The following is a 57,671-nucleotide window of genomic DNA, read 5'->3' on the forward strand; positions in this document are numbered from 1 at the left end:
GTCAAACGAACGCGCCACGTTGCGGTGGCCGTGTTCGCCGGTGCGAGCGTGCTGCTGGCGGGTTGTACGGGCGCGCCGCCCAACCCCAACCCTCGCGCGGACGTTCCGCTTCACACGGTGCCGGTCGACCTGCCGCGATACATGGGCAAGTGGTATGTGATCGCCAACATCCCCTATTTCGCCGAACGCGACTTCGTCGGCAGCCGCGCCGAGTGGAAGTTGCGCGACGACGGCAAGATCGACGATCACTTCTATGGTCGCAAGGATGGGTTCGACCAACCCGAGCGTCATTACCAGTTCCTCGATAGTGTGGTCCCGGGCAGCGGTGGCGGGGAGTGGCGTGTTCGCCTGTTCTGGCCCATCTATGTCTCGCAGCTTACTGTGTATGTCGATCCGGATTATCGGTACACGCTGCTGGCCTATCCCGACAAATCGTTGGGCTGGATCTTTTCCCGCGAGCCGACGATGGACGACGCGACCTACCGCGCACTGCTGTCCCGCTTCGCCGCCATGGGTTACGACACCACGCGCTTCCGGCGCGTCCCCCAGTTTCCCGAGCAACTCGGTCAGCCGGGCTTCGCCACGCCGGGGAAAAGCGAATGAAAGCGAGTCGTCTGACAAGCGTGATCGTGTGTTTGGTCGGCACGCTGGCAACGTCATCCGCCTGGTCGGGATGCCGCGATGTATTGACAACAGCCCACCGCGTTGGCGCAGGTGAGTTTTGCGTGCTGGGCTTCTGTCTCTATAAGGCTGAGCTTTGGTCACCGCACACGCCCGTCTCGGCCGACACGCCCTTCGCGCTCGTCCTCAAGTACGAACGCAGCGTCAGCGGAGAGCGCATGGTCTCGACCGGCATCGACGAGATGCAGCGGCTGGCCCCGCGTCCGATCGCGAACGACACGCTCAATGCGTGGCGCGAGGACATGCAGCGTGCGTTCGGCGACGTGTCACGCGGAGACGAGCTATGTGGCGTCTATCTGCCTGGGCGTGGCGCACGGTTCTATACGAACGGGACACTGAAGGCCGACGTTCCCGACATGGCGTTCGCGCGGGCATTCTTCGGCATCTGGCTCGACCCGAACACGCGGGCGCCTTCGCTTCGCAGACACCTGTTGGGCGAAAGCCCGTGACCGGCCGTGGTATCGCGACGGTGTAACCCACCGCACCCGGGAGGTTGCCTCGGCCTGGTCTACGTCGTACTCGGCCAGGTTGGGTGGTTCACGTGCGTGCTCAGCGCCGCCAAGGGAGACGGATGGATAGGCGTCGCGCTCGTGGCCGCCATGGCGGCGGGTCATCTGTGTCTGGACCGGCGACCGCTTCGCGAAGCGGGGTTTCTCGTCGTCGTCACAGTGCTGGGTTTCGGATGGGAGTCCTGCGTTTATCGCACCGGCTGGATCGCCTACCCGAACGGCGTGCTTGTCCCCGGATTCGCGCCGTATTGGATGGCCGGGCTATGGGCCCTCTTCGCGTTGCAGATCAATCCCGTCTTCGCGTCGCTGCGCCGTCGCCGGCTTCTGTGCGCCATGCTTGGCGCGGTGGGCGGTCCACTGTCGTTTCGCGCGGGCGCGGCTTTGGGGGCCGTGCAGTTCATCGACATCTGGCGAGCGCTCGCCCTGATTGGCGCGGGATGGGCGGTCATGCTGCCCGGACTGATCACGCTGGGGGAGGCGATCGGTTCGGGGCCGATCGCCTCCCGTAAGGCTACCGACGCCATGCAACATGACGATCGGTAGTCACCCGGCAGTCATACCCCTCAACGTTGCCCGGCCGGCACGCTGGCCGCGCCACTGACCTCATTGCTGCGCGCTTCCGGCGCCGGCACCAGCCCGACCGATGCGATCTCCTGGCGTCCCAGCGAGATGATCGCGGCGGCGAGCGCCAATGCCACGGCGAAGATACCGAACGTGTAGCTCGGCGACGGGTTGAACGTTGCGACGATGCCAATGATCATCGGTCCCATGATGCCGCCCACGCGGTTCAGCCCCACGGCCACACCCATCCCCGTGCCACGCACTTCCGTGCGATAGCACATCACCTGATAGTTGTTGAGCACGGCCTGCGCACCGAAGATGAAGAAGCCCAGCGCCGCGACGAACGGCGGTGCCCACAGATTGCCCAGCGCAATGCCGACCGAGATCATCGAGATTGATGCCAACGTGTAGCCAATGATCATCGCCTTGATGCGGCTGCGCAGCTTGTCCGCCAGCCATCCCATGCCGATTCCGCCAAACACCGACGCCAGCATCACCAGCGTGCCGTAGGCGAACGCCGATGACACACCGCCGCCGCTCGCGACGACCAGCGTCGGCAGCCAGCCCGTCAGACCGTGGATGCAGAACAGGCTGAGGAAGCCGACAATCCAATGAACGATCGTGTTGCGGCGATACATCGGCGAGAGCAGTGCCGCGATCGAGCCAATCGTCTCGGGCTTGTGCATCGGCGCAAACGTCGCCGTGCGATACACCGCCTCACGCTCAGGACGCAGCTTGGCGAGCAGTACGCGCACTTCCGACTCCCGTCCGCGCAGCATCAGATATTGAATCGATTCAGGCAACCACAGTGTCGCGGCAATCACCACCAACAGCGATGCGGCACCGATGTAGTACAGCGACTCCCAACCGAAGTGCGCCGTCATCGAGAGCCCGGCGATGCCTGCGAAGATCCCGCCTGCGGAGAAGCCCAGTTGGAACACCCACGTCGCAAACGTGTTCGCGTTCTTCGCCGGCGCCCACTCGTTGATGCAGGTCAGCGCCAGTGGCGTCACCATGCCCAGCGCCGTGCCCATGATGAGGCGGAAGATCGCAAACCCCAGCGGCCCGTGCACGACGGTGGCGAGAAGACCGCTCGAGAGGGTCAGCATCCACAGTGCCAGCAGCATGACGCGACGGCGTCCGAACCGGTCCGACAGCAGGCCTTGCAGCACCGAGCCGATCGACAGGCCGATGATGCCGCTCGAGAGCATGAAGCCGATCATGCCGGGCGAAGGCTGCCAGGTCTTGCGCACCAGAGGGATGACGTAAGCGGCATTGAAAAGATCGTAGCCATCGAAGAACATGATGGCGGTGAGCAGCACGGCAAACTTGAAATGAAACCCGCCGAATTTCGCCTGCGCGATTTCTTCGCGCGCGGTAATGGTTGTCGTCACGATTGTCTCCAGACCGTGTCAGTCGCGGCCGCGCCGGTCTGGTGCCGGCGTGTTCCGCATATTTAGTGGCGGCTTGCCACACCCGCGCAAGCGGGCGTGGCGCCGGCCGTCAACTCAACGCGCCGATCAGCGCGTCGAGTTGTGATGCAAGCGCACTCGCGTGTCCCGCCACACCCCAAACGTAGTGGTCCGGTCGCACGATTGCCGCGTGGCAATCGTGCTTCTCGAACCATCTCGCGAGGACACCTTCCTTCTCCTGCACTGCCACACTGCCGGCTGGCAACGATGCTGCCGAGCCAAGCACCACGACCCTTGCGCCGATATCGCGTGCCGCGGCGACCCAGCCGCTGTCCAGCAACGCAACATCGTCGACCACCACGCGCCAGCCGCCCCCGACCACGTCGTCGAGCAACGCGGAGGCGTTCGCGTCCGTCGCAACGAGCGGTTGCGGGAACAGCGTGCCGTTCACGGCGTTACCGTCAGCGGCAAGCAATCCGGACTGCAACGGCGGCACGATTTCCTGACGCGTAACGGTCTTCACCACACCGCCGCACTCGGCCAGCAGTCGTGCGTCGCGCGCGGCGGCCGCCGCTTCGTCACGCTCGCAGATCACGCGACCGATCTCCTTGATGCGGGTGGTCAGTGTCGTCACGTGCTGCTTGCGTTCGACCTGATACGTGTCGAGCAGCGCGTCCGACGCCGTGCCGCGAAGCACCCGTTCGAGCTTCCAGACCAGGTTGACGATGTCGCGCACGCCCTGACACATCCCCTGACCGATGAACGGCGGTTGCTGATGCGCGGCATCACCCGCGATGAACACGCGGCCACGGCGCCATTCGCTCGCCACCAGCGCGTGGAAGCGATAGCTCGCCGCGCGCCACAAGGTGCCGTCTTCCGGCGTGAGCCAGCGCGAGAGCAGTTGCCACACGCTTTCGTCTTCGCGCATTTGCGCGGGATCTTCCCCGGGCGAGAGCATGATTTCCCAGCGGCGATGCCGTCCGGGACCGACGATGTACGTGCACGGGCGCTTCGGCTCGCAATACTGGATCGCCACCTTCGGCAACTTGGCCAGACCGCTGTCGTTGACCATCACGTCGACTACGACCCACGGTTCGTCGAACACGAGGTCTTCGAGCGCGATGCCCAGCGTGGTGCGCACGAAGCTCGACGCCCCGTCGGCGGCAATCAGATACTTGGCCGTGACGGTGCGCGTCTGGCCGGCGCCGTCGCGCAGGCGTGCGGTGACCGCCTCGCCCGTGTCTTCGAATCCGATCAGCTCGGTGCCCAGCGCGAGGCTCACGCAGTCGTAGCTCGCGGCCTGATCGCGCAGCGCTTGCTCGACCGGCGGCTGCGTGAAGGTCATCGTCGGCGTATAGCCCATCGGATAGGGCTTCTCGACGGTGGCGATGCGCTTGATCAACTGCCCTTGCGTGCCGTAGTACTCCGACGGCGGAAACACATCGACGAACGGGGCGATGCGCTCGGCTAGCCCGAGATCCTGGAAGATGCGCATGATCTCGTGATCGAGCGCGATCGCACGCGGCTTGTCGTAGACCTCGCGCGCCTTGTCGACGCACAGTGTGCGCACACCGAGCTTGCCGAGCAGGTTTGCGGCGACGGCCCCCGATGGGCCGAAGCCGGAGATGAGAACGTCGTAGGACTCGTTCATGACGCTCATTTCGCCTCGACTTCGTCCTGCACGAGGTTGGACAGCACGCCCACACGCTCGATGTCCACTTCCACGCGATCGCCGGCCTTCATCCACACGGGCGGCGTGCGGGCGAACCCGACACCGGCCGGCGTGCCCATGGCGATCACGTCGCCCGGTTCCAGCGTCATGCATTCAGACAGCAGTTCGATAGTTTCGGCCACGCCCCAGATCATGTCGGAGGTGTTGGTCTTCTGCATCACCTGGCCATTCAGGCGCAGTTCCATCTTCAGCTCGGTGGCGCCGGCCGGCAGGTCCTCCGGCGTGACGATCCACGGGCCGAACGCGCCGGTACCGTCGAAGTTCTTGCCGATGGTCCACTGCGACGTGCGCTTCTGAAAGTCGCGCACCGAGGCGTCGTTGAAGCAGGCGTAGCCGAAGACGTGCTCGAGCGCGTCGCTGCGCTTGATGTGTCGACCGCCTTTGCCGATCACCACCGCCAGCTCGGCTTCATAATCGAACTTCTCCGACACGTACGGACGAATCACGGGATCGTCGTGGGCGATCAGCGAGGTCGCGCCGCGGAAGAAGATCAGCGGGTACACCGGCTTCAGGTTGCCGCCTTCCTTGGCGTGATCATAGAAGTTGTGGCCGAGACAGACGATCTTGCCCGGACGCGGCAACGCCGGGGCGAGCTTGACATCCGACAGGCGCACGCGCTGACCGGCATGATTGGCTACCGCACGCTTGGCGGCGCCGAGCACATCGACATCCTGCTCCAGCGCGACGCGCAGATCGGACGGCACGCCGGGTTCGGCCGCTGCCAGGTCGATGACGTCATCGCCGTCGACCACCCCCAGGCGCGTGCCTGCTTCATGCTTGTATGTGACGAATTTCACCGAAAGACTCCGTGGACTTGATTGAAGATTGACGCGACGGCTTCAGCCGTGGCGAAAGCGAATGGTTTTCTGGGCTTCCTTGAGGCGCGGCGACGGCGATTTTCCGACACCCCACTGATCGATGCGTCCGGGCGGCCACTTCCAGTCATCCGGCCCGCCGGTGCGGTAGGTGTCGTCGACCTGTTGCACTTCGGCCGTGTATTCGATGACGAAGTCGAACGGCCCGAGGAAATACGCAAACACGTTGTTGCCCGGACCGTGACGGCCGACGCCCCACTCGATCGGATAACCGGCATCGTTCATGCGGCCGCCACCGCGCATCACCGAATCGAGGTCCGGCATCACGAAGGCGATGTGGTTCAGGCTGGTCTCGGTGGCATCGGCCAGCGCGATGCTGTGGTGATCAGTGCCACACCGCAAAAAGGCCATGATGCGGGTGCGATCCGAAAGCTTGAAACCCAGCGCGTCTTCGAAGAAGGTCTGCGCGACGGCCACGTTCTCGCTGTTCATCACGACGTGCGTGATCTTGATCGGCGCGTCGGCGCGCTCTGCCGTGTCGGTCCAGCGCATGTCGCCAAAAATGAAGCGCAGCACGCGGCCTTGCGGGTCCTGTACGACCAACTGTGTGCCGCCACCGGGTTCGGTCACCGGTGCCGGGCCGTCGATCACCGTGCCGCCGTTCGCCGGAATCGTCTCGGCCAGCATCGACAGCGCGTCGAGCGACGGCACGTTGAAATCGACGCTGCGTACGTCGGCGCGGTCGCTGCGATGCAGCGCGAGAATGTGATGCGCCGCGCCCGTACCGCGCAGATAGACCGCGTCATCGGTGCGCGCCACGACGCTCAGATGCCAGGTCTCGGTATAGAAGGTTTCCGCGAGCGCGAGATCCGGCACGCCGATGGCAATGCCGCGCAGTGCGCTGACGAGGGACGACGTCATGAGTGACTCCTTGCAGACATGCCGAGAAAGCGTTCGGCATTGAGATGAATCAGGGATTCGCGCAGCGTCGCATCGGCGAACGCGCGCTCGATGCTGGCGACCGGCGTGGTCTCTCGAAACGCGAACGGATAGTCGGTGCCGAGCATCAGTTGTGTGTGGCCGAAGGTCCTGACCAGGTGCGCGAGTGTGTCGTCGTCGAACACCAGGGCGTCGTAGTACAGGCGTCGCGCTTGGGCGCTCGGTGATTCGAGTAGCGTGTCGTCGAGCGGCTTGAACACCTTGTGCGCGCGTTCGAGTCGGGGCAACAGCGACGCAAGCGTGCCGCCGCCGTGACTGAACGCGATGCGCAGCGTCGGGCGACGCACGATCAGATTTGTCGTGAGTACCGACGCGGCGGCCAAGCCAACGTCGGTGGGGTAGCCGAGGGCTTGCAACAGAGGCTTCGGCCCGACCAGTCGCGCCTCGCCGGCCGGGCGCAGTGCATGCACGAAGATCGCCGCGCCGAGCGCTTCGGCCGCTTCGAAAAAGGGATCGAAGCATGCTGCGCCGATCGGCACACCGTTGATATTGCTGCCGAGTTCCACGCCCGCGAAGGCGCCCGAGGCCATCATTCGGGTCAGTTCGGCAATGGCGAGATCCATGTCCTGCAACGGCACCGCCCCGAGACCGACGAAGCGCGTCGGCGCGGACGCGACCATCTTGGCGATCTCGTCGTTGACGTAGCGATTCAGATGCGCGGCCTCCTGCGCCGGCAGCCAGTAGCCGAGCAACTCTGGCATGGGCGAGAGCGCTTGCACGCCGACCCGCTGCTCGGTCATGTCGTCGAGCCGCTTGCCGGCATCCCAGCAGCGGTCCGAGACCGTGCGATAGAGACCGCCGTCGATCATCACGTGCCGATGGCACTCGTGCGCCGGCGCCATCGACGGCCAGCCGGCCGGCGTGACGCCCAGCGACTTCGGAAACTCGGCGGGAATCACATGGCAGTGCACGTCGATACCGGGCAGCGCAGCACAGCCGCAACCGTGGCCGTGTACGACAGGCTCACTCATGACGCAGCCCCGCGGCCATCACGCCGGCGATGCAGATCGCTTCGTCCTCGTCGCCTGTGCCGCCCGATGCACCCACGGCGCCGATGACGCGGCCGTCGGCATCGCGAATCGGAACGGCGCCGGTCTGGGGAATGAACTTGCCGCCGTGCGTAACCGCGAGTGCATTGAAGAAGGCGGGATTGTCCTTGGCACGGGCGAGCAGCGCGCGGCTGCTGGCGCCCATGCTCACACAGGCCCACGCCTTGCCGGTTGCGATGTCCACTCGCGACATCGACGCGCCGTCTTCGCGCTGCACGGCCTTGATGTGGCCAGCATCGTCGAGCACGACGACCGCCATCGCCTTGTACTGATGTTGGTGACTCGCAGCGAGTGCCGCCGCGATGATTCCGTTGGCCTGCGCCAACGTCAGGGGGGATGCCATACGACTGATCTCCGAACGCGTCCAGGCGTTGCGATCTCGATCAAGCGATCGCACCGGACCTTTGTTGCGAGCAATTATATATACAAAAACACTGATTTGTTATTTTCGTACACAAATAATCGTAAACACCTAGGTTTCCGACGTTGGCATTGGGCTGACCCGTTTCAGATATACTTGCACGTAACTTCCCGCTCCCATCTGATCGAGGTAACGTTTTGTCCCGTATATCCGCGCTGTCCTCTGCCAGCCAGACCGCTAGCCAGGCCGGGTCGAACGTCACGCTGGCGACCAATCTGTACGACCGGATGCGGGCCGATCTTCTGGCCGGCAAGCTCGAGCCGGGTCGCAAATTGCAGATCGAATTCCTCTGCGATCAATACCAGGCGGGCCAGACGCCGGTGCGCGAAGCGCTCAACCGGTTGACCTCCGATGGCCTGGTGGAGCGGCGGGATCAGCGGGGATTTGCCGTCACCGGCATCAGCGCCGCCGACCTTCGCGAGATCACCAGGACGCGCGTCTGGCTCGAAGAAGTCGCCCTGCGCGAGGCGTTTGCGGCCGACCAGCCGGAGTGGGAAGAGGCGCTGGTGCTGGCTTACCACCGCCTCTCCAAGGTGCCGCGCTCGCTCAGCGAAACTCAATACCTCGAAAATCCCGAGTGGGAGCGGCTGCATCGGGCGTTCCATCGCACACTCATCAGCGGCTGCCAGTCACGCTGGCTGCTCAACTTCTGCGAGCAACTCTCGGATCAGTTGTACCGCTATCGCCAGTTGTCGGTGAAGCGTATCTACCCGAACCGCCACGAGCGCGAAGAGCACAAAGCGATGCTCGACGCCGTCATCGAGCGCGATGCGCCGCGTGCGATCCAACTCATGCGCAAGCACTACGAAACCACGGCCGACATCATCCTCGCCGACGCCAATCTCTTCCCGGTGGAATAAGCCGTCTCGTTCGGCCGGCCCGATCGCTTGGGCTGGCAACGCTGCCCCCTCCCTTCCCTCGCCTTCACGTTCCGCTGCGCTGGTGCCTGCCGCGCCTGCGCAGGCGTGGGGGTATTGCGCTGCGTCTCCCTCTCATCTCGGCCTGTCGTCGTGCTACGTGTTGCAGACACACATCACGAAGTCTCCCGGTTTACCCGAGTTTCGACATTAAAATTTGATTTGCTTAAAAATATATACAAAAATTGCCATCAGCCATTTTTGTGCAAATGAATGGTCTATGACGACAGAGGAATGGAGACATGGCAATGATTCGACGTTTTGGCGCCGCTGCGGCGCTTTCGCTGAGCGCGAGCGTGGGCGCGCATGCGCAATCCGTGACGCTGTACGGCATCATCGACACGGGCGTGCAATATGCGCACACAGGCGGCACCAGCGTGTCGCGGGTGGAATCGAGTTCGGTGGCGCCGTCGCGATGGGGGATGATTGGCACCGAAGACCTGGGGGGCGGCCTGGCTGCGGTGTTCAAGCTTGAAGACGGATTCAACGTGAACAACGGCACGATTGCCGGCAATGGTGCGCTGTTCAATCGCGAGGCGTGGGTCGGATTGCGCAGTAATCAGTGGGGGCAGGTGCAGGTCGGCAACAACTACACGCCGCTGTTCACGACCTATGTGACGTATTCGCAGGGCGACCTCAACACACTCGGCTGGGGCAATGCGACGAACAACTTCGTCTTCGTGCCGGTGGCCCGCACCGCCAATTCGATTCGCTACGTGTCACCGGCCTTCGCGGGCCTGACCGTACGCGCGTTGTATGCGCGCGGCGCCAATGGCGCGACGGGACAGCCGCGTACGCTGGGCGATACGGCGTCGGTGGGATTCAACTTCAAGGCGGGGCAATTCTCGGCCGATGCGGATTACCTGCAGCAGCGCTTCAGCACGACGTCGGCTGTCACCACGGCGTCGCCGACGGGTACCGGACGCTACTACCTGTTTGGCGCGTCGTACGACTTCGGCTTCGTCAAGCCGGCGTTCCTGTATCAGATCCACCGCAACACCGATAGCGTAACGACGGCGAGCAACGCGACCTACGCGAACCCGGACAACGACTTCTATGAAGTCAATGCGCTGGTGCCGAACCTGGCGAGAGGCACGCTGTTGCTGAGCTTCGGTCAATACCGCCTGCGCGGCAATTCGTCGGGCAATGCGCTGTCGTATGGCGTGCGGTACGACTACTTCCTCTCGAAGCGCACCGGGTTGTACGCGGGGGCCAGCTACGTAAAGAACAACGCCAACGCGGCCTTCACGATCAGCAATGCGGGCGGCGCCGGCATTCCCGTGACCGCCGGCAACAATATCGTGAGCTTCATCGCCGGTATCGTGCATCGCTTCTGATGCCCGCAACGACGTGACACGGGATCTGACGCGGTATCCGAAGAGGCTCGGTACCGCGTCAGGTTCGCTTGAGACGTCACGCGACATGTGTCAACGGCGCCACCGCAATCAGTGGAATTGCGCCAACGCCGCCAGACCGACGATGACCGTGACAGCGCCCCCGATGCGCGTGGCGATTTGCGCGAACGGCATCAGCGACATCCGGTCGGCTGCGGTCAGGATCGCGACGTCGCCCGTGCCGCCCAGGCCGCTGTGCGTCGCGTTCACGATGGCCGCTTCGATCGGGTACATACCGACCAGGCGGCCGACAAAGAAGCCGGTCACGGTCAGCGTCAACACTGTCGCGACGGCCGTCACGATATTGATCCAGTGGAAGGCGCCGACGATCTCGCCCCACGGCGTCATCGCCACGCTGATCGCGAACATCAGCGGATAGGTCACCGCCGTCGAGAAGAAACGGTACATGAACCTCGCGCCACCGTTGACCTGCGGCGAGACAATCTGGAACAACTGCGCGGCGATCACCAGCACCAACATGATCACGGGTGCGGGCCAGCCGAACAGCTTATTTGTCAGCACACCGACCAGATACAGCGCAATCGCGGTGCCGCCGGCAGCCGCCACCGAACTGACGTCGACGTCAGGCTTGGTCGACGCCTGCAACGGCGGTTGCGCTTCACCGACGAGATACTCATTACCCACCGTCAGCCGGCCGTTACCGGTCCAGGCCGGCTTGCGGCTGCCGAGATAGCTCAGGAACCCCGCCGAGCAGATCGCGACAATATTGCCGAGCATCACGGCCGAGAGCAATTGCGCGAAGATCGGCCCTTGCTCGACGCCGAGAATCTGCGCATACCCGGCCGACAACGGCAGCGCGCCTTCGCCGACGCCGCCTGCCATGATTGGCATCACGATGAAGAATAGCGCCTGACGCGCCGGCAAGCCCAACGCCGTGCCGACCGCAACGCCCACCACGCCGGCGGCGATCGAGCCGATGGCCACCGGGATGAAGATGCGTACGAAGCCCTTGATAAGCGCCTGACGATCCATCGACAGCACGCTGCCGACGATGATCGCCGCGATGAAGAGATACAGGAAGTTCGATTGCTTGGTGAACAGCTTGACGGCCGACGTCACCGGTGTTGGCATCCACCCGTAGAACACCAGCATCGACGGCACGAAGGCCGCGAAGATCGAGGTGCCGCCGATATGCTTGGCGAACGGAATCCGCTTGGCCAGTTCAGCGCACGTATAACCGCCGACGGCGACCAACGCGATGCCCGTGGGCAGATCGGCCGCCAGCTTGCCGGCGTGCGCCATCGCCGCGAGTACCGCGACCAGCACGATGTAGACCGGCAACGGCAGCGCGCCGATGGACGTGTCGAAGACGGCCCACCAGCGCTGCTTGAGCGATTTGGGCTGTGCTGCACTCGCCTGGCCTTGACCCGCTGCGGTGGTTTCCATGGGGGAGTCTCCGTTCATATTGTTATGTGGTTTACACCAGGAACAGCATGGCGGCGCCGTAAATCACGAGGCCGACGAGGAAGGTCACGACCGTAAATCCGAGCACGCGTTGCACGCCGATGCCGGCCATCGCCACGACAGGGGCGGCCCAGAACGGTTGCATCATGTTGGAGACCTGCTCGCCCATCGCGACCGCCATGGTCGTGGCCGGCACCGAGGCATGCAGCGCCACGGCGGCCGGCACCACGAACGGGCCTTGCACGGCCCAGTGACCGCCCCCGCTCGGGATGAAGAACGTCACGATCAACGAGCAGATGTAGCTCCAGAACGGCAGCGTGTGCGCGTTCGAGATCGCGATGAAGAAATGCGAGATCACATCCGGCAGGCCGGTCGCGTCCATCATGCCCATGATGCCGCCGTACAGCGGATACTGCAGCATCATCGAGCCGGTCTGCTTGGCGGCGTTCTTGACCGCGTCGGCGTAGGCCAGCGGGTAGCCGTGCAGCACGATGCCGGCGATGAACATCACGAAGATCACCGCATTGACGCCCGAGAATGCCACGTGTTCATAGCGCGTGTAGACGAGCAGCGCCACGCCGAGCACGCCGATGAAGGCGCTGCCGATCCACGAGTGTTCGAGCCACTTGGCGAAGCTCAACGGGCCTTGCGGCTTCTGGCGCACGGGCGGGTCCGGATGCAGCGTCGTGTCGAGCACGACCGCGTTCTCGTCGCTGGGTTTGAGCCAGGCGAGCACGAACGGCATCACGATCATCATCGCGACGGTCGGCACGAGGTTGAAGCGAGTAAAGACGGTGTCGCCGAACGGCAGCACCGTGCCGGTGACCTTCTGCACCACGTTCATGGCACTACCGGCGGTCGATTGCGCGAGGGCAATCGAGCTGGAAATGCCGCTGGCCCAGACCACCCAACCGGAGAAGCCGGCCGCGACGATCCACGCGAAGTCGACCTTCATGCGCTTGGCGACTTCGCGGGCGAGCAGCGCGCTCACGACCAGTCCCAGGCCCCAGTTGAAGAACGATGCGATCGCCACCAGCAGGAACGTCAGTGCAGCGGCCTGCACGGGCGTGCGCGCGATCGAGATCAGTCCCTTGAACACGCGCTGCACGGGCGGCGCGTGTGCGAACGCATGACCGGTCACCAGCACCAGTGTGATCTGGAAAGCGAACGTCAGAATGCCGAAGAAGCCCTTGTACCAGCCGGTGACGAGACGGTCCACACTCGCGTGCGGGCCGAAGATCAGCGCGAGCGCGCCGACCACGGCCGTAATCAGGATGGCCAGGACAAACGGATCGGGAATGATCCGTTCAAACAGCTGGATGGTTGCCTCGGTGAAACCGACTTTCTTCGCCGGTGCGCGGGTGACGCTCGTTTTCATCTTTGTCTCCGTTTGCGCGAATGGTGTCGCGCGGGCTGGGCATGCTCGTCATCGCTGCATGTCTTGTTCTGTTGTTGCTGGGTTCTGGGAACGGCTTCTGCCGTTAGCGGGTGAAGCCGTAAAGCTGCGCCGGGTTGTCGACGAGGATGCGCTTGCGTGCCGCTTCTTCGGGCACCCATTCGGTCAGCAGTCGTAGCAGGTCGACATCGTCGGGCGTGTGCGTTTCAGTGACGTGCGGCCAATCGCCCCCCCACACGACGCGGTCGGGCAACGTCCTGGCCCAGTGGCGAGCGACCGGGGCGACATCGGCATAACGCGCATCGAGGCCGTCGCGTGAATCGAGATACGGGCCCGAGAGCTTGACCCAGACGCGCCCCGTGGCGGCAGCCAGTTGCTCAACCACCTCGCGCGCGGGATGCGCCAAACCGGCCGGCTGCGGCAGGCGCGCCATATGGTCGAACACCATCGGGCACGGCAGACGGCCGAGCATCGCGCAGTGCTCGACGATCTGGTCGGCCGTCCAGTGCAGTTGCACGTGCCATCCGTAGGCGTGAATGCGTTGCGCGAGGGGCTCGACCATCTCGAAGCCGACGACGGCGTTGGCCGGCGTGTAGAGCGTGAAACGGATGCCGCGGATGCCACCGTCGTGAAGCCGGCGGAGTTCGGCGTCGGAAATGTCGGGACGGATCACACCGACGCCGCGCGTGCGCTCGCGGCCGAGCTGCGCGATGGCGTCGAGCGTCACCGCGTTGTCGACGCCATGCGGGCGGGGCGTGACGACGACGGTGCGCGTGGTGCCGAGCTGTGCCTGCACGGCCGCGTAACGTTCGATATCGACGTGCGTGAAGATGTGCATGTGCGCGTCGCACGCATTGACCGGCGTCGCCGCAGCATTGCTGCCGTGTTCGCGTTGCGGTGAAGCGTCGGTGAGTGCCATCGTCGTGTCTCCGTCTGGCGATTGTGTTTTTTTCGTACCTTGCCGCGCAGTGTCGTCTCGTCGCGTGCTCAGAGCAGCGCGTGGGTACTGCGCAGCGCCGCGATTTCCTCCGCGCTCCAGCCTTCGCCGAGCAGCACTTCGTCCGAATGCTGGCCGAAGGCGGGCGCGGCCATCGGTACCGGGCCCGGCGTATCGCCGAAGCGGATCGGTTGCTTGAAGCCGCGATATTGCCCGACGTTCGGATTCTCGAACGTGGCGATCATGTCTTCTGCGAGCACTTGCGGGTTGTCGAACATGTCTTCGACGTTGCGCGCGGCGGCGCACGGCACTTCCTCGCCGAACAGCGCTTCCCATTCGAGTGCCGAGTGCTGCGCAAGCGCGCTGCGCAGCCGTTGCACGATCTCGTCGCGGCGCTCGGCGCGCTTGCGCACGGTGTCGTAACGCTCGTCGGCAGCCAGTTCGGGCAGGCCGATCTTCTCGCACAGCGCACGCCAGAAATGCGGCGTGTTGGCGGAAATGTAGAGATAGCCATCGCGCGTCGGGTGGATGCCCGTAATGCCGCCGGAGCGCATGTCGCGGCCGATCTCGCGAGGCTCGCCGTCCGCCCAGATCAAGCGAGCCGATTGCATGGTCAGCGCGCTGCGCAACAACGATACGCCGACGTATTGCCCTTGGCCGCTACGCTCGCGCGCGAATAGCGCCGACGAAACGCCATTGGCGACCAGCGACGCGGCAAAGTAATCGACCACGGAACCGTAGAGAATCTCTGGCGGGCCGCCGGCCTTGCCCTGCATCACGCACATGCCCGACATGGTTTGCAGAACCTGGTCGTAGCCTGCCTTGTCCTTGTCCGGGCCAGTCTCGCCGTAACCGGTGACGTTGCAGTAGATCAGGCGGGGATTGATGTCGCGCAGTTGGTCGTAGGCGATGCCAAGGCGCGCGGGCACGCTCGGCCGGAAGTTGTGCACCAGCACGTCGGCACGCTCGACCAGACGCTTGAGCACGGCCAGCGCCGCCGGTTGCTTGAGATCGAGCGCGATGCCGCGCTTGCCGCGATTCACGCCAAGGAACGCACGGCTTTCGGCTTCGAGCGTCGACGGGTACTTGCGCAGATTGTCGCCGGTGGGCGGTTCGATCTTGATGACCTCGGCCCCCTGATCGGCAAGCAGCGCGCAGCCGTACGGACCGGCGATATACGCGCTCAGATCGAGCACGCGGATGCCCGACAGCGGGCCGGCCGGGTTGGCGGTGGAATCGTTCATCGTGCAGGTCTCACAAAATTCGGTCGAGCGGCGAGGTGCCCGGTTGGTGCGCGGTCAGTGTCGGTCAGTGGCGGAAGCTCAGACCGGCGCGTCGAGCGCAATCAACTGGTCGGCGCTCAGCAGCGCCATGCGGCGCGCGTCGTCGACAACGGCTTGCGCCCGCGCGGCGAACGGCGGATCGATCATCTTGCCGTCGACCACGTATGCACCGACGCCGTCGCGATTGGCCACGCGCGTAGCGATCACGACGCGCACCGCGTGGGCGATATCGTCGTCCGACGGGCGGAACACGTCGTTGCAGATCGCGATCTGGCTCGGGTGGATGCAGGTCTTGCCAAGGAAGCCCATCGCGCGGGCCAGCTCAGCCTCGGCACGAAAGCCCACTTCATCCTTGATATTCCCAAAGGCCGAGTCGTAGGCGTAGACGCCAGCGACACCGGCGGCCATCCGAACAGCGTACATCGCCTGCTCGATGGCGCGCGGCTCACGACGGGCGATGCCCAGCGGCTCGAACAGGTCGCCAAGGCCGAGTTGCAAGCCGGCGACGCGCGGATGCGCGCACGCCAGTTCAGCAGCGTTGAGCACGGCGGCCGGCGATTCGATATTGAGCAGCAGGCGGATCGGCGTGGTCACGCCGTTCTCGCGCTCGGCGGCTTCCAGCGCCGCGACGGCGGCGAGCACGTCGGCCTTCGTTTCTGGTTTGGGCAGGTTGATCAGGTCAAGGCCGGGCTGGGCCACGGCGCGAACGTCATGCGCGAAGTGCGGCGTGTCGAGCGCGTTGACGCGCACGATCAGCACCTTGCCGCATTGCCGGGTCGCCTCGTCGCGCAGCATCGCGCGCAGCGCGTCGCGTGCGTCGCCCTTGCGCTCGGGCGCAACGGCATCTTCCAGATCGAACGAGAGGGCATCGGCCTGACCGGCCAACGCCTTGGCAAAAAGCGCCGGGCGGGATGCCGGAACGAACAGCTTGCTGCGCACGATGTCTCCTGATTTTTCGTTTTGATAAAACGCTTGATCTGGAGTCTAGCCGCCCGACTTTTTTAGATAAACTATTCATATCTATCTTCAAACAGTAGAAATTCTTTCGATATGGATATCGAATTCTTCAAGACATTGCTACATGTCGTCGATGGCGGGTCGATGGCGGAGGCGGCGCGGCGGGTGGGCGTGACGCCGGCGGCGGTGGCGCAGCAAATGCAGGCCATCGAGCGCGAATTGGGCACGGCGGTGTTTACGCGGGCGGGGCGCACGGTAATTCCTACCGAGGCCGGCCATCGGGTGATCGAGCGGGCGCGCACTCTGGTACGCGATTACGGCGAGTTGAAGGATTTCGCGTTGCAGGGCGAGCCTGTAGGCGAGTTGCGTATCGGCACGATCACGACGGCCTTACTGACCGTCATGCCGGACGTGCTCGCGCACTTCTCGAAACGCTTTCCCCAGGCCAAGCTGTTGATCCGCGGTGGCCAGACGCCGGAGCTGTTCGAAACGCTCAAGGCCGGGGATATCGATGTGGCCGTCTGTCTGCTGCCCCCGTTCGATCTGTCCAAGACCTTCGAGTGGCGGCTATTGCGCGAGGAACCGATCGTGGTGCTCGCACCGAGAGCGCTGGCCGGGCGCGATCCCGACGACCTGCTGCGCACCGAGCCATTCATTCGCTACGACCGCACGTTAGGTGGCGGACGGAATGCCGAGGAATATTTGCGCTCGCGACGGATCGTGCCGCGCGAGCTTTTCGAGCTCAATTCGATCCTGACGATCGCGATGATGGTCGACCGGGGGTTGGGGGTGGCACTGGTGCCGGACATCGAATCGCCGCTGCTGGCATCGCTCGACATCGTCAAGCTGACGCCCCCCGGCCCTGTCGCGCCGCGCCGTTTCGGCCTGCTGTGGCGTCGCGCGTCACCGAAATCGCGCTTGATTCAGGGTTTGCTCGAGACAGCGCAGATGACGATGCGCAGCTTGCGCGGGGCGGGGGGTGCCGACGTGTAAATTGCGCTCGCACCGGCCGATGACGCTGCGGCGCGTAGGGCATGGATCTAGTACGGCAAGCCCTCATCAATGGGCAGCGAAGGATCCCTGGACCATTCATTCCACGAGCCGAGGTAAAGGCGCACGTCCCTGATGCCGGCCTCCTCCAGTGCTACAAATGTGTTGGAGGCGCGCGCCCCTTTGAAGCAAAACACAACAACAGGCGTATCGCGACGAATCCCCACGGTCGCACACTCGGCAAGAATCTCTGCCGGCGATTTGAACATCTGCCCAGCGGGGGTCGGTTTCATCATTCGATACCACTCTAGCCACACCGAGCCGGGAATGCGGCCCTTTCGGGGGCAAAAGTCCTTGCCATAAGGTGACGAGCTTTCGGCAATCCATTCATCGACGTCGCGCACATCGAGCTTCACGATACGCGGGTCTGCAACGGCGTCCTTCATCCCCGCCAGGTCGACGAGGATGCTGCTTCCGCCCGTATCTGGGGGAAACGCGACGGGAGTCGGCGAAGGAGCTTCCGTTGTGCTTGGCAGCCCGGCGGCACGCCATGCACTGTAGCCGCCGTGAAGTACCTTGATTTTGTCGCGGGGATAGCCAAGATAGCGAAGCAGTACATAGCCACGACAGGATTGGCCAAATCCAGTCGTCATCGACTGTTCGTAGATGACAGCCGTCTCCTTCCCAGACAATCCAGCCTTCGCGAATGCCTCGGTGAATGTTTCGCGCAAGACGGCAAGACCTTCTGGCGTTGAGGTAGCCAGATAGGTAAATATCTCATGGATATTCACCGCGCCTGGCAGATGCGCTTCGGCAAAACTTGCCGCGTCTCGTGTGTCGATGAGCACTACCGGCCCCGACTGAATCAACTGTGTCAATTCATCGGGTGAAACAAGAACTCTCTCGTGCATGGCAATCCCCCATCCAGCTTGACCTGACGGTGGCCCGAAAAGAGGACCACATCCCGATGCAGTGCATCGTGGCAAGCTCGGCGCCCACTTGTCGAAATAAATCTAGACGACGACGGACGAACCACTTTGATGCTTATCAAAGGAAAACGCGAGAGGGAATCCCAAACGGGGCGGTCGTACCACCCGCCCCGGCGCCGAAGATGAAAACCGCGCCTGTGGCACGTGCTTTGGCTATCCGATTTAGCCGATTCCGCAGAGTCATGACTGCAGCGCGAAAGTGCGCAACACACAAAAACAAATGGCCCGCACCAAGGGAGGTTGCGGGCCAGCGACTTACACTTTCCAGACTTGCTCAAGTGCGGGTTTTAGAACGGAATATCGTCATCCATGTCGTCAAAACCGCCGCCCGACTGCTTGGCCGGTGCTTGCTGACGGGCACCGCCACCACCACCACCGCCACCACCGCCGCGCGAATAACCGCCACCGCCGCCTTCGTCGCTACCACCACCGCCGCGCGAGTAGCCGCCACCGCCGCCGCCACCTTCACCACCGCTGCGGCCGCCCAGCATCTGCATCTGGTCCGCTACGATTTCCGTGCTGTAACGCTCGGTGCCGTCCTGCGCCTGGTACTTGCGCGTGCGGATACGACCTTCGATATACACCGCCGAGCCCTTCTTCAGGTACTCATTGACGATCTCGGCGAGACGGCCGAAGAACGACACCCGGTGCCATTCCGTCAGCTCCTTGAACTCGCCAGACTGCTTGTCCTTGTAACGGTCGGTCGTCGCCAGACGAATGTTCGCGACCGCATCGCCGCTCGGCATGTAGCGGACTTCGGGATCGGCGCCAAGGTTGCCGACCAGGATCACTTTGTTGACTGATGCCATAAATCTTTCTCCGGTATTGCTGATATCCGATCAGGATTGATGAGGCGCTGGCGTCCTCATCGGTGCGGCGATTATAAGCCACACGACAGCCCCGACTGAGCAAGTGATGAAGATTGCGTTCTGACCGTAGTGGGTCATCAGAAAACCCCCTATCGCCCCGCCGCAAAACAACCCGAGGGCCTGCGTCGTGTTGTACACGCCCACCGCCGCGCCCTTGCGCTGCCCCGGCGCCAGCTTCGACACCAGCGACGGCTGCGATGCCTCCAACACGTTAAAGCCCAGGAAGTACACGAACAGCACGCACGCAATCACGCCCACCGTCGGCGGCAATCCGCCCAGCGCCGCCTGCGCCACCGCGACCAGTGCAATCGCCGAGAGCAGCACCACCTTCATCTTGCCGCGCTTCTCGGCCGCGATGATCGCCGGCACCATCGCCACGAACGACAACCCCATCACCGGCAGATACACCTCCCAGTGCTGCGCCACCGGCAACCCCGCCGCCACCAACATGCGCGGCATCGCCACGAACAGCGCCGTCTGTGTCGCATGCAGCACGAACACGCCGAAATTCAGACGCAACAACTCCGGGTTGTGCAGCACCTCCGAGAACGGCGCCGGGCCCACCTTGGGATGCGCGGGCGGCGTCGGCACGACCCACACCACCACGAAGATCGCCAGTACCGCCAGAATGCCGATGGCCGAGAACAGGCCACTCATGCCCAGCCAGTGATACAGGAACGGTGCACACACGATGGCCACCGCGAACGACAGGCCAATGCTGCCGCCGATCATCGCCATCGCCTTGGTGCGGTTGGCTTCGCTCGTCAGATCGGCCACGCACGCCATCACCGCCGAGGAAATCGCTCCAGCCCCCTGGATCGCCCGGCCGACGATGATCCACGCCAGATCATGCGCCAGCGCCGCCACGAGCGAGCCGATCGCGAACACGATCAGGCCGAACACGATGACAGGCTTGCGCCCCAGCCGGTCGGAAGCCCACCCGTACGGAATATAGAACAGGGACTGCGTCAGACCATAGATGCCGATGGCCAGTCCGACGAGAAAAGTGTTGTTGCCGCCAGGAATCGTCTGCGCGAACACAGAGAACACCGGCATGATCAGAAACAGACCGAGCATGCGCAGTGCAAAAATCCCCGCGAGCGACGCGCTCGCGCGCACTTCCAGCGGGGTCATGCGGCCACCTCGGCCGCGCGTTGTGGCAGGGGAAGCGGGAGTCACGGAATCGGTAGACATTACGTCCTGAGAGATGGAAATAGCGCGCGCAACAACGTGCAGCCTCGGAATCGTCTGATGATTGCTGCCCGGAGGCATGTCGATGGGCCCGGACGACGGTCCGGCGCCAGCCCCCTGGAAAGCGGGCGATTCGCCCCCACCTATGGCCCATGCCGGTATATCGCCCGAGACTACCCGTCAGCCGGTTCAGCCCCAGCAATCAAACTTAGGTATATTAGCAGGTTTAGCCGCCCTGATTTTCCCCCAGCGGCCCGCCCGACCGCTCCCGCCGCCCGCTGCGTCGACGCCCGGCCAACGCCGTGCCGATATCGCGCGACGTCCCGGGAAACTCGGACTCTTGGGGGCCGGAAACCGCCCCGCGACATTTCGCCGCGCGGATTCCTCGGCGACGACCCGGAACCGTGAATGGAAACCATCCGTATTCGTGGGGCTCGTACCCACAACCTCAAGAACGTCAATCTCGACTTGCCGCGTCACCAGCTCGTGGTGATCACCGGCCTGTCCGGTTCCGGTAAGTCGTCGCTGGCCTTCGATACGCTCTACGCGGAAGGTCAGCGTCGCTATGTCGAGAGCCTGTCGGCCTACGCCCGCCAGTTCCTGCAACTGATGGAAAAGCCCGATGTCGACCTGATCGAAGGCCTCTCGCCCGCGATCTCCATCGAACAGAAGGCCACGTCGCACAACCCGCGCTCGACGGTGGGCACGGTCACGGAAATCCACGACTACCTGCGTCTGCTCTACGCGCGCGTGGGTACGCCCTATTGCCCCGACCACGGCCTGCCGCTCGAATCGCAAAGCGTCTCGCAAATGGTCGACGCTGCGCTCGCGCTGCCGGAAGACACCAAGCTCATGATCCTCGCGCCCGTCGTGGTCGATCGCAAGGGCGAGCATGTCGACCTGTTCGAGACGATGCAGGCCCAGGGCTTCGTGCGCTTTCGCATCCGCTCGGGCGGCGGCGCGGCCAACGAAGGCACGGCGCGCGTCTACGACATCGAATCCCTGCCCAAGCTCAAAAAGACGGAAAAGCACTCGATCGACGTGGTCATCGACCGCGTGAAGGTACGCGCCGATCTGAAACAGCGTCTGGCGGAATCGTTCGAAACGGCACTGCGGCTGGCCGACGGCCGGGCCGTGGCGCTGGAAATGGACACCGACAAGGAACACGTTTTCAGCTCGAAGTTCGCATGCCCGGTGTGCTCGTATTCGCTTCAGGAACTCGAGCCGCGCCTGTTCTCGTTCAACAATCCGATGGGGGCATGCCCAAGCTGCGACGGTCTTGGCCACATGACGTTCTTCGATCCAAAGCGCGTCGTCGGCTTCCCGGCGCTCTCGCTCGCCTCGGGCGCGATCAAGGGCTGGGATCGCCGCAACCAGTTCTATTTCCAGATGCTGCAGAGCCTCGCGGCGTTCTACGACTTCGATGTCGACACGCCCTTCGAGGAGCTGCCGGAAGCCACCCAGAAGATCGTACTCTTCGGCTCCGGCGAGCAGACCATTCCCTTCACCTATGTGAATGAGAAGGGCCGCACATCGGTGCGTGAGCATGCCTTCGAAGGCATCATCCCGAATCTGGAACGACGCTATCGCGAAACCGATTCCGTCGCCGTGCGTGAAGAGCTGGCCAAGTACCAGAACAACCAGGCCTGCCCCGATTGCGAAGGCAGCCGCCTGCGTCGCGAAGCCCGTTTCGTCAAGGTCGGCGAAGGCCAGCAGGCGCGCGCGATCTACGAGATCGGCAACCTGCCGCTGCGCGAAACGCTCGGCCACTTCCACGAACTGGTCCTGCACGGTGCGAAGCGCGAGATCGCCGACAAGATCGTCAAGGAAATCGTGGCCCGCCTCACGTTCCTGAACAACGTGGGCCTCGACTACCTTTCGCTCGAACGCAGCGCCGATACGCTCTCGGGCGGCGAAGCGCAGCGCATCCGCCTGGCGTCGCAAATCGGCTCGGGCCTCACCGGCGTGATGTACGTGCTCGACGAGCCGTCCATCGGCTTGCATCAGCGCGATAACGACCGCCTGATCGGCACGCTCAAGCATCTGCGCGATCTTGGCAACTCGGTCATCGTGGTCGAACACGACGAGGACATGATTCTCGCAAGCGATTATGTCGTCGACATGGGGCTGGGCGCGGGCATCCACGGCGGCAGGGTGATCGCACAAGGCCGCCCCGAGCAGATCGAAAACGCGCCGGAGTCGCTCACGGGGCAGTACCTGTCCGGCGCGCGGCGTATCGAAGTGCCTGCGCAGCGACGCGCGCCGAGCGACGATCGACTGCGAATTCTGGACGCATCGGGCAACAACCTCAAAAACGTCTCGCTGAATCTGCCGGTCGGGTTGCTGACCTGCGTGACCGGCGTGTCCGGTTCGGGCAAGTCGACGCTGATCAACGACACCCTGTATCACGCCGTCGCACGGCATCTCTACGGGTCGTCGGCCGAGCCGGCGCCGTATGACCAGATCGAAGGGCTGGAGCACTTCGACAAGGTCATCAACGTCGACCAATCGCCCATCGGACGCACGCCGCGCTCGAACCCGGCCACCTACACGGGGCTGTTCACCCCGATCCGCGAACTCTTCGCCGGCGTGCCCGCGGCCAAGGAGCGTGGCTACGATCCGGGCCGTTTCTCGTTCAACGTCAAGGGCGGACGCTGCGAAGCCTGTCAGGGCGATGGCGTCATCAAGGTCGAGATGCACTTCCTGCCCGATGTGTATGTGCCCTGCGATGTCTGCCACGGCAAACGCTACAACCGCGAAACGCTCGAAATGCAGTACAAGGGCCGCAATATCTCGGAGGTGCTCGACATGACGGTCGAGCAGGCGCACGAGTTCTTCAAGCCGGTGCCGGTCGTCGCGCGCAAGCTCAGGACATTGCTGGACGTGGGCCTGGGCTACATTCGCCTCGGCCAGTCGGCCACCACGCTCTCGGGCGGTGAGGCGCAGCGCGTGAAGCTCTCGCTCGAACTCTCGAAGCGCGACACGGGCCGAACGCTTTACATCCTTGACGAACCGACGACCGGGCTGCACTTTCACGATATCGAGCTGCTGCTCACGGTGATCCACCGGCTGCGCGATCAAGGCAATACCGTGGTCATCATCGAGCACAATCTCGACGTGATCAAAACGGCGGATTGGGTGATCGATCTCGGGCCGGAAGGCGGCGCGGGCGGTGGGCAAATCATTGCGCAAGGCACGCCCGAGCAAGTGGCGGCGAACAAGGCCAGCTTCACCGGCAAGTACCTCGCCCCATTGCTGACGCGCGCAAAGTAAGCGCATCGCCCGTTCGGGCTGTCTTACGTCACGACACGCGCGAGCGCCTTGCGAGGGTCGCCCGCGTCGTCGCGGCAGAGTCTTATTACAAGGACGTCATTGCATGGAACCGCGCTCTGGCTGGCATCCGGATCGGGATGCCTGGATCGAACTGGCGAGCTACGCGGCCGCCGCCCTCGCCCTTTGGCTGATTCTGAGCATCCACCTGCTCTCGGTGGTGCTCGCGGGGACGGTCGTCTATCAGCTCGTGCACGTGCTCGGGCCGCGCCTGCAACTGCGCATCTCCAGCGAGCGCGCCCGGCTGGTCGCCGTCGCCCTCCTGTCGGCGGTGATCGTCGCGCTGATGACCGCGATCATCTTCGGCATCATCACGTTCTTCCGCAGCGACGCCGGCCATCTGGAACACCTCAACGGCCGGATGATGGACGTGGTCGAGCAGGCGCGTGCGCAGTTGCCCGCCTGGATCACGGCACGCCTGCCGGCCGACAGCGACGACATCCACCAGTCGATCACCGGCTATCTGAAGGACCACACGCAGGAGATGTCGCTCGTCGGCAAGGAAGCGCTCAACGCGATGGTGCACATCATCGTGGGGCTCGTGCTCGGTGCACTCGTGGCCCTCTCGTCGATCCGGCCCGTACACAGCATGCGCCCGCTCTCGGCCGCGCTCTCACGGCGCGTCACGCTGTTTGGCGATGCGTTTCGCCGCATCGTGTTCGCCCAGGTCAAAATCTCGGCAATCAACACGCTCTTCACCGCGATCTTCCTGCTCGGTGTGCTGCCGCTGTTCGACGTTCACTTGCCGCTGCGCAAGACGATGATCGTGGTGACGTTCGCCGTGGGCCTGCTCCCGGTCGTCGGCAACCTGATCTCGAACACGTTCATCGTGGTGCTGGGCCTGTCGGTCTCGTTGTACGTGGCCATCGCCGCCCTGACCTTCCTGATCGTGATTCACAAACTCGAGTACTTCCTGAACGCCCGCATCGTCGGCACACAAATCCAGTCGCGCTCCTGGGAGCTTCTGCTCGCCATGCTCGTCATGGAAGCCGCGTTCGGGCTGCCCGGACTGGTCGCCGCGCCGATCTATTACGGCTATCTCAAGAGCGAACTGGCGGAAAAGCAACTCGTCTGAGTATCGACCGGCGCCCTGGCGGCCGCTGCCACCGTCGAATCATCGACAGGCACCGGGCGTTTTTCGGGACGCCATTTGACATTTCGTCACTGAATGACATAATGTCAAATCATGAAATCTGCCAAATCGTCTGCCCCCCGCATGCTCGACGAGAACGCCTTGCTGCTTCGTGAAGGTCGCAAGATTGTCGAGGCGCTCGGTCAGACCTTCGCGCCGCTTGTCGAAGTGGTGTTGCACGACCTGACCGAACCAGACCATGCCATCGTGGCAATCGCCAACAATTTGTCGGGGCGCGAACCCGGCGATGCCGTCACGGAGATGGGCCTCGCGCGCATCGCCGACCCGGCATTTCCCGAGGTCATCGCGAACTACGCGAATCGGTTTCCCGATGGGCGTCCGGCCAAGAGCACGTCCATCGGGCTGAAGAACGGTCGCGGCGAGTATGTCGCCGCCATTTGCCTGAACATGGACATCTCGATGCTCGCGGCGGCGGCGGCCAGCGTGCAGCAACTGGTGAGCGTGCCCAACCATGCGCCGACGCCCGTGCGCGAAACGCTCTCGACGCGCCGTCTCGACGACATCGTTCCACTGATCACCGACTTCGCCGCGCAGCGCAACACCACGCCGCTGGGCCTGACGCTCGCGCAGCGCCGCGAAGCCATCCGCCTCGTCGAGGCCCGCGGTCTGCTCGACCTTCGTCACGCGCACGCCGAAGTGGCACGCGCGCTGGGCGTCGCCCGCTCGACCGTCTACACCTATCTCTGCGACACGAAAGGCACATCATGACAACTTCTTCGCTGGCGATTACCTATGGCGACATCGTTGCCGCCCACGACCGGATTCGGGAGGCGGCGCATCGTACGCCCGTGCTGACGTCGCGTACCGCCGACGCCATGACCGGCGCCCGCCTGTTCTTCAAGGCGGAGAATTTCCAGCGTATGGGCGCGTTCAAGTTCCGCGGGGCCTACAACGCGATCTCGCAGTTCACGGCCGAGCAGAAGCGCGGCGGCGTGCTGGCCTTCTCGTCGGGCAATCACGCGCAGGCGATTGCGCTCTCCGCGCGCGAGCTTGGCGTGCCGGCCGTCATCCTGATGCCCCAGGACGCCCCGCAGATGAAGATTGACGCGACGCGCGGTTACGGGGCGGAAGTGATGCTGTTCGACCGTTACCAGGAGGATCGCGAAGCGCTTGCGAAGCGTCTCGCGCAGGAGCGCGGCATGACGCTGATTCCGCCGTACGACCATCCGCACGTGATGGCCGGCCAGGGCACGGCAACCAAGGAATTGATCGAGGACGCGGGTGAGCTGGACACCCTCGTCGTTTGCCTAGGCGGTGGCGGGTTACTCGCGGGCAGTGCCGTCGCGGCGCGCGCATTGAATCCCGACATCGAGATCTACGGGGTTGAACCGGCGGCCGGCAACGACGGCCAGCAGAGTTTTCGCACGGGCAAGATCGTGCACATCGAAACACCGCGCACGATTGCCGACGGCGCGCAGACCCAGCATCTCGGCGAATACACGTTCCCGGTGATTCGCGCGCTCGTCGACGACATCGTGACGGTGACCGACGATGAACTCGTACAGACGATGCAGTTCTTCGCAAGCCGCATGAAATTCGTGGTCGAGCCGACCGGCTGCCTCGCCGCGGCGGCGGTGCTGCAAGGCAAACTGGATATCCGCGGCAAGCGCGTGGGCATCATCCTGTCGGGCGGTAACGTCGATATGGCGCGCTTCGCCAAACTCACGCTGGGAGAAACGGTATGAGCACCCAGGCCGATGGCATCGACGCCGTGAACGTGGCGGCGTTGCAGCCGCCGCGCGGCCATTATTCGCATGGTGTTCGCGCGGGCGGGTTCGTCTTCGTGTCGGGGCAGTTGCCGATCACGCCGGAAGGCGAGCGCCTCGCCGGCGCGCCGTTCGCCGTACAGGCGAAGCAGGCCTTGGATAACGTCGCGACGATTCTTGCCGCGTGCGGCACGCGCATCGACCGCTTGGTGCAGGTGCGCGTGTACATCACGAACGTCGACGATTGGGGGCCTTTCAATGAGGTCTACGCTGCCTGGGCCGGCGAGGCGAAGCCCGCCCGCGCGGTCGTGCCGGTGCCCGCACTCAGTCATGGCGTGGCGGTGGAGATCGAGGCCACGGCGTTGGCAGGCTGATTCGGCAGCACCCACGCGGTGACGGCATCGAGGTGGACGCGCGGCGGTGCCGCTGTCGCATGGCAGAAACGCGCGTCGTCAGGCTCGGCATTGCGCACTTTGCCCACCGGAGATGGTGCGTCCGCTCTCCAAAGCTTGGCAACGGTTTGCGAAATATCCCAGGATTTTTGCGCGTACAGATTCGTCCGACGGATACACTTTGGGCCACGAACGCCGACGACCATCACGCCATGACAACTCCTGATTCTTCGCCTCCGCCGCAGGCCGCCACCCCCGACGCAACGCCCCCGCAATCACAGCAACGCATCGACGACGAGCCGATGCGGCTCATTACCAGCTTCAACGACGTTTTCGTCGTCGTCGCGTCGGCGCTGCTCATGTTCGGCACGGCGTGGCTGACACGCACGCTGCCGCCATGGCTCACGGCGCTGGTCTGCGCGGCGCTCTTCTGGGGACTGTCGGAGGTGTTCGTGCGGCGCCGTCGCATGGCACTCCCGGCCCTCTTCTATTGCTTCGGTTTCATCGCATCGTTTGCCAGTGTCGGCCTCATCGGCATACAAGCCGCCGCGCCGGGATTTGGCTCGGGCGAACCCATCCCGCCCGAGGCGGAAGGACTCGCGCTGGGCGCCCATGTCCTGCTGTCGCTGTTCGCAAGCTATGTCGGCATCGCCGTCGGCACGGTGTTGTACTGGCGACGCTTTCGGGTGCCGGTCACCCTCGCCATGGGCATCGGCGGGGTGGTTTTCCTGACCTGGCTCTTCGTCGTGATTCTTGGCGAGAACCTCATCGACGCCCTGCGCGCCGTGACCATCGTCGGCGGTCTCGCGATCTTCGTCTGGGCATTGCGATGGGACGCCCGCGACCCCAAGCGCACGACCTTTCGCTCGGACGTCGCGTTCTGGCTGCATCTGCTCGCCGCCTGCATGGTCACGCATCCAATCTTCTGGGCGCTCATGCCGGATCACGCCGTCGGCGCCATCGCATTCTTCGTCTTGCTCACGGGAATTTCGCTCGCGATCGACCGTCGCGCCCTGATGATGTCGTCGCTGTTGTATGTGATTACGGCAATGCTCAACCTTCTCGTGACCTCGGAGAACACGCATGCGTTGGCGGTTGTCGCCGTCGTGGTCGGCGGCGCCCTGTTGCTCCTGTCCGCCTTCTGGCACCCGTCACGCGCGGCGGTCCTGAGGCTGCTGCCCGCAGGCTGGCGCGCACGCCTGCCTCATTGAAGCGTTACCCGCGCCAGCAATTTCATATAGTGATCGAGCGATGGCGTCGGCATGCCGGCGACCTTCGCGCGGTCGTCCCAGCGACGTAGCCGCAGCGCCGCCTCGGCATGCTCGCGAGCCAGGAACGTCTTCGCCTCGTCATCGCTGAACACCCCGCCCTGCAACGCCAGACTGCGCACCGAATCGACCGAGAGTTTGCTGAAGTAATCGGGATCGACCGCGCACAGACAGCGCTTGGCATCCACGTGCAGACGAATGGGATCGAGCACCGCGTTGCTGAACAGCGGGCGCAGGAAAGGCAGGGCGAAGTACTGATGCAGATCGTCGATGCCGCGCTCAGAGGGCGTTTCGCCCTGAAGGTTGAGCAGATGACCGAGATCGTGCAGGAAACTGGCGGCCACCAGCGCCTCGTCGGCGCCTTCGCTCTCGGCCAATGCCGCGCTTTGCTGCGCATGCTCCAATTGCGTGACCGGCTCGCCGCTGTAAGCCAGCGAACCGAAGTTATCGAACAGGGTGCGGATGTCCGGCAGGCTCAGGGCCATCGTGTGAACTCTCGTTGTCGTCGCGAACACCGGCGGCGGCAGCCGTCGCGACATCGGCCAGTACCGCCAGCGTCGACGCCTTCGATTCCTTGGGCGTCTTCGAATCCCTTGTATCCTTCGCGTCCTTGCCGTCCTTCGGCTTGTCCCGCATGCGGCTCTTGCGCAGCGCACCGGCATCGTCGAGCACCGGATACGCCGTCGAGCAGAACAGCGAGTTCAAACGCTTCATGTCGCTGATGATGTCCAGGTGCAGTGAACTCGTCTCGATGCTCTGCACCGACTGGCCCGCCAGACGGTTCAAGTGCGTGTACGAATAGGCGCGCTCCAGATCGCGGAAGCTCTCCTTCTCGGCCATGAGCCGCTGCGCACTCCGGAGGTCGGTGTTCAGGAACACCGAGAGCCCCAGTTGCAGGTTCGTCACCAGTCGCGCATGCATGTCGCAGATTTCCTGCAACCCCGCTTCCGAGAACGACAGCTTGTGCGAGATCTTCTTCTCCTCGACCTCCGTCACCATGCGCTCGATGATGTCGCCCGCGTGCTCCAGATTGATCGTGAGCGAAATGATGTCCGTCCAGCGGCGACTGTCCTGCTCGCTCAGGTTCTCGCGCGACACGCGCGTCAGGTACATCTTCACCGCGGTATAGAGATGGTCGACGTCGTCGTCGAGCCGGCGCGTCTCTCTCGCGCGCGCCACGTCGTTGCTGCGAATGACTTCGAGCAACCCATTGAGCATCTGCTCGACGATGTCGCCCATGCGCAGCGTCTCGCGTGTCGCGTTGGACAGCGCCACCGACGGCATCTCCAGCGCGCTCTCATCCAGGTGGCGAGGACGCATCACGCCGTCCGCCTCCGGCCGTTCCGAGAGCAGACGCACGCACAGGCGCGCCATCGGCTCGGTGAACGCAAGGAACACCACGCATCGCACCAGATTGTAGAGCACGTGGAAATTGACGACGGCTTGCGCGGGGGCATCCGAGAGCCAGCTCACCAGCGCCGGCGCATAGTCGACGAACGGCAGCACGACCAGGCAGCCGATCAGCTTGAACACAAGGCTGCCGAAGACCACGCGACGGCCCGCCGCATTCTGCCCGGCCGACGTGAGCATCGCGAGCATGCCGCTGCCCAGATTCGCGCCGATCACGAGGCACAAGGCCACCTTGAGCGAAATCACGCCCGACGACGCCAGCGTCGCCGTCAACAGCACCGCCGCCAGACTCGAATACGACACCATCGCGAAGAGCGCACCGATCAGCGTGTCGAGCATCACATCGCCGGTCAGCGACCCGAACAGCACCTTGACGCCCGCCGCTTCGGTCATCGGCGTGGTCGCGTTCACGATCAATTGCAACGCCAGCACGATCAACCCGAGCCCGATGGCCACGCGGCCGATCTGGCCAGCGCGCGTCTGCTTGCGCGACAGAAAGAAGACCACGCCGAAAAAGATCAACAACGGCGAAAGCCAATGCAGATCGAACGTCAGGATTCGCGCCATCAGCGCCGTACCGACGTCCGCCCCCAACATGATCGACAGCGCGGGTGCGAGCGCGATCAGGCCCTGTGCACCGAACGACGAGACGATAAGCGCCGTCGCGTTGCTGCTCTGCACGAGTCCCGTGACGAGCAAGCCTGCCGCAAACGCCAGGAATCGATTCGAAATGCTGTGCGACAGAATGCGCCGCAGATCGGCGCCGTAGACGCGCAAGACCCCGGTACGCACGATGTGCGTCCCCCAGATCAGCATTGCAACGCCGGAGAGCAGGTTAAGGAGTGTCAGCATGCCAGTGTTCCGTGATCATTGTGTCGACGGGACCGGCAGCGCCCTGCGCCGCCAACATGACGCGCACACTGGTTTGCCAAACCGGCATCCCGCGTCAGTCCAACACTGGCGTCGGGATGCGTATGAAGTTCACGCGTCATGCGTATCCCCAATCGGAACACCGTACACCAAAATGACCAGCGCAACAATCGTGTCATCAATTTGTCACAATTTTCGCCCTGATTCCGCCAAGCCTTGTTGCGCAAGGGGAACAGCCTGAGCCGAAGCGCCGCGAAACGCGGCTTTTCGCCCCATTTGACGGTGTCGGCGGGCGCCCCTTGCGCGGTCGATCACCTGCCTCAGACACCCCACGGCAACGTGAACGTCTTGGTGTTGGTGAAGCTCTTCATCGCCTCCTGCACGCCTTCTTTGTAGCCGAGCCCGGAATCCTTGATGCCGCCAAACGGCGTCAACTCGATGCGATAGCCCGGCACTTCCCAGATATTGACCGTCCCCACCTGCAGTTCGTTGGTGAAGCGCGTCACATAATCAAGGCGGTTCGTGCACACGCCGGACGACAGACCGAATGCCGTGCCGTTGGAGATGGCGATGGCTTCGTCAATGCTGCCAAACGTCAGAATCGGCGACACCGGCCCGAAGGTCTCTTCGCGCACGACCGTCATTTTCGGATCGACGCGATCGATGACAGTCGGCGAGTACAGCGCGCCCTCGCGCCGGTTGCCCACGAGCAAGCGGGCGCCCTGTGACACCGCTTCGTTCACGCGTGCCTCGAACAGGCGGGCGGCCGCTTCGTCGATGACCGTACCCATGTCGTTGGCGCCGTCGGCCGGGTCGCCGTACCTCCACGCGCGGGTCTTTTCCACCACGAGATCGGTGAACTGCGCCGCAATATCGCGATGGACGAGCATCCGCTTGACGGCCGTGCAGCGCTGGCCTGAATTCTTGTACGACCCCTGCACCGCCAGATCGGACGCACGATCGAGATCGGCGTCCTCCATCACGATCAACGGATCGTTGCCGCCGAGTTCGAGCACGATGCGACGATAGCCCGCCTTCGACGCGATGTACTTGCCGATCGACACGCCCCCGGTGAACGTGATCATGTCGATGTTCTCGTTCGTGAGCAGCTCGTCGGCAATCTCCATCGGGTCGCCGGTCACGACTTGCAGCATCTCCGGCGGCAGACCCGCTTCATAAAGCGTGTCTGCCAGGTAGCAGGCCGAGAGCGGCACCTTTTCCGACGGCTTGAGCACCATGCGATTGTTGGTCGCAATCGACGGCGCGACCTTGTGGGCCACCTGGTTCATGGGGTGGTTGAACGGTGTGATGGCCGAGATGGCCCCGAGCAGCGGCTCTCGCTGCGTTACAACGCGGCGCTTCTTGCCATGCGGCGTGAGATCGCACGAGAACGCCTGTCCGTCGTCCTTGAGCGCTTCGCCGGCGGCGAACCCGAGCACATCGGCCACGCGACCGATTTCGTAGACGGCGTCTTTCTTGCACAACCCCGATTCCATCGTGATGATCGCCGCCGCCTCGACCGTGCGCTCGCGCAGCAACGCCGCGGCCTTATCGAGAATGTTGGCGCGCTCGAAGCGCGTGAGCGTCGAGCGATACTGCTTCGCAATCGAGAACGCGCGGCGCACGTCATCGAGCGAGGCTTTCGGCACCGTGCCCACCAGATCGCCCGAGTAGGGATTGAAGATTTCGATGATTCGATCGCGGGTCACCTTCTCGCCGCCGATGCGAAGCGCTTCGGCGCGGAACTGGGGATGCAGCTTGTGCGGCGCATTCATGGGGTTCTCCACAGCGTGTCCAACGGGTCGGGGCCCGGCGACGCAACCGTTCTGGGTTGCACGCCGCGGGCTCACAGGGCAAAGGCGTTGCGGTACCGCGTCAGACGTGATTGAGTGCCACGTCGAGAATGTCGAAGTTGCGCAACCGCGCCTTGCCCGGAATGCCGCCGGTCTTGCGGTTGAACAGCAACGGCACCGTCTGCTCCGAGATCCCGCCATGCGAGCGCAGCGGCACCGTGAGTCCGGTCAGATCGTGACGGCTGGCACTCGTGCCCAACACGACCGACTGATCGCTCACAACGACCAGGTCGCCCACGCGGTCGGGCGGCAGTTCGAAGCGAGCGCATGCCTCGGCGTTGCTCAGCACGACCTCGATACCGGGCATCGCGGCGATGCGCCGGCGCATGGCGTCGCGATCCACGTCCTGCGGCAGATAGATCGTGGCAAACGAGCCGAGCGCGCCGTGATGCACCACGTAGGGATCGGTAATCGGCAGAATCACTCGCGCGCCGCCGGCTTCCACGCCCTTGCCGAGCCAGTCGTCGAGCAGATCCTGCAAATAGATGACATTGGGCCGGCCAGTCGCCGGATCGTGCTTGGCGTTCATGCCGTGGTCGGCCGTCAGTCCGATGACGGCGCCCAGCGCGTCCATGCGACGCAGATAGCCGTCCATCATGGCGTAGAAATCGTTCGCGCCCTGCGTGCCCGGCGCCCATTTGTGCTGAACGTAGTCGGTCGTCGAGAGATACATCAGGTCGATGTGACGCGTCTCCAGCAGGCGCACCCCGGCGGCGAACACGAACTCGGAAAGTGCCGCGCTGTAGACGTCCGGCACCGGCATGCCGACGAGTCCCAGCACGTCGTCGATACCGTTCTCGGCGAGCGTGACGTGGTCCGCCTTTTCCGACGAGAAGCAGATGCCCGTCATGCGATGGCCGAGCAGCTTGCGCAGCTTGTCCTTCGCGGTCACGACCGCCACGCTCGCCCCCGCATCGGCGGCGGCGGCAAGCACCGTGCCCGCGCGCAGGTAGGCAGGATCGTTCATCATGACTTCCGCGCCGCGACCGCCATCGGCCGACGGGTCGAAGAAGTAATTGCCGCAGATGCCATGCACGGCGGGGGGTACGCCGGTCACAATCGACAGGTTGTTCGGGTTGGTGAACGACGGCACGACGCAGTCGCCCTGAAATACCGCACCGTCCGCCAGCAGGTGCTTCAGGTACGGGGCGACGCCGGCAGCAGCGGCGGCTTCGAGATACTCGAACTGGCAGCCATCGACGCAGACGATGACGGTCGGCTGTTGCGGCAACCGGTATTGGCGGCCGTTAACTTCGATCTGTACGGACGGGTTCACGTCGGGTCTCCTCAAGCGCAATTCGGTAAATGGCCGACGGTGTCGCCCTCGCGGCAGCACGCACCCGACGGCCGGGTATTCAGCAGTACAAATCGTTCACGGTCCTTCAGCCGGCCTTCGCCTGCGCGGCGGCACCAGGTGCCCGCGCAAGGGCCTCGCGAATGCGCGCGCGGCCTCGCGACAGATGCTCGCGCGTGACTTGCGCCGCATGCTCGGGGTCGCGCGACGCAATCGCGCTCACGATGTCGCGATGCTCACGCGCCGACTGCGGCGGCGCAGACGTATCGCCGGTCAGCGCTTCGTGACGGAACAGGCTCAGCTCCCTGACCAGGCGCCGGTAGGTTTCAATTAACTTGCGATTGCCGACCATCTCGACGAGCGCGTCGTGAAACGCCAGGTTCAGCCGGTAATACGCCTCGCTGTCGCCCGCCTCTACCGCAATGTGCATAGCCTCGACGGACTCGCGCAGACGGGTGAGCTGCGCCGAGGTGATCGACTCCGCCAGCGTGCGCGCCACGAATTCGTCGAGCACGCCGCGCAGCGTGTAGATCTCTTCGGCCTCCTCCAGCGAGATAACGCGCACAAACACGCCCCGATTCTTCTCGGTGCGCAGCAGCCCCGCTTCTTCGAGCGCGCGAAACGCTTCGCGCACCGGACCGCGCGACACGCCCAGACGGCCGGCCACTTCGATCTCGTTGAGCTTGGTGCCGGGCGTAAGGGCGCCCGCCATGATGAGACGCTCGATTTCGTGCTGGACAAGCGTGGTCAGCGACTGGCTCTGTAACAGCTCGATCGCCGAGGGCGACGTGGGATTTGGGTTCATACCGGTCTTCCTTCTCTCCGAACGCTGGCGTCATCCTGCGACGCGATCCCGCAACGGCACAAATCGCTTCCGCGCCGATCATTGGCAATTTGTGGCGTTACGCGACTATTTGTGTTGTTGACTATTCAAGCACAACGATTTGTAGATTGTCAACAAATTGCACTCGCCATTTCCCAGAGATTGCGCAGAACCGCTGAACAACGTTGCGCGCAGCGACGACAAAACCCTATCCCAATCAAAGGTTTCCATACTATTTGAGGTATTTGACGAACAGATGACAACACCTCAGCGGTTTCAATAAAACGACATAATTTGCCAATAATATGCAACACATCGCCTCGCCGAGGTGTTCACCGAACGCAGCTTGTTTTCCCGCTTGATAGGAGGCGGTCATGATTCTTGGTCAGGAACCGATTCTGCTCACCCCCGGCCCGCTCACCACGTCGCCGGCGACGCGGCAGGCCATGTTGCGCGACTGGGGCTCGTGGGACGCGCAGTTCAACCGCGTCACCGCGTCGCTGTGCCGCGATCTCGTGGACATCGTGCAGGGCGGCGACACGCATGTCTGCGTCCCGCTCCAAGGCTCGGGCACGTTCTCGGTCGAAGCGGCCATCGGCACGCTCACGCCGCGCGACGCACGCATTCTCGTGCCGGACAACGGCGCGTACTGCCAGCGCCTGCTCAAGATCTGTCGCTATCTCGAGCGCGACGCCGTCGCCCTGCCCATTCCCGACGATCAGGCGGCCAGTGCCATCGCGATCGACGAAGCGCTCACGCTCGATCCGTCGATCACGCACGTTGCTCAGGTCCACCTGGAAACTGGCGCGGGGGTCCTCAATCCGCTCGCGGATATTGCACACGTCTGCCAGAGGCACGGTAAAGGGCTGATCGTCGATGCCATGAGTTCGTTCGGCGCGCTGGACATCGACGTGCGATCGATGCCATTCGACGCGCTGGTCGCCGCGAGCGGCAAATGCCTGGAAGGGGTGCCGGGCATGGGCTTCGTGATCGCCAGGCGGTCAGTGCTCGAAGCGAGCGGCGGCAACAGCCATTCGCTGGCGATGGACCTGCACGACCAGTACGCATACATGCAGAAGACCACGCAATGGCGCTTCACCCCGCCGACGCACGTGGTCGCGGCCCTGCGCGCGGCCGTCGATCAGTTTTTCGCCGAGGGCGGCCAACCGGCTCGCGGCGAACGCTACCGCAAGAACTGCCGGACATTGGTCGAGGGGATGGCGTCGCTGGGCTTCCGGCCGTTCCTCGCGCCGGAGATTCAGGCGCCCGTGATCGTGACGTTCCACGCGCCCGCCGACAGCAAGTACGATTTCCAGACGTTCTATGCGGCGGTGCGCGAACGGGGTTACATCCTCTACCCCGGCAAGCTCACGCAGATCGACACGTTTCGCGTGGGCTGCATTGGCGCCGTGGACGATAACGAAATGCGCAACGTCGTCACGGCGATCGGGCAGTCGCTGGCGTCGCTCGGCATTCGGCAAGTCGCGCCCCTCACGCGCGCAGCGTGATGGGGTGGCCGCCGACGCATGCAGGGCGCGGCGTTCTCGACGGCCCTCACGTTCGGCGACGCAACTCGGCGTCGCCGAACGAGCACGGCACTCGCCGGCCTCGGGCGCCTCGGGTAAGCTCTCGCGTGTCGCGCGCTTGCGCTCCCACGCTCCGAGGTCGCCGCCTATGCCGTCGTCGAAGACACCTGACGCCGCCCCGCCGGTCAAAGCCAACCCCGCTCGCAAGCGCGGCGCCAAACTTCCCGAGATTCGCTTCAAGCGGGTATACGATGCCCCCGAAGCTGCCGACGGCCAACGCGTGCTCGCCGATCGCCTCTGGCCCCGCGGTCTCGCCAAGGCCAAGGCGCAAATCGACTTCTGGGCCAAGGACGCCACCCCGAGCACGCCGCTGCGCCAGTGGTTTCACCAGCATCCCGAGCAGTTCGACGAATTCCGCCAACGCTATCTGGATGAACTCGCCGCGCTCGACGCCGAGCGAAACGCCACGCTCACAGACCTGCGCACGCGATTGACCGAAGGCCCCATCACGTTGCTCACCGCAGCCCATCGACTGGAAGAGGAGGATGCGCACACGCACCTCGACGTGCTGCGCGACTTCCTGACATCGCGATAGGCTCGAACGCCTGCGAGGGCATCGACGCTGGTGTCGTTGCCGGCGTCGCTGCAACCGCCAGCATGCAACGATCGACCGCGCGTTTCGATAGATACAACAACGTATTGTGGTGCAACACCGCATTCCACCCTCCAAAGCGATGTTGCCCGGCGCGGGCTCCGTGAAAACCCGCATGACGCCTGGCGCTGCACGCGACCGGCGCGGACCGCGGAGAAGTTTGCTATAACCCTCACTGCGCCGCCATCGAGCCTGCGATGACCGGCGCACCGCCGTGTTATCGATTGCCCCCCGCTGACGCACCGCCGCTCGTGTGTCGAGTCGTTCTTCGTTTGCTTACCCGGTTGCCGCGACGGCAACGTCATGCCTCATGCTTGTTCCACTGATCGTTGCCTGCGCGCTGTTCATGGAGAACATGGATTCCACCGTGTTGTCCACCTCGTTGCCGTTGATTGCGCAAGATCTCGGCGAGAGCCCGATCACGCTCAAGCTCGCGCTCACGACCTACCTCATCAGCCTCGCGGTCTTCATTCCGATCAGCGGATGGATTGCCGATCGTTTCGGCACGCGCAATGTCTTTCGCACGGCCATCGGCGTGTTCGTGCTTGGCTCGATCTGCTGCGGCATCTCGAGCACGCTGCCGGAACTGGTGATCGCGCGTTTCATCCAGGGCATGGGCGGTGCGATGATGGTGCCGGTGGGACGCCTCGCCTTGCTCAAGTCCGTGGAAAAGCGCGACATGGTGCGCGCACTCAATTACCTCACGATCCCCGCGCTGGTCGGCCCGGTGCTCGGCCCGCCGCTTGGCGGCTTCATCACCACGTACTGGCATTGGCGCTGGATCTTCTACATCAACATCCCCATCGGCGTGCTCGGCTTCGTTCTTGCAACGAAGTACATTCCCGATCTTTATGAGGACGACGTGCCGCCGCTCGACATCCGGGGCTTCGTGCTGTCGGGCCTCGGACTCTCGATCCTGATGCTGGGGTTGTCCACCATCGGCCGCCATCTGATCCCTGTGTCGCTCGCGCTGGGACTCGTCGCCATCGGTGCGGCGTTGCTCGTGGCCTACCTGCGTCATGCGAAGGGGCTCGCGCATCCGCTGCTGCGGCTCGACCTCTTTCGCATCCCCACGTTCCGCGCCGGTGTGGCGGGCGGCACGCTGTTTCGCATTGGCGTCGGCGCCACGCCATTCCTGCTGCCGCTGATGCTGCAACTGGGTTTCGGGATGACGCCGATGGAATCGGGCGCGCTCACGTTCATCTCGGCCGCGGGCGCGATGTTCATGAAGACGCTCTCGCTACGCATTCTGCAACGCTGGGGTTTTCGCCGCGTGCTGATGACGAACGCGCTGGTCGCGTCGGCGACGATTGGCGGCTACGGGTTGTTCACCGCACAGACGTCGCATCTGGTGATTCTCGGCACGCTGCTGTTTGGCGGATGCTTCCGCTCGTTGCAGTTCACGAGCCTGAACGCCATTTCATACGCGGACGTGCCGGCGCCGCGCATGAGTCAGGCCACCAGCCTGGCCAGCGTCGCCCAACAGGTGTCGCTCACGCTGGGCATCACCATCGGCGCCGCCGTGTTGCAGACGTCGTCGTGGCTGCACGGGCGCGATCATGTGATCGACGTCGACTTCCCGTGGGCGTTCCTGGTGGTCGGGCTGATTGCCGTGAGTTCGACGATTTCGATTGCGCGGCTTGCGCGCGATGCCGGCAGTGAGCTGGCGCGGCGCACCTAGCGCTTCGCTTAGCGGAAGATCACCGTCTTGTGGCCGTTGAGCAGAATGCGATGCTCGGCGTGATAACGCACGGCGCGCGCCAGCGCCACACATTCCACGTCGCGCCCGATGGCGGTCAGTTGCTCCGGGTCCATCGTGTGGTCCACGCGCTCGACTTCCTGCTCGATGATCGGACCCTCGTCGAGATCGGACGTCACGTAGTGCGCCGTCGCCCCGATCAGCTTCACGCCACGGTCGAACGCCTGATAGTACGGCTTCGCGCCCTTGAAGCTCGGCAGGAACGAATGGTGAATGTTGATCGCGCGGCCTGCGAGTTTCTCGCACAGATCGCTGGACAACACCTGCATGTAGCGCGCGAGGACCACCAGATCGATGTCGTTGTCCTGCACCAGTTCATACACCTTCGCTTCCTGCGCCGCCTTCGATTCGGGCGTTGCGTTCATGAGCGGCAGGTAATGGAACGGAATGTTGTAGCTCGCGGCCAGTTGGTAGAAATCCTTGTGGTTCGAGACGATGGCCGGGATTTCGATGTTGAGCTGGCCCGTCTTGTAGCGGAACAACAGATCGTTCAGGCAGTGACCGATCTTCGAGACCATGAGCATCACGCGCGGCTTGATCGCGGCGTCGACCAACTCCCATTGCATCTCATACTGCACTGCGAGCGGGGCAAAGTCGCGCTGCAACGCGACCAGATCGCTCTGGCCCGGCAGTTGCTGGAAATGCACGCGCATGAAGAAGCCGCCGGTGAAGCGATCGTTGAACTGGGCCGAGTCGAGAATGTTGCCGCCGCGCTCGACCAGGAAACCGGCCACCGCGTGGACGATGCCAGGACGGTCCGGGCAGGACAACTTCAGAATGTAGCTATTTTCGATCGGTGCCATGATTGCTCCTGGGCAAAGGCTTGCAATGTCGTTGCAGTGTTGAAATCGGTATCGATGGACGTGCGTCCAATGGCCTCGATCATTCGTCCGCCGGCTTGAACAACGCCTCGATTCCGGCGCAGTCCTTGGTGCGAATGGCGCCCTCGCGCAGCAGGAAGTCGAGACTGGCGAGGCTCGCGTCGACGGTCATCTTGCCGTGCGCGATCACCTCGCGCACGTCGCCGGCCGAGCACAGCCAGTGCGCGCTCGCCTCGCCGTCCTGATTCTCGGGCACGAAGCCGCGCGGCAGCGCGAGATCGTAGACGAAAATCTGCTCGGACTGCACGCCCTCCGGAATTTCCGCGAGGATATGCAGCGTGCGGCCAGGCCGCGCGTCGTTCGCCAGATGGGCCGGAATGCCGGCCTCTTCCCAGCACTCCTTGACGAGCGTGTCGCCCACGCCAATCCCATTGCCGATGCCCCCGGCGGCCGTATTGTCGAGACAACCGGGATCGGTCGCCTTGAGCACACTGCGCCGCGCAATCCAGAGCTTCGGTGCTTCGCCCACGAAGCGGGCCGGCACGTAGCCGTTCACATGCACGGCGAACGTGCGCGTGCCGAAAAAGCGCGAGGCCGCGCGTTCGATCCACGCGAGCGGCGCGTCATAGAGCCGTTGCCGGATGGCATAGCGCTCATTGCGCCAACCCGTGATGAGTCCCTCGGCCGCCAGCGCCTCGATCACCGGCGCCAGCGCCGCCGTGCGCGCTTCGCAGGTATCGTGGCGCGGATGAATCCGCACCGCGAGTGAACTGATCTCGAACACGTCGGGCCAACGGCACAGCGACTCGGCGTCGCGACGGCGAACCCACCCATAACGCTGCGAACCGATCACGAGCGGCAGATGCGCGGTGTCGTCGAAGCGGCGCGCCGCCGCAATACAAGCAAAAGGCATACGTCAGAGACCGGACGCGCCCCCGTCGGAGACGCGCGAAATCGAGGCAAAAGCGGCATTTTACAGAAGCGGCGGCGAGTCCGCCCGCCTCCGGTGTCGCGGCGGCCTGCATCGTCGTCGCGCCCCACCGCGACAGGCTCGCCCGTTCAAGCGCTCACGCGCTCGCCCTTCGGGTCGTACAGCGCGCGCAGTTGCACTCGAGCGTCGAGCCGATCGCCCGCGAGATCGACCTGATAGCGGCCCGATTCCACGTATTCGGCGGACACGACGCCGTTGGGATTCGTCAGATAGGCGAGCCCGACGGGCGCATCGATCGTGTGCCCATACGCGGCCGACGACAGGAAGCCAACCGGCTCGCCGTTGCGAAGCAGCGCCTCACCGCCCCAGAGCATCCTGTCGCTCGCCCCGTCGAGCACAACGCTCACAAGCCTGCGGCGGACCCCCGTCGATTTGGCCAGCTCGACCGCCTTGCGGCCGACAAACGGGAGACCGCCGGCCAGCTTGCAGGCGAACGTCAGCCCCGCTTGCACCGGGTTCGTGTCAGGCGTCAGTTCTCGTCCCCAGGCACGATAGCCCTTCTCGATACGCAGCGAGTCGATGGCGTAGTAGCCCGCATCCTTCAACCCGAAGGCGGCGCCCGCCGCGTGCAGCGTTTCATAGACGCCCACCGCGAACTCGACGGGCACGTACAGCTCCCAACCGAGTTCGCCGACGTAGGTCAGGCGCGTGGCACGCACCGTGGCATAGCCGAGATCGATTTCCTGGCTCGTGCCGAACGCAAACGCCTCGTTGGAAAAATCAGCGCGGGACACCCGCTGCAACAGCGCGCGGGAATTCGGCCCCATGAGCGCCAGTACCGCGTATTGCCCGCCGACGTCGACGACCGTACAGCGCGGATCGTCGGGCTGCTGGGCAATGCGCCGTTCGAGGTAGTCCATGTCACGGGTCGTCTGCGCCGAACCGGTGACCATCAGGTATTGATCGGGCGCGAGTCGCGTGAGTGTGAAGTCCGATTCGTAACCGCCGCGCTCGTTGAGCATCCCCGTGTAGACGGTACGCCCGGGCGGCACGGCCACGTCGTTGGTACACAACGCTTGCAGCACGCGCTCGGCATCGCGGCCCTTGATGAGCAGTTTCGCGAAAGAACTCATGTCGAACAGCGCGACGGCCTCACGGCACGCGCGATGCTCCGCGGCACTCCACGCGTGCCAGTTCTGCTGACCGAAGCGGTAATCGATCGTCGCCTGCTCCGGCGACGGCGCGAAAAAGTTCGGCCGCTCCCAGCCCATCTTGCTGCCGAAGCAGGCGCCTTTGGCGAGCAACGTCGCGTGCAGTGGCGAGCGACGGAACGGCCGCGCCGTGTCCAGTTCGCGATTTGGCCACGGCATGGCGTAGTGCAGGCCGAGCGTTTCCTTCACGCGATCATGCAGCCAGGTATCGTTGCCGTTGAATCGAGCAAAGCGGCGGATGTCGACGGGCCAGAGGTCCATCGTCGGCTCGCCCGCCACGATCCACTCGGCCAGCGCCATGCCGGCCCCGCCGGCCGACGCAATGCCCATCGAATTGAAGCCCGCGCCAACGTAGAAATTGCGCAGCTCGGGCGCTTCGCCGAGCATGAAGTTGTTGTCCGGTGTGAACGACTCGGGGCCGTTGTAGAACTGCCGGATCTGCGCCGTCTCGAGCGCGGGCACACGCATCAATGCGTTCTCCATGAGGATCTCGAACTGGTCCCAGTCGTCGGGCAGCAGTTGAAATTCGAAATTCTCGGGAATGCCGTTCATGCCCCACGGCTTGGCGTTCGGCTCGAAGCCGCCCATCACGAGACCGCCGACTTCCTCCTTGAAGTAGATGTAGCCGTCCGGGTCGCGCATGACCGGCAGATCCGGATGCACGCCCGCGATCCGTTCCGTCACGATGTAGTAATGCTCGGCCGAATGCAGCGGCACGCTCACATCGCACAGACGACCCACGGCCTTGGCCCACTGCCCCGCGCAGTTCACGACGATCTCCGCGTCGATGCGTCCGCTTTCGCCGTCTTTATTGCACCAGGACACCCCCGTCGCCGTGCGAATCCCGCCAGGCGACGCCGTGTGAATCTCCGTGATGCGCGTGTTCTCCGCGATGCGCACGCCACGGCTGCGCGCGCCGCGCGCGAGCGCCTGCGTGAGATCGGTCGGGTTAGCCTTGCCGTCGCCCGGCAGCCACACCCCGCCGACGAGATCGTCAGTGCGCATCGCCGGCCAGAGTTCGCCGGCCTCGCGCGGCGAGACGACGTCGCACTGCACGCCATAGGCACGCGCCACCGCCGCCGTGCGCTTGAGTTGCGTCATGCGCGCCTGGGTGCGGGCCACCGACAACGACCCGCATGCCTTCCAGCCCGTGGCGAGCCCCGTCTCCGCTTCCAGTTCGCTGTAGAGCTTCGTCGAATAGCGGATGAGCTTCGTCATGCTCTCCTGCGAGCGCAACTGGCCGACCAGCCCCGCCGCGTGCCACGTCGTGCCGCACGACAACTGTCCCTGCTCCAGCAGGACGACGTCCGTCCATCCCAGTTTGGCGAGGTGATAGGCGACCGAACAGCCGACGATGCCGCCACCGACGATGACGACGCGAGCTTGAGTGGGCAAGGCTGAGGGCATGGGGAGGCTCCGGTTTGGCTGCGCGCCGGGAACGGCGTCACGGCCCAGGCGATCGACATTGGCCGCTGTGCGGGACTCGGCGCCGGCGCGAAGCGGCTGCCGTCAGGAAAAACAAAGGGCACCCAAGTGCCCTTTGCGGATTGACGCGATGGACGCGGCGGGACGATCAGATCACATGCTTGCGCACACGGGCCGAAAACACGTCGATGCATGTGACGACCACGATCATGATGAGCATCACGGCACAGGTCTGCGCGTACTCGAAGCTGCGGATCACTTCGTAGAGCACCACGCCGATGCCGCCCGCGCCCACCATGCCGACCACCGACGCCGAACGCACATTCGACTCGAAGCGGTACAGCGTGTACGAGATCCACAGCGGCATGACCTGCGGCAGCACGCCGTAAAGAATTTCATCGATCGCGCGCGCCCCGGTGGCCCGCACACCTTCGACCGGGCGCGGATCGATCGCTTCGACCGCTTCGGCGAACAGCTTCGAGAGCGTGCCCGTCGTATGCACCCACAGCGCCAACACCCCGGCGAACGGGCCAAGCCCTACCGCCACGATGAAGAGCATCGCGAAGACCATCTCATTGATCGCGCGGCAGGCGTCCATCACGCGACGCACCGGCTGGTACACCCACGCCGGCACCATGTTCGACGCCGAGAGCAACCCCATCGGAATCGAGCACACCACGGCGAGCACCGTGCCCCAGACAGCGATATGAATGGTCACGAGCATCTCGTGGACATACACGCGCCAGTCGTGAAAATCGGGCGGGAAGAAATCGTGCGCGAATTGGCTCATGTTGCCGGAATCGCGAATCAGATCGAGCGGACGCATATCGGCGCCGCCCCACGACCACACCAGGATCAGGAAGAATGCGCCCCAGCCGATCAACGTCAGCCATGAGCGCTTGGGCGGCTCGCCCGGCAGGCGGCCATTTGCAGTGAGGGATACGCTGGTGTTCATGTCGTGTACCACAAGGCAAGCCGGTGCAGCATCGACCGGAAAATCATCGGACCACAGAGGTCATCAGCGGTCACGGCAGGCCAGATGACCTGGCCCGCCGTCACCGATCACAGAGCAACGCCCGTGCGCCGCCCTGTGACATTGTGTCGTTCCACGCCCAGGCAATCAGGCGCTTACTTCGTTTTGCTCATTTCCTGATCGAGCGCGGCGAGCTTGCTGTCGATGTCGGTCAATTGCGATTGCTTCTTGGCGGCATCGAGGTTGGCATCCGACTGGATTTGTTGCTTCTGCTTGAACAGCTCGAGCTGGCGGATCGGCAGCAGTTGCGCGTTGCTCGACGCACGGAAGCCGCCGTAGTTGTAGATGTTCTTCAGCACTTCCTTCTCATGTGCGTCCTTGCCGTACGCCAGGAAGAAGTCGCGAATCTTCTTCTTCGTCGCATCCGGCAGGTCCTTGCGCCACACCAGCGGATCCGACGGGATCAGCGGCGACTTCCAGATCACCTGCACCTGCTTGGCCTTCTCCGGCTGCGTTGCCTCGAGCTTGTCAATTTCTTCGGTGTTGTTGGTGGCCACGTCGACCTGGTTGTTGAGCACGGCCATCAGGTTCGCGCCGTGATTCGAGCTGCGCGCGGTTTTGAAGTACGTGCGCGGATCGATGTTGTGCTTCGCGAACACGTAGTAGCCCGGCACCAGCGTGCCCGACGTCGAGGTCGGATCGCCCAGGCCGAAGTTGATCTTCTTGCCGTTCTTGATCACGTCGTCGAGCGTCTTGTACGGGCTCGCCTTGTTCGCGATCAGCAGCGAGTAGTAGCCTTCGGTGCCGTCGGCGTACATGATCTTCGCGAAGACTTCACCTTGCGAGCGGTCCACGGCTTCCATCGCGGCCTTGTTGCCCAGCCAGGCGAGCTGCACCTTGTTGAAGCGCATGCCTTCGATCACGCCGGCGTAGTCGGTGGCGAAGAACGGCGTCACCTTGATGCCGGTTTGCTTCTCCATGTCGTCGATCAGCGGCTGCCAACGCTGGCGCAGTGCCGCGCTCGAGTCGGTCGAGATGATGCCGAAATTGATTTCCTGCGCGTGCACTGCCGCCACCGAGGCAAGCATGGCCGCGCCGGCCAGCAGGGTTTTCCAAAGTTTCATGAGAGCAAGCTCCTGGTCAGGTCAGACTGAGGGACATCGAGGTGAGGAATGGGGCTTGCGCATTGGCCGGCGCGGGGCCGGCTGCGCGCGGAGAGGCGTCGGCAGCGTCGCTGTCGTCGGCGCCTTCCACATGGTCAACGTGATCGACCGGGTCAACGCGGTCGTTAAGCAGTTCGCTTGCCTGCACGCCATAAAGACGGCGCAGCAGGTCGGGCGTGAGCGCCGCGGACGGGCCGTCGTACACCACGCGTCCCTGATGCAGGGCAACGGTTCGCACGCAGTAACGCATGGCGACATCCACCTGATGCAGCGAGACAACGACCGTCAGTTTGTGATCGCGGTTCATGCGGGCCAGCATGTCCATCACCTTGCGGGCCGACTCCGGATCGAGCGACGCAATCGGTTCGTCCGCAAGAATGATCTTCGCGCCCTGCACCAGCGTGCGCGCCAACGCCGCACGCTGCTGCTGACCGCCCGAGAGCGTGCTGGCGCGCTGGAACGCCAGATCGGCGATGCCGACCTCCGCGAGCGCCGCCATCGCGGCCTGACGCTCGGCCGGCGTGAAGCGGAATAGCAGGCTGCGCCACAGCGGCACGCGCGCGAGCAGACCCGTCAGCACGTTGGTCATCACCGGCATGCGGCCCACCAGGTTGAACTGCTGGAAGACGAAGCCGATGTCGCGACGAATCTGGCGCACTTCGCGCACGATGCGGCCGTCGCGCTGAATCGGACGACCGAGTATGTCGATACCGCCCGGTTGCAGATCGGCCGCCACGAAACCCGCCATGTGACGCATCAGCGTCGACTTGCCCGAGCCCGACGCCCCGATCAGGGCGACCATTTCGCCCGGCATCACGGTAAGCGCCACCTCGTCGAGCGCACGGCGGCCGCCCCCGAAAGTCTTGGTCAGTCGCTCGATTCGAATTGCTTCGTCCACGGGTCACCTGTCAATCGACTCGCCGGTCGGATCCGATGCATTCCCGCTAACCGCGCCCCAGGCTGGGAGCACGTCGCCCGCATCGCTCGACTAGCTGTTTTGTGGCAATTTGTGCCAAAAGTGACAGCAGTCTAAGAAGTGCCGATGACAAGACAGTGACAATCGATGAGCTTTTCGATGGGCGTTGAAAATCCTTATTGGGTCAAGGAGTTAACAACGTTTTCGGCGCCACGGCACGCACGGATGCGCGGGCGCCGACGCCACGCCAAACGGGGCGTGACGTCATCGGCCTCGGGGTCGAGCGCCGATGTTGTCTACACATTTACGCGATGAGGAGTTCCGGGCCGCGAGCGCGCAGTTGGGCCAGCATGCTCTTGTGCGGCGCGGCGTCGCTGATGAGGTAGCGGGCCGCCTCGAAATGGCGGATACGCACGGGCGTCACGCGCCCGAACTTGGTATGGTCCGCCACCACGGCCGAGATGTTCGCACACAGCAGCATGCGCGCGCGAAGCTCGGCGGCCGCGCGGTTGAAGTCGGTAATGCCACCGTCCTCAGTCACGCCGCCCACGCCGATGAATGCGAAGTCGGCATGGTATTGCGATATCTGGTTGATGGCATCCCAGCCCTGCACGGCATCTTCGTTGTCCTGCAGCTCGCCGCCGAGCAGTGTCACCTGATTGTCGTGATGACGGCCCAGCAATCGCGCGATCTGCCAGTCGTTCGTGTAGATGCGCAACCGGTGCTTTGCAAGCAGCGCCTGCGCCACCGCCCGTGTGGTCGTACCGTAGTCGATGATCACCGACGCCCCATCGGGTACGAGTTCCGCCGCGCGCATGCCGATGGCCCGCTTGCCCACGGCGTTGACGTTCTCGCGCAGCGTCCAGTCGGGTTCGCTGCGATCGGCGGCCAGCGCGCCGCCGTGCGTCATGAGCAGCAGCCCGCGCGCGGCGAGCGTGTTGAGGTCGCGGCGCACCGTCTCGCGCGACACTCCCAGCTCACGCACGAGATCGCTGATCGCGAGGGCCCCGGTCTTGGCAAGTTGTTCAAGCACGTACTGTTGGCGTTGTTCGGCAAGCATGATCTGGCAATGTCGGTGGGACTACGAATTCCTGGAAGGCATCGGCGCGGCCGCCGCCGCTCATGCGTGGGCGCGCGTGCGTCCTACGCCTGTAGCGCGACGCGCAAGCCCAGGCCGATGAAGATGGCGCCGGCGGCACGGTCGAGCCAGCGCCCTGCCCCGGGGCGTCGCTTGAGCCACGTGCCCAGCACGCCAGCGAACCATCCGTACGCGCTGAACACGACAATCGTCTGCGCCATGAACACCAGGCCGAGCAACAGCATCTGCGCGCCCGGATGGGCCGTGTCGGCACTCACGAACTGAGGCAGGAACACCAGGAAAAACAATGTGACCTTGGGGTTGAGCATATTCGCCAGCACGCTTTGACGAAAGACGGCCGCGAGCGGTTGCGGCGCGGCCTCGTTGGCCAACGCCAGCGCGCCGCGCGCGCGTATCGCCTTGATGCCGATCCAGATCAGATAGGCGGCCCCCGCGAGCTTGATCCCCTCGAAGGCCCACGGCGACGAACGCAGCACGGCGGCCAGGCCGATGGCCGCGACGCTCGTGTGGAAGAGACATCCCGACGTGAAACCGGCGGCCGCAGCCAGCCCCGCCCGACGGCCCTGCGCAATGCCGCGCGCGATGACCTGCATGTTGTCCGGCCCCGGCGCAAGCGTGATCGCCACCGAGGTCAGCAAGAACAGCCAGAGATTGGGCATCGGCGTGTCCGAAGTGGGGTAATGGGGATGATCAGGGGTGGGAACGCGGCAAAGCGTCCGCTCAGGCAACCGGGTTCAATGGCCTTCGAACGAGCACAGCAGGAACAGTGGCAATCCGGCGGCGCGAATCAGGCGCGAGCCCCCCAGTTCCGGCAGGTCGACAATGGCAGCCCCTTCGATGACCGTTGCCCCCAGGCGCTCCAGCAGCTTCTTGCCGGCGAGCATCGTGCCGCCCGTGGCGACCAGATCGTCGATGAGCAGCACGCGGTCGCCCGGGCCGCAGGCATCGGCATGGATCTCGACCGTTGCACTGCCGTATTCCAGTTCGTACTCCTCCGCGACCGTCTGATAGGGCAGCTTGCCCTTCTTGCGAATGGGGATGAAGCCGATGTTCAACTCGTAGGCCAGGATCGAACCGAGAATGAAGCCGCGCGCGTCGAGACCCGCGATGTAATCGGGACGCTGCGTCATGTAGCGGTGCACGAACACATCGATGAGCACCCGCAAGGTGCGCGGGTTCTTGAGCAACGGGGTGATGTCGCGAAACTGCACTCCCGGCGCGGGCCAGTCCGGCACGGTGCGAATCTGGCTCTTGATATAGGCGGCAGGGGACTCGTCGATCTGCACGGGGATCCTTCTTGGAATACTGAGGGGGAAACACGCCACATTATGCCAAAAATCGCCCGACGCCCCGCGACCGAGCGGACAGTGCCACCCGGCGCACGACGTACGCCCCATCAGCACGCCCCAGCAGCACGCCCCGACAGCGCGCCCGCTTCACGGTCTGGCCGTCGACTAGTGGTCGTCTATTCGTGGCCGCGCAGACGCGCCTCGGCCGCGACCAGCTTGTCGGGCAATCCGCGCAGCACCACGATGTCCTCGGCCATCAGACGCGTCTCCGACACCGGCTCGACCCCGCGAATGCCATGCCGACGGATGGCCGTGACCGTCACGCCGAGCTTGTCGAGCCGGAGTTCGCCGAGCGTGCGCCCGACCGCGTCCGAGTGAAGCGTGAGCGGCACCGATTGCAGTCTGACCTGCTCGCGCTCGCCGCCCTCGTCCTCGTCGTCGAGGCCGTGAAAGTAACCCCGCAGCAGACTGTAACGCTCGTTACGCGCCTGCGCCACCCGGCGCAGCACGCGGCGCATCGGCACGCCCAGGAGCACCAGCGCATGCGATGCCAGCATCAGGCTGCCCTCCACGATCTCGGGCACGACTTCGGTCGCGCCCGCCGCGATCAGTTCGTCCATGTGGGTGTCGTCGACCGTGCGCACGACCACCGGCAATGTCGGCTCCAGCGCCTGCACCTGCGAGAGCACCTTCAACGCGGCCGGGGTGCTGTCGTAGGTCACCACGATGCCGGCGGCGCGGTGAATCCCGGCCGCGACCAGCGCCTCGCGCCGGGCGGCGTCGCCGAAGACGACCGTCTCGCCGGAGCTGGCCGCCTCCATCACTCGATCGGGGTCGAGATCGAGTGCCACATAGCCGATGCCCTCCTGTTCGAGCATGCGCGCCAGATTCTGGCCGCACCGGCCGTAGCCGCAGATGATGACGTGACCCGACGTCTTGATGCTCTGCGTGGCGATCTTGGTCATCTGCAACGACTGCATCATCCACTCATTGGCGACGAAGCGCAGCGCGATGCGGTCGGCGTTGATGATGAGAAACGGCGCACACAGCATCGAGAGCAGCATGCCCGCGAGCACGGCTTGCGAAAGCGACGGGTCGAGCAGGTGCCTGTCGATCACCAGATTGAGCAGCACGAAACCGAATTCGCCCGCCTGCGCCAGGCCCAGGCCGGTGCGGATCGCCGTGCCGGGCGGGCTGCCGAACAGGCGCGCAAGCCCCGCGATCAATGTGAATTTGACGACCAGCGGGCCAACGAAGAACAGCAGCACGAGCAGCGGCTGCTGCGCCACGATAGACGGATCGAGCAGCATGCCGGTCGTGATGAAGAACAGCCCCAGCAGCACGTCGCGAAATGGCTTGATGTCGTCTTCCACCTGATGGCGGAACGGCGTCTCGGCGATGAGCATGCCGGCAATGAACGCGCCAAGCGCCATCGACAGGCCAAGGTTCTCGGTGACGTAGGCCAATCCGAGCGTGAGCAGCAACAGATTGAGCATGAACAGCTCTTGCGAGCGCCTCGCTGCCACGATGTGGAACCAGCGTCCGACCAGTTTCTGGCCAATCCAGAGCAGCAGCGCGAGCGCCCCGCTAATCTTGAGCGCGGCCAGCGACAGTGCCAGGACCAGCGCCTTCGGGTTGCCGCCCAGTGCCGAGATCACGATCAGCAATGGCACGACTGCCAGATCCTGGAACAGCAGCACCCCCATGATGTTGCGGCCGTGCTCCGTCTCGAGTTCCAGCCGCTCCGCCAGCATCTTGGTGACGATGGCCGTCGAGGACATGGCCAACGCGCCGCCCAGCGCCACCGATGCCTGCCACGAGAACGACCAGAACAGGTTGACGAGCGCCCCCAGTCCCACCGCCACGAGCAGCGTTCCCATGACCTGGGATACGCCCAGCCCGAGCACGATCCGGCGCATCGTCCTGAGCTTCGGTAGCGAAAATTCGATGCCGATGGAGAACATCAGGAAGACAACGCCGAACTCCGCGAGGTATTGCACGCGCTGGGTGTCGGCGGCCAGCCCGACCGCGTGCGGGCCGATCACGATGCCCACGCTCAGGTAGCCGAGCATCGGCGGCAGATGAAGCATGCGGAACAACACCACCCCGACACAGGCGGCAAACAGCAGGACAAGAGTGAGTTCGAGCGGTGATGCCATCGGCTAAGGTGGGTTTCCTGAGTGAATCTGAATGCTGGCGGTCTGACCGAACGCGGTACTTGCTATGCAAGTGCCGTGCCAGATAGCGTTGGCGCAGTGGTCTCCGACGAGGCACCGGGCCGCTTCCTGGGTGGTCTCGAACGGTGCAGGTCCAAGCCTGGCGCGGCTGTCCTCGGCGCCGCGTGCGTTTTGATATACTTCGCGCATGATAGCGAAAATCAATCCAGGCCGGGCACTCGAGGTCGCCCGGGAGGTGTTGCGCACCGAAGCCGACGCCATCGAACGCGTCTCCGCGCACCTCGACGACAGCTTCTTCGAAGCGATCTCTCTGCTGCTCGCCTGCCGCGGGCGCGTGGTCGTCACCGGAATGGGCAAATCGGGCCACATCGGCCGCAAACTGGCCGCCACGTTCGCCAGCACCGGCACACCCGCCTTCTTCGTTCACCCGGCCGAAGCCAGCCACGGGGACCTGGGCATGATCACGACCGACGACGTCGTTGTCGCCCTGTCCAACTCCGGCGAGACGGGGGAACTGGTCAGCATTCTCCCGATGATAAAGCGCATCGGCGCGAAGCTCATCGCCATGACCGGCAACGCCGCCTCCAGCCTGGGGCGCCTGTCCGACGTGCACCTCGACGCGCACGTCGACAGAGAAGCCTGCCCGCTGGGCCTCGCACCGACCGCCAGCACCACGGCCGCTCTCGCCCTGGGCGATGCGCTTGCCGTCACGCTGCTCGACGCGCGCGGTTTCGGCGCCGAGGACTTCGCCCGGTCGCATCCGGGCGGCGCGCTCGGTCGACGTCTGCTGACGTTCGTGCGCGATGTCATGCGCACCGGCGAGCGCGTTCCGCGCGTGCGCGCCGATGCCAGCCTGTCCGATGCCCTACTGGAGATGACCGCCAAGGGTCTGGGCATGACGGCCATTGTCGATGCCGACGATCGCGTTGTGGGCATCTTCACGGACGGCGACCTGCGCCGCCTGTTCAAGCGTACGCTCGATTTCACCACGCTCACGCTGGCCGACGTCATGAAGGCCGGACCGCGCAGCATCGGCCCCGATCAACTCGCCGCCGAAGCCGCCGAACTGATGGAACGTTTCGGCATCACGCAATTGCTCGTGACCGAGAACGACCGCCTCGTCGGTGCGCTCAACGTGCACGACCTGTTCGCCGCCAAGGTCGTGTGAGCCGCTTGCCCATGAATCAGCCCAGCATCGCCCAACCCACTCGTTCCGCCCCGCTTGATGCGACCGACGTGACCGACGCCGCTGCGCGCGCCGCTCGCCTGCGTGTCATGGTGTTCGACGTCGACGGTGTCCTCACCGACGGCGGCCTGCGCTACGGACCGGCCGGGGAAGTCATCAAGACCTTCGATTCGCTCGACGGCCACGGCCTGAAGCTGCTCGCCGAGGTCGGCATCGTCACGGCCATCATCACCGGACGCCAGTCCGAAATCGTCGCCAAACGCGCGGCCGATCTTCGTGTCGCACACGTCTATCAAGGCGTGCAGGACAAACGCGCCGCATTCGAAGACCTGTGCGCCAAGGTGTCAGTGACGAGCGAGGTTTGCGGCCATATCGGCGACGACTGGCCCGATCTGCCGATCCTCAGCCGCGTGGGCTTCGCCGCCTGCCCGGCCAATGCCCATGCCGAAGTCAGGGCACGCTGCCACTGGGTTGCCGCCACGCGCGGCGGCGAAGGCGCCGTGCGCGAGCTGTGCGACTTCATTCTGCGTGCCCAGGGACGTTACGACGCCCTGCTCGCCGACGCGCTCGCCTGACGCGTCGAGGAAGCCGATCATCCATGGCCACTCAACGCCTCTCACCCGCTTCGCTGGTCGCCATCGTCGTGCTGGCCGGCCTGGCCGCCGGCACTTACTGGCTCGTGCAACGCACGCTGCCGTCTGACGCCGACCGCGCGCCGTATGTAAAGCAGCACATTCCGGATTACTTCGCCGACGACATGGTGATCTCCACCCTGTCGGCGACCGGCCTCACGCAATACCGCGTCAATGCCGTGCACATGACGCATTACGAGGACGACCAGACCACGGCCATGACCATGCCCGCCGTCCGCGCGTTCACGCCGAATCAACCGGAAGTGACCGCCACGAGCAAACGCGGCACGCTCAATGCCGACATGTCCGTCGTCGATCTGTACGACGACGCGGTCGTGGTACGTCAGGCCGGACCGCGCGATCCGCAAATGCGGGCGCTGTCCCAGCACTTCCAGGTGCTCGTCAACGACGACATCGTGCGCACGGAATTGCCAGTCCAGCTGTTCCGCGGTGCTTCCGTGATGTACGGCGATGGCATGATTTTCAATAACATCTCGCGCGCCGTACAATTGCTCGGCAATGTTCACGGCACGATCCAGCCGGCGGAACTGGGCGGCAATCGCCCGGCACCGGCCGCCGCGCCGAGCGCGCCACTCCAGACCAAACCGGGCCCCAAGACCCCATGACCGATCGCCGCCAACCGCGCCCCGTCTCCCTGTCGCTGCGTCGCCTGCGCGCACTGGCCGCCGCCTTCGCCATGCTCGGCGCCCTCGCGTCGCCGCTCGCCCATGCCGAACGCGCCGACCGCGACAAGCCGCTCAACATCGAGTCGGATCACATGAGCTACGACGACCTCAAGCAGGTCAACATCTTCACCGGCAACGTGACGATGACCAAGGGGACGATTCTCCTCAAGGCCGATCGCGTCGAAGTGACTCAGGATCCAGAGGGCTATCAGTACGCCACGGCCTATTACAAGCCGGGCGGCCCGCTCGCCTACATGCGCCAGAAGCGCGACGGCCTGGACGAATACATCGACGGCTGGGGCCAAACGATCTATTACAACGGCAAGACCGAAGTCGCCACGCTGACCACACAAGCCACGCTCAAGCGCCTGGCCGGCGGCACGAGGGTGCTCGACGAAATTCACGGTAGCGTGATCACGTACGACACGTACAACGAGGTCTATACCGCCAACAGCGGTGCCGATCAGGTCAACGCCAACAATCCGAACGGCCGCGTGCGCGCCACGCTCGCCCCGCGCAATGCCACTGGCGCGAACCAGCCAGGCGCCGGCGGCGCGAGCAAGCCGGCGGCCGCGCCCAAGGGCGATCTGCCGCCGCTGTCTCCCTCCAAAAGCATCGGGAATCCGCGTGAGTAATTCTGCCAATAGCAACGCCTCGACGATCCATCCGGGCGACGGTCAATCGGGCAAGCCGAGCGCGCTCGTGGTGCGCTCGCTCAAGAAACAATACGGTGCCCGTACTGTTGTCAAGGACGTCTCGCTCGATGTGAAGAGCGGCGAAGTCGTGGGACTGCTCGGCCCGAACGGCGCGGGCAAGACGACATCGTTCTACATGATCGTGGGCCTCGTGCCCGCCGACGACGGCGAAATCCAGCTCGACGGCAACGTGATCAGCGAGCTGCCGATTCACGAGCGCGCCCGCATGGGCGTCTCGTACCTGCCGCAGGAAGCGTCGGTGTTCCGCAAGCTCACGGTCGAAGACAACATCCGGGCGGTGCTCGAATTGCAGCTCGATGCGCACGGCAAGCCGCTCAAGCGCGACGAGATCGACCGACGCATCGAAGCGCTGCTCGACGAGTTGCAGGTGAGCCATTTGCGCGAAAATCCGGCGATGTCGCTCTCGGGCGGCGAACGCCGCCGCGTGGAAATCGCCCGCGCCCTGGCCACGCAACCGCGCTTCATTTTGCTTGACGAACCGTTCGCGGGCGTCGATCCGATCGCCGTGCTGGAAATCCAGCGAATCGTGCGTTTTCTGAAAGATCGTGGCATCGGTGTCCTGATTACCGACCACAACGTACGCGAGACGCTCGGCATCTGCGATCACGCCTACATCATTAGCGAAGGCTCGGTGCTCGCCGCCGGCACGCCCGACCAGATCGTGGCCGACGAAAGCGTGCGGCGCGTATATCTGGGCGAAAACTTCCGGATGTAAAGCAAATTTTTCGCATGTAAACCCTGCCTCCGATAGGGGGCCGGGCCGGTTTCGCTGGCGTGACAAAGCCTCTACAATGAAGGCGAGAAATGCTATGAAACCGACCCTTCAACTCCGCACCTCCCAGCACCTGACCCTCACGCCTCAGTTGCAGCAATCCATCCGATTGTTGCAACTGTCGACGCTCGAACTTCAGCAGGAAGTCGAGCACGCCCTCACCCAGAACCCGATGCTCGAGCGCGAGGACGATTGGCTCGCCGGCACGATCCGTGTGGGCACGGACGGATCGCTGCGCAATGAGCGGGGCTCGTCGAGCAGCAGCACCAACGACACGCCGGAATCGGCCAGCGGCCAGGACGACGCCCGCGAACTCGACGGCGAGACCCGCTTCGACGACAACGCGCGCGACGGTGGCAACGACTGGAGCCTGAACGACTTTGCCCGCTCGGGCAGTGCGTCGGACGACGACGACAATGAGCGGCCGCAACTGCACGTCGATCATCCCAATCTTCGCGAACACCTGCTCGCCCAGTTGCGCCTGACGAAAGCCAGCCCGCGCGATCGCCTGCTGGTGGAATTCCTGATCGAATCGCTCGACGAAGACGGCTATCTCGGCACCCTGCTCGACGAAATGCAGGCGGAAATGTCCGAGGAACTTGGGCTCGAGACCGAAGAGATCAACGCCGCGCTCGCGCTGCTGCAGAGCTTCGACCCGGCAGGCGTGGGCGCCCGAACCCCGTCAGAATGCCTTCGCCTGCAACTCCAGCGGCTGCCGGCAAGCAGCGTGCGAACTCTGTCGCTGCGCATCGTTTCCGATCATCTGGAGCTGCTCGCCGCGCGCGACTACACACGGTTGCGTCGTCTGCTGGGCGTGAGCGAGGACAGCCTGCGCGCGGCGCATCAACTGATTCGCTCGCTCGACCCGTTCCCGGGCGCCGCCTACGGCTCGCCCCAGGCGGATTACGTCATCCCCGACGTGCTCGTGCGCAAGCAAGGCGGCGGCTGGACCGCCGAACTCAATCCCGAGGTCATGCCGCGCCTGCGCATCAATGAAATGTATGCGCGCATCCTTCGCAACAACCGCAATGCGCCGGGAACCGGCAACCTGCAGCAGCAACTTCAGGAAGCGCGCTGGCTCATCAAGAACATCCAACAGCGGTTCGACACGATCCTGCGCGTGTCGCAGGCGATCGTCGAGCGTCAGAAGAACTTCTTCACGCATGGCGAAATCGGCATGCGGCCCTTGGTTTTACGCGAAATTGCTGATACGCTGGGTTTACATGAATCCACGATTTCACGCGTGACAACCAGTAAGTACATGCTCACTCCATTCGGAACCTTCGAGCTTAAGTACTTCTTTGGTTCACACGTGGCCACGGAAGCCGGGGGCGCCGCCTCATCGACCGCCATCCGCGCACTCATCAAGCAACTCATAGGAGCAGAAGATCCGCAGACCCCCCTTTCCGACAGCCGTATCGCGGAGCTGCTGGCAGAGCAAGGGTTCGTGGTAGCGCGACGCACCGTCGCGAAATACCGCGAAGCCATGCGCATTCCCGCAGTGAACTTGCGCAAATCTTTGTAGGACGGTCCTGGTGTGCCATCTTGGCTCGCTGGGGCATCACGCCGCAGTGCGACATTGCGTCACGCCAATGGCTCGCACTCCCGCTAGCCAGCGTTGCTTGTGACGCGGCCTGCACTTCGGCATTTCAGCAAGGAGAGCAGCTATGAATCTGAAGATCAGTGGACATCATCTCGAACTCACGCCGTCGCTGCGCGAATTCGTGGTCAACAAGCTTGAACGCGTGTTGCGCCATTTCGACCAGCTCATCGGTGCCGAGGTGATCCTATCTGTCGACAAGACCAAGGAGAAGACCGGACGCCAGATCGCTAGCGTCACCGTGTATCTCAAGGGCAAGGAGATTTTCGTCGAGAAGTGTGACGAGAATATGTACGCCGCCATCGACAAGCTGATCGACATGCTCGACCGCAAGGTTATGCAATACAAGGACAAGGTTCAGGATCATGGCCGCGAGGCCCTCAAGCACCAGGAACCTCCCGAGGCGGAACCGCTGCAATGAGTCTGTCCGGGCAAGGTAGCCGCATTGACCGACACTGACGGCGATTCGCGAGGAAGCCCACGCGCACATCGACGTCTGTCGTAAGTCTCTGGCATCACCCACCGCGGGGCCGTTGAACGGCCCCTTTTGCATGCTCCCTCGCATCGCCGGGAGTGCGTCGACGGGTGGTCTATAATGCGAGGTCAACCGGGGGGCTGGAGGGCGACCATGCGTTCGCCCGCATTACAAGATGAACCGTTTAGTCAAACTCTTACCTGCGTCCAACATATTGCTTGGACTGTCTGTCACCAGCAAGAAGCGCGTCTTCGAGCAAGCCGGGCTTCTCTTCGAGAACAATGCCGGCCTGTCGCGCGCGCTTGTCACCGACAATCTGTTCGCCCGCGAGCGTCTCGGCTCGACCGGACTGGGAGAAGGTGTGGCCATTCCGCACGGGCGCATCAAGGGCCTCAAGCATCCGATGGCAGCCTTCGTGCGCCTGGACGATCCGATTCCCTTCGAGGCCCCCGACGCGCAACCCGTGTCCCTGCTGTTCTTCCTGTTGGTACCGGAGCAGGCAACGCAGCAGCATCTCGAGATATTGTCCGAAATTGCGCAGTTGCTCTCGGATCGCACGATGCGCGAGACCTTGACCTCCGCGCCGAGTGCCGACGATATCCATACTGCGCTCGCGAACTGGCAACCCTGAGCCGGCGCTGGTGCGGCTATCCCGGTGTTTCGGGGTATCGCGCCGCGACGCAGGACGAACTCCGTAGCACCCAACCCCAACCGAACGAGGCGACGCGGTGGAACTGACCGGCATCAACGCGCAAAGCATTTTCGACGACAACGCCGCCACGCTGCGTTTGTCGTGGCTGACCGGGCACGAGGGGTGGGAACGTGGCTTCACGCCCGAGAGCGTGTCGACGGCCACCTCCAGCGCCGACCTCGTGGGTCACCTGAACCTCATTCACCCGAACCGGATTCAGGTGCTTGGCGAGGCCGAGCTGCGCTACTACCAGCGCCTCACGGACGAAAACCGCAAGCGCCACATGGGCGAAGTCATCGCGCTCGAGCCGCCGTTCCTCGTGGTGGCCGACGGCCTCGAAGCCCC

53 protein-coding genes (2 of these 53 only partly in view) are annotated in these 57,671 nt (G+C 64.2%); 24 read left to right on the forward strand and 29 right to left on the reverse strand.

The window, feature by feature from the left end:
- The 3 genes from PanNE5_RS03955 to PanNE5_RS03965 all read left to right on the forward strand — a co-directional run.
- Positions 1-603 carry the 3' portion of a lipocalin family protein gene (locus PanNE5_RS03955; RefSeq protein ID WP_017232599.1) on the forward strand. It extends 84 nt beyond the left edge of the window, so only the last 603 of its 687 coding nucleotides appear in the window; the start codon falls outside the window, past its left edge; the stop codon is at positions 601-603.
- Positions 600-1,130, forward strand: coding sequence for a chalcone isomerase family protein (locus PanNE5_RS03960; RefSeq protein ID WP_261939275.1), 531 nt, complete (start codon positions 600-602; stop codon positions 1,128-1,130). Before PanNE5_RS03955 ends, PanNE5_RS03960 begins: the two co-directional genes overlap by 4 nt.
- A 96-nt stretch (positions 1,131-1,226) precedes the next feature.
- The gene (locus PanNE5_RS03965) at positions 1,227-1,733 is read left to right on the forward strand and encodes a DUF2878 domain-containing protein (RefSeq protein WP_232424541.1); all 507 of its coding nucleotides are present in this window, start codon (positions 1,227-1,229) and stop codon (positions 1,731-1,733) included.
- A 20-nt stretch (positions 1,734-1,753) separates the two neighbouring features.
- Here PanNE5_RS03965 and PanNE5_RS03970 read toward each other — a convergent pair whose 3' ends face one another.
- The 6 genes from PanNE5_RS03970 to PanNE5_RS03995 form a co-directional block, all read right to left on the reverse strand.
- Complete coding sequence (locus tag PanNE5_RS03970; RefSeq protein WP_261939276.1) at positions 1,754-3,145, reverse strand: MFS transporter; 1,392 nt, start codon at positions 3,143-3,145, stop codon at positions 1,754-1,756.
- Between the two features lie 109 nt (positions 3,146-3,254).
- Positions 3,255-4,823: a bifunctional 3-(3-hydroxy-phenyl)propionate/3-hydroxycinnamic acid hydroxylase gene (locus tag PanNE5_RS03975; RefSeq protein ID WP_261939277.1), complete on the reverse strand. Its 1,569-nt coding sequence runs from the start codon at positions 4,821-4,823 to the stop codon at positions 3,255-3,257.
- Positions 4,820-5,692, reverse strand: coding sequence for a fumarylacetoacetate hydrolase family protein (locus PanNE5_RS03980; RefSeq protein ID WP_017232604.1), 873 nt, complete (start codon positions 5,690-5,692; stop codon positions 4,820-4,822). Before PanNE5_RS03980 ends, PanNE5_RS03975 begins: the two co-directional genes overlap by 4 nt.
- Positions 5,693-5,734: 42 nt before the next feature.
- A complete protein-coding gene (locus PanNE5_RS03985; protein ID WP_150562302.1) occupies positions 5,735-6,631 on the reverse strand; it encodes a VOC family protein in 897 nt (298 codons plus the stop codon).
- Positions 6,628-7,680, reverse strand: coding sequence for an amidohydrolase family protein (locus tag PanNE5_RS03990; RefSeq protein ID WP_017232606.1), 1,053 nt, complete (start codon positions 7,678-7,680; stop codon positions 6,628-6,630). The genes PanNE5_RS03985 and PanNE5_RS03990 overlap by 4 nt, the downstream gene beginning before the upstream one ends.
- Positions 7,673-8,101: a GlcG/HbpS family heme-binding protein gene (locus PanNE5_RS03995; RefSeq protein ID WP_261939278.1), complete on the reverse strand. Its 429-nt coding sequence runs from the start codon at positions 8,099-8,101 to the stop codon at positions 7,673-7,675. Before PanNE5_RS03995 ends, PanNE5_RS03990 begins: the two co-directional genes overlap by 8 nt.
- Before the next feature lie 215 nt (positions 8,102-8,316).
- Here PanNE5_RS03995 and PanNE5_RS04000 point away from each other — a divergent pair, with 215 nt between their 5' ends.
- A complete protein-coding gene (locus PanNE5_RS04000; RefSeq protein WP_039829971.1) occupies positions 8,317-9,039 on the forward strand; it encodes a GntR family transcriptional regulator in 723 nt (240 codons plus the stop codon).
- 305 nt (positions 9,040-9,344) lie between these two features.
- Positions 9,345-10,433, forward strand: coding sequence for a porin (locus tag PanNE5_RS04005; protein ID WP_261939801.1), 1,089 nt, complete (start codon positions 9,345-9,347; stop codon positions 10,431-10,433).
- A gap of 108 nt (positions 10,434-10,541) precedes the next feature.
- Here PanNE5_RS04005 and PanNE5_RS04010 read toward each other — a convergent pair whose 3' ends face one another.
- The 5 genes from PanNE5_RS04010 to PanNE5_RS04030 form a co-directional block, all read right to left on the reverse strand.
- Positions 10,542-11,897, reverse strand: coding sequence for a 2-hydroxycarboxylate transporter family protein (locus PanNE5_RS04010; protein ID WP_261939279.1), 1,356 nt, complete (start codon positions 11,895-11,897; stop codon positions 10,542-10,544).
- Positions 11,898-11,928: 31 nt separating this feature from the next.
- Positions 11,929-13,293 carry a short-chain fatty acid transporter gene (locus PanNE5_RS04015; RefSeq protein ID WP_261939280.1) on the reverse strand — a complete coding sequence of 455 codons (1,365 nt, stop codon included), beginning with the start codon at positions 13,291-13,293 and terminating at the stop codon, positions 11,929-11,931.
- Between the two features lie 103 nt (positions 13,294-13,396).
- Positions 13,397-14,230, reverse strand: coding sequence for an amidohydrolase family protein (locus tag PanNE5_RS04020; RefSeq protein ID WP_261939281.1), 834 nt, complete (start codon positions 14,228-14,230; stop codon positions 13,397-13,399).
- Positions 14,231-14,298: 68 nt separating this feature from the next.
- Complete coding sequence (locus PanNE5_RS04025; RefSeq protein WP_261939282.1) at positions 14,299-15,492, reverse strand: CaiB/BaiF CoA transferase family protein; 1,194 nt, start codon at positions 15,490-15,492, stop codon at positions 14,299-14,301.
- 78 nt (positions 15,493-15,570) lie between these two features.
- Complete coding sequence (locus tag PanNE5_RS04030) at positions 15,571-16,470, reverse strand: HpcH/HpaI aldolase/citrate lyase family protein (protein ID WP_261939283.1); 900 nt, start codon at positions 16,468-16,470, stop codon at positions 15,571-15,573.
- Positions 16,471-16,581: 111 nt separating this feature from the next.
- Between PanNE5_RS04030 and PanNE5_RS04035 the strand changes: the two genes are divergently transcribed.
- The gene (locus PanNE5_RS04035; RefSeq protein ID WP_261939284.1) at positions 16,582-17,481 is read left to right on the forward strand and encodes a LysR substrate-binding domain-containing protein; all 900 of its coding nucleotides are present in this window, start codon (positions 16,582-16,584) and stop codon (positions 17,479-17,481) included.
- A 47-nt stretch (positions 17,482-17,528) separates the two neighbouring features.
- Here the strand turns inward: PanNE5_RS04035 and PanNE5_RS04040 are convergent, their stop codons facing one another.
- From PanNE5_RS04040 to PanNE5_RS04050, 3 genes are all read right to left on the reverse strand, one after another.
- Positions 17,529-18,389 (reverse strand): sulfurtransferase, encoded by an 861-nt coding sequence (locus tag PanNE5_RS04040; protein WP_026131711.1) that lies wholly within the window; start codon positions 18,387-18,389, stop codon positions 17,529-17,531.
- 365 nt (positions 18,390-18,754) lie between these two features.
- Positions 18,755-19,276, reverse strand: a complete 522-nt coding sequence (locus tag PanNE5_RS04045) for a single-stranded DNA-binding protein (RefSeq protein ID WP_017232617.1) — start codon at positions 19,274-19,276, stop codon at positions 18,755-18,757.
- A gap of 30 nt (positions 19,277-19,306) precedes the next feature.
- Entirely contained in the window at positions 19,307-20,470 is a 1,164-nt protein-coding gene (locus PanNE5_RS04050; RefSeq protein ID WP_017232618.1) for an MFS transporter, read from the reverse strand.
- Positions 20,471-20,935: 465 nt separating this feature from the next.
- Between PanNE5_RS04050 and uvrA the strand changes: the two genes are divergently transcribed.
- The 6 genes from uvrA to PanNE5_RS04080 all read left to right on the forward strand — a co-directional run bounded on the left by uvrA (position 20,936) and on the right by PanNE5_RS04080 (position 28,319).
- A complete protein-coding gene (gene uvrA / locus PanNE5_RS04055) occupies positions 20,936-23,800 on the forward strand; it encodes an excinuclease ABC subunit UvrA (protein WP_261939285.1) in 2,865 nt (954 codons plus the stop codon).
- Positions 23,801-23,903: 103 nt separating this feature from the next.
- Entirely contained in the window at positions 23,904-24,932 is a 1,029-nt protein-coding gene (locus PanNE5_RS04060) for an AI-2E family transporter (protein WP_150562291.1), read from the forward strand.
- A gap of 111 nt (positions 24,933-25,043) precedes the next feature.
- Positions 25,044-25,718, forward strand: coding sequence for a transcriptional regulator (locus PanNE5_RS04065; RefSeq protein WP_261939286.1), 675 nt, complete (start codon positions 25,044-25,046; stop codon positions 25,716-25,718).
- Positions 25,715-26,695: a threo-3-hydroxy-L-aspartate ammonia-lyase gene (locus tag PanNE5_RS04070; RefSeq protein WP_261939287.1), complete on the forward strand. Its 981-nt coding sequence runs from the start codon at positions 25,715-25,717 to the stop codon at positions 26,693-26,695. The genes PanNE5_RS04065 and PanNE5_RS04070 overlap by 4 nt, the downstream gene beginning before the upstream one ends.
- Positions 26,692-27,090, forward strand: a complete 399-nt coding sequence (locus tag PanNE5_RS04075) for a RidA family protein (protein WP_150562290.1) — start codon at positions 26,692-26,694, stop codon at positions 27,088-27,090. The genes PanNE5_RS04070 and PanNE5_RS04075 overlap by 4 nt, the downstream gene beginning before the upstream one ends.
- Before the next feature lie 230 nt (positions 27,091-27,320).
- Entirely contained in the window at positions 27,321-28,319 is a 999-nt protein-coding gene (locus tag PanNE5_RS04080; RefSeq protein ID WP_261939288.1) for a hypothetical protein, read from the forward strand.
- On the opposite strand, the gene PanNE5_RS04085 is transcribed toward PanNE5_RS04080, so the two are convergent.
- From PanNE5_RS04085 to PanNE5_RS04105, 5 genes are all read right to left on the reverse strand, one after another.
- Positions 28,313-28,861 (reverse strand): phosphonate degradation HD-domain oxygenase, encoded by a 549-nt coding sequence (locus PanNE5_RS04085; RefSeq protein WP_261939289.1) that lies wholly within the window; start codon positions 28,859-28,861, stop codon positions 28,313-28,315. The two genes, PanNE5_RS04080 and PanNE5_RS04085, sit on opposite strands and share 7 nt — an antisense overlap.
- On the reverse strand, positions 28,821-30,638 hold the full coding sequence (locus PanNE5_RS04090) for a Na/Pi cotransporter family protein (protein WP_261939290.1): 1,818 nt from the start codon (positions 30,636-30,638) through the stop codon (positions 28,821-28,823). Before PanNE5_RS04090 ends, PanNE5_RS04085 begins: the two co-directional genes overlap by 41 nt.
- 338 nt (positions 30,639-30,976) lie before the next feature.
- On the reverse strand, positions 30,977-32,431 hold the full coding sequence (phnY, locus tag PanNE5_RS04095) for a phosphonoacetaldehyde dehydrogenase (RefSeq protein ID WP_261939291.1): 1,455 nt from the start codon (positions 32,429-32,431) through the stop codon (positions 30,977-30,979).
- Between the two features lie 100 nt (positions 32,432-32,531).
- Entirely contained in the window at positions 32,532-33,785 is a 1,254-nt protein-coding gene (gene phnA / locus PanNE5_RS04100) for a phosphonoacetate hydrolase (protein WP_017232628.1), read from the reverse strand.
- Positions 33,786-33,891: 106 nt separating this feature from the next.
- Complete coding sequence (locus PanNE5_RS04105) at positions 33,892-34,608, reverse strand: phosphonate utilization associated transcriptional regulator (RefSeq protein ID WP_261939292.1); 717 nt, start codon at positions 34,606-34,608, stop codon at positions 33,892-33,894.
- A gap of 392 nt (positions 34,609-35,000) precedes the next feature.
- Between PanNE5_RS04105 and PanNE5_RS04110 the strand changes: the two genes are divergently transcribed.
- The 3 genes from PanNE5_RS04110 (at position 35,001) to PanNE5_RS04120 (ending at position 38,485) form a co-directional block, all read left to right on the forward strand.
- Positions 35,001-36,134, forward strand: coding sequence for a 2-aminoethylphosphonate--pyruvate transaminase (locus PanNE5_RS04110; protein ID WP_261939293.1), 1,134 nt, complete (start codon positions 35,001-35,003; stop codon positions 36,132-36,134).
- Positions 36,135-36,300: 166 nt separating this feature from the next.
- The gene (locus PanNE5_RS04115; RefSeq protein WP_261939294.1) at positions 36,301-36,747 is read left to right on the forward strand and encodes a DUF488 domain-containing protein; all 447 of its coding nucleotides are present in this window, start codon (positions 36,301-36,303) and stop codon (positions 36,745-36,747) included.
- Positions 36,748-37,114: 367 nt separating this feature from the next.
- The gene (locus PanNE5_RS04120; protein WP_261939295.1) at positions 37,115-38,485 is read left to right on the forward strand and encodes an MFS transporter; all 1,371 of its coding nucleotides are present in this window, start codon (positions 37,115-37,117) and stop codon (positions 38,483-38,485) included.
- Between the two features lie 8 nt (positions 38,486-38,493).
- On the opposite strand, the gene purU is transcribed toward PanNE5_RS04120, so the two are convergent.
- The 10 genes from purU to PanNE5_RS04170 form a co-directional block, all read right to left on the reverse strand.
- Complete coding sequence (gene purU / locus PanNE5_RS04125) at positions 38,494-39,366, reverse strand: formyltetrahydrofolate deformylase (protein ID WP_017232633.1); 873 nt, start codon at positions 39,364-39,366, stop codon at positions 38,494-38,496.
- Between the two features lie 79 nt (positions 39,367-39,445).
- A complete protein-coding gene (locus PanNE5_RS04130) occupies positions 39,446-40,297 on the reverse strand; it encodes an NUDIX hydrolase (protein ID WP_017232634.1) in 852 nt (283 codons plus the stop codon).
- A gap of 146 nt (positions 40,298-40,443) precedes the next feature.
- On the reverse strand, positions 40,444-42,933 hold the full coding sequence (locus PanNE5_RS04135; protein ID WP_261939296.1) for an FAD-dependent oxidoreductase: 2,490 nt from the start codon (positions 42,931-42,933) through the stop codon (positions 40,444-40,446).
- A 166-nt stretch (positions 42,934-43,099) separates the two neighbouring features.
- On the reverse strand, positions 43,100-43,906 hold the full coding sequence (gene phnE, locus PanNE5_RS04140; protein ID WP_017232636.1) for a phosphonate ABC transporter, permease protein PhnE: 807 nt from the start codon (positions 43,904-43,906) through the stop codon (positions 43,100-43,102).
- Between the two features lie 173 nt (positions 43,907-44,079).
- The gene (gene phnD / locus PanNE5_RS04145; RefSeq protein WP_017232637.1) at positions 44,080-45,048 is read right to left on the reverse strand and encodes a phosphonate ABC transporter substrate-binding protein; all 969 of its coding nucleotides are present in this window, start codon (positions 45,046-45,048) and stop codon (positions 44,080-44,082) included.
- Between the two features lie 16 nt (positions 45,049-45,064).
- Positions 45,065-45,985, reverse strand: a complete 921-nt coding sequence (gene phnC, locus PanNE5_RS04150; protein WP_150562282.1) for a phosphonate ABC transporter ATP-binding protein — start codon at positions 45,983-45,985, stop codon at positions 45,065-45,067.
- Between the two features lie 322 nt (positions 45,986-46,307).
- On the reverse strand, positions 46,308-47,063 hold the full coding sequence (locus tag PanNE5_RS04155) for a DeoR/GlpR family DNA-binding transcription regulator (protein ID WP_017232639.1): 756 nt from the start codon (positions 47,061-47,063) through the stop codon (positions 46,308-46,310).
- Between the two features lie 83 nt (positions 47,064-47,146).
- Complete coding sequence (locus PanNE5_RS04160; protein ID WP_261939297.1) at positions 47,147-47,761, reverse strand: LysE family translocator; 615 nt, start codon at positions 47,759-47,761, stop codon at positions 47,147-47,149.
- Between the two features lie 75 nt (positions 47,762-47,836).
- Complete coding sequence (locus tag PanNE5_RS04165; protein WP_017232641.1) at positions 47,837-48,388, reverse strand: adenine phosphoribosyltransferase; 552 nt, start codon at positions 48,386-48,388, stop codon at positions 47,837-47,839.
- Between the two features lie 179 nt (positions 48,389-48,567).
- Positions 48,568-50,550: a monovalent cation:proton antiporter family protein gene (locus tag PanNE5_RS04170; RefSeq protein ID WP_017232642.1), complete on the reverse strand. Its 1,983-nt coding sequence runs from the start codon at positions 50,548-50,550 to the stop codon at positions 48,568-48,570.
- A gap of 205 nt (positions 50,551-50,755) precedes the next feature.
- On the opposite strand from PanNE5_RS04170, the gene PanNE5_RS04175 reads away from it, so the two are divergent.
- The 9 genes from PanNE5_RS04175 to hprK form a co-directional block, all read left to right on the forward strand.
- Positions 50,756-51,736: a KpsF/GutQ family sugar-phosphate isomerase gene (locus PanNE5_RS04175; protein ID WP_017232643.1), complete on the forward strand. Its 981-nt coding sequence runs from the start codon at positions 50,756-50,758 to the stop codon at positions 51,734-51,736.
- 107 nt (positions 51,737-51,843) lie between these two features.
- A complete protein-coding gene (locus PanNE5_RS04180; RefSeq protein ID WP_051060087.1) occupies positions 51,844-52,329 on the forward strand; it encodes a KdsC family phosphatase in 486 nt (161 codons plus the stop codon).
- Positions 52,330-52,352: 23 nt separating this feature from the next.
- A complete protein-coding gene (gene lptC / locus PanNE5_RS04185) occupies positions 52,353-53,012 on the forward strand; it encodes an LPS export ABC transporter periplasmic protein LptC (RefSeq protein ID WP_017232645.1) in 660 nt (219 codons plus the stop codon).
- Entirely contained in the window at positions 53,009-53,707 is a 699-nt protein-coding gene (lptA, locus tag PanNE5_RS04190) for a lipopolysaccharide transport periplasmic protein LptA (RefSeq protein WP_150562278.1), read from the forward strand. The genes lptC and lptA overlap by 4 nt, the downstream gene beginning before the upstream one ends.
- A 25-nt stretch (positions 53,708-53,732) precedes the next feature.
- Positions 53,733-54,503, forward strand: a complete 771-nt coding sequence (lptB, locus tag PanNE5_RS04195; protein ID WP_026131715.1) for an LPS export ABC transporter ATP-binding protein — start codon at positions 53,733-53,735, stop codon at positions 54,501-54,503.
- A 94-nt stretch (positions 54,504-54,597) separates the two neighbouring features.
- Entirely contained in the window at positions 54,598-56,085 is a 1,488-nt protein-coding gene (locus PanNE5_RS04200) for an RNA polymerase factor sigma-54 (protein WP_017232647.1), read from the forward strand.
- 142 nt (positions 56,086-56,227) lie between these two features.
- Complete coding sequence (hpf, locus tag PanNE5_RS04205; protein WP_017232648.1) at positions 56,228-56,581, forward strand: ribosome hibernation-promoting factor, HPF/YfiA family; 354 nt, start codon at positions 56,228-56,230, stop codon at positions 56,579-56,581.
- 229 nt (positions 56,582-56,810) lie between these two features.
- The gene (ptsN, locus tag PanNE5_RS04210; RefSeq protein ID WP_026131716.1) at positions 56,811-57,266 is read left to right on the forward strand and encodes a PTS IIA-like nitrogen regulatory protein PtsN; all 456 of its coding nucleotides are present in this window, start codon (positions 56,811-56,813) and stop codon (positions 57,264-57,266) included.
- A 97-nt stretch (positions 57,267-57,363) separates the two neighbouring features.
- On the forward strand, positions 57,364-57,671 hold the 5' end (the start) of the coding sequence (gene hprK, locus PanNE5_RS04215; protein WP_017232650.1) for an HPr(Ser) kinase/phosphatase. Its footprint extends 658 nt past the window's final position; the window shows 308 of its 966 coding nt (coding positions 1-308); the start codon lies at positions 57,364-57,366; its stop codon lies beyond the right edge, outside the window.

Source organism: Pandoraea sp. NE5, from assembly GCF_024363545.1.
GTDB classification, from domain to species: Bacteria; Pseudomonadota; Gammaproteobacteria; order Burkholderiales; family Burkholderiaceae; genus Pandoraea; species Pandoraea cepalis.

Coding starts and splice junctions, on each gene's coding strand:
- PanNE5_RS04120 (WP_261939295.1), top strand. CDS start 37,115: ATGCTTGTTCCACTGATCGTTGCCTGCGCGCTGTTCATGGAGAACATG.
- PanNE5_RS04110 (WP_261939293.1), top strand. CDS start 35,001: ATGATTCTTGGTCAGGAACCGATTCTGCTCACCCCCGGCCCGCTCACC.
- PanNE5_RS04060 (WP_150562291.1), top strand. CDS start 23,904: ATGGAACCGCGCTCTGGCTGGCATCCGGATCGGGATGCCTGGATCGAA.
- purU (WP_017232633.1), bottom strand. CDS start 39,366: ATGGCACCGATCGAAAATAGCTACATTCTGAAGTTGTCCTGCCCGGAC.
- PanNE5_RS04045 (WP_017232617.1), bottom strand. CDS start 19,276: ATGGCATCAGTCAACAAAGTGATCCTGGTCGGCAACCTTGGCGCCGAT.
- PanNE5_RS03985 (WP_150562302.1), bottom strand. CDS start 6,631: ATGACGTCGTCCCTCGTCAGCGCACTGCGCGGCATTGCCATCGGCGTG.
- PanNE5_RS04080 (WP_261939288.1), top strand. CDS start 27,321: ATGACAACTCCTGATTCTTCGCCTCCGCCGCAGGCCGCCACCCCCGAC.
- phnY (WP_261939291.1), bottom strand. CDS start 32,431: ATGAATGCGCCGCACAAGCTGCATCCCCAGTTCCGCGCCGAAGCGCTT.
- PanNE5_RS04155 (WP_017232639.1), bottom strand. CDS start 47,063: ATGCTTGCCGAACAACGCCAACAGTACGTGCTTGAACAACTTGCCAAG.
- PanNE5_RS04075 (WP_150562290.1), top strand. CDS start 26,692: ATGAGCACCCAGGCCGATGGCATCGACGCCGTGAACGTGGCGGCGTTG.
- PanNE5_RS04200 (WP_017232647.1), top strand. CDS start 54,598: ATGAAACCGACCCTTCAACTCCGCACCTCCCAGCACCTGACCCTCACG.
- phnE (WP_017232636.1), bottom strand. CDS start 43,906: ATGAACACCAGCGTATCCCTCACTGCAAATGGCCGCCTGCCGGGCGAG.
- lptA (WP_150562278.1), top strand. CDS start 53,009: ATGACCGATCGCCGCCAACCGCGCCCCGTCTCCCTGTCGCTGCGTCGC.
- PanNE5_RS03975 (WP_261939277.1), bottom strand. CDS start 4,823: ATGAGCGTCATGAACGAGTCCTACGACGTTCTCATCTCCGGCTTCGGC.
- PanNE5_RS04020 (WP_261939281.1), bottom strand. CDS start 14,230: ATGGCACTCACCGACGCTTCACCGCAACGCGAACACGGCAGCAATGCT.
- PanNE5_RS04115 (WP_261939294.1), top strand. CDS start 36,301: ATGCCGTCGTCGAAGACACCTGACGCCGCCCCGCCGGTCAAAGCCAAC.
- PanNE5_RS04085 (WP_261939289.1), bottom strand. CDS start 28,861: ATGGCCCTGAGCCTGCCGGACATCCGCACCCTGTTCGATAACTTCGGT.
- PanNE5_RS03995 (WP_261939278.1), bottom strand. CDS start 8,101: ATGGCATCCCCCCTGACGTTGGCGCAGGCCAACGGAATCATCGCGGCG.
- PanNE5_RS04010 (WP_261939279.1), bottom strand. CDS start 11,897: ATGGAAACCACCGCAGCGGGTCAAGGCCAGGCGAGTGCAGCACAGCCC.
- PanNE5_RS03990 (WP_017232606.1), bottom strand. CDS start 7,680: ATGAGTGAGCCTGTCGTACACGGCCACGGTTGCGGCTGTGCTGCGCTG.
- PanNE5_RS04130 (WP_017232634.1), bottom strand. CDS start 40,297: ATGCCTTTTGCTTGTATTGCGGCGGCGCGCCGCTTCGACGACACCGCG.
- PanNE5_RS04175 (WP_017232643.1), top strand. CDS start 50,756: ATGATAGCGAAAATCAATCCAGGCCGGGCACTCGAGGTCGCCCGGGAG.
- lptC (WP_017232645.1), top strand. CDS start 52,353: ATGGCCACTCAACGCCTCTCACCCGCTTCGCTGGTCGCCATCGTCGTG.
- hpf (WP_017232648.1), top strand. CDS start 56,228: ATGAATCTGAAGATCAGTGGACATCATCTCGAACTCACGCCGTCGCTG.
- PanNE5_RS04090 (WP_261939290.1), bottom strand. CDS start 30,638: ATGCTGACACTCCTTAACCTGCTCTCCGGCGTTGCAATGCTGATCTGG.
- PanNE5_RS04015 (WP_261939280.1), bottom strand. CDS start 13,293: ATGAAAACGAGCGTCACCCGCGCACCGGCGAAGAAAGTCGGTTTCACC.
- PanNE5_RS04035 (WP_261939284.1), top strand. CDS start 16,582: ATGGATATCGAATTCTTCAAGACATTGCTACATGTCGTCGATGGCGGG.
- phnD (WP_017232637.1), bottom strand. CDS start 45,048: ATGAAACTTTGGAAAACCCTGCTGGCCGGCGCGGCCATGCTTGCCTCG.
- PanNE5_RS04160 (WP_261939297.1), bottom strand. CDS start 47,761: ATGCCCAATCTCTGGCTGTTCTTGCTGACCTCGGTGGCGATCACGCTT.
- PanNE5_RS04170 (WP_017232642.1), bottom strand. CDS start 50,550: ATGGCATCACCGCTCGAACTCACTCTTGTCCTGCTGTTTGCCGCCTGT.
- PanNE5_RS04040 (WP_026131711.1), bottom strand. CDS start 18,389: ATGCACGAGAGAGTTCTTGTTTCACCCGATGAATTGACACAGTTGATT.
- uvrA (WP_261939285.1), top strand. CDS start 20,936: ATGGAAACCATCCGTATTCGTGGGGCTCGTACCCACAACCTCAAGAAC.
- PanNE5_RS04180 (WP_051060087.1), top strand. CDS start 51,844: ATGGTGTTCGACGTCGACGGTGTCCTCACCGACGGCGGCCTGCGCTAC.
- PanNE5_RS04070 (WP_261939287.1), top strand. CDS start 25,715: ATGACAACTTCTTCGCTGGCGATTACCTATGGCGACATCGTTGCCGCC.
- PanNE5_RS04005 (WP_261939801.1), top strand. CDS start 9,345: ATGATTCGACGTTTTGGCGCCGCTGCGGCGCTTTCGCTGAGCGCGAGC.
- PanNE5_RS04135 (WP_261939296.1), bottom strand. CDS start 42,933: ATGCCCTCAGCCTTGCCCACTCAAGCTCGCGTCGTCATCGTCGGTGGC.
- PanNE5_RS04065 (WP_261939286.1), top strand. CDS start 25,044: ATGAAATCTGCCAAATCGTCTGCCCCCCGCATGCTCGACGAGAACGCC.
- PanNE5_RS04025 (WP_261939282.1), bottom strand. CDS start 15,492: ATGAACGATTCCACCGCCAACCCGGCCGGCCCGCTGTCGGGCATCCGC.
- PanNE5_RS03960 (WP_261939275.1), top strand. CDS start 600: ATGAAAGCGAGTCGTCTGACAAGCGTGATCGTGTGTTTGGTCGGCACG.
- ptsN (WP_026131716.1), top strand. CDS start 56,811: ATGAACCGTTTAGTCAAACTCTTACCTGCGTCCAACATATTGCTTGGA.
- PanNE5_RS04105 (WP_261939292.1), bottom strand. CDS start 34,608: ATGAACCCAAATCCCACGTCGCCCTCGGCGATCGAGCTGTTACAGAGC.
- PanNE5_RS04050 (WP_017232618.1), bottom strand. CDS start 20,470: ATGACCCCGCTGGAAGTGCGCGCGAGCGCGTCGCTCGCGGGGATTTTT.